Here is a 56,585-nt window from a genome sequence, read left to right on the forward strand (position 1 = left end):
TTCAAGGCTGCATACACCGACACCCCTTGGGCGACCGGCAGCAGCGCGGTCACATAGGTCATGCAGTCCGGGGCCGGGCGGATCCACACGGCGCGTTCGGTTTCGGCGCGGGCGGCCCGTTCGACCACCGCGTGCGGGTCGAGGCGATAGGCGATCGCTTTGGCATCGGCCTGGATGCGGGCATCCCCGCACCCGGCCAACCGGGCCTGGTCGGCGCACATCTCATCGTCGAGTTGGCGGCGATGCTGCACCGACAGGCACGCCGATTCCTTGACGATCAGGCTGGCCCGCCACTCCGAGAGCGCCCCGGCGGCCAGGGCGGCCAGGGTGTGGGGCATCTCGTGGACCAGGGCGCGGGCGAAGCCGAGGTGGCGCCCACCTTTGTTGGGTGAATCGCGGCGGGCCAGGGCGATCTGGGCGCCCACCCCGCGACCCCGTTTGGCCGCCGGGACCCCGCGGGCTTCTTCCTCGGCGCGGTGTATCGCGTCGAACTGGGCGGTCAGCCGGGCCTGCTCGGCGGCGTGCACCGATTTCAGGCGTTCCAGCTCCGCGATCCGGGCGATCCGGCCCTCCTGCGTCAACTCATCGAACATACTTTCGAAGCCTAGGGCAACGGGGTGACAAACTCCCGGACCGCAAGGCTGACTACGCTGCTCCCCATGCGAGTAGCAGTGTTGGGGGCCAAGGGCAAAGTCGGGGCGACCATGGTTGCGGCGGTGAAGGACGCCGAGGACCTCACCCTGTCGGCGGAGGTGGACGCCGGAGATTCACTGTCGGCCCTGACTGAGAGTGACACCGAGGTCGTCATCGATTTCACCCATCCCAGCGTCGTGATGGACAACCTGAAGTTCCTCATCGACAACGGTATTCACGCTGTGGTGGGCACCACCGGTTTCACCGATGAACGCCTCGACCAGGTGAGATCCTGGCTGGCCGCCAAGCCCGGGACCGCTGTGCTGATCGCGCCGAACTTCGCCATCGGAGCGGTGCTGTCGATGCACTTCGCGCAGCGGGCGGCACGGTTCTTCGAGTCCGTCGAGGTCATCGAGCTGCACCACCCCTACAAAGCCGACGCTCCCTCGGGCACCGCGGCGCGAACCGCCAAACTCATCGCCGAGGCCCGAAAAGACCTGCCTCCCAACCCCGATGCCACCAGCACAGGCCTGGAGGGCGCGCGGGGTGCTGACGTCGACGGCGTTCCGGTCCACTCGGTCCGGTTGGCCGGGCTCGTCGCGCACCAGGAAGTGCTGTTCGGTACTCAGGGTGAGACGCTCACCATCCGCCACGACAGCATCGACCGCACCTCATTCGTGCCCGGTGTGCTGCTGGCGGTCCGCAGCGTCGCGCAACGGCCCGGACTGACGGTGGGCATCGAACCGCTGATGGACCTGTAGACAGATGAAGGCGGTGCGCACGCAGATCCTGATCGGGTTCTTCTGCGTGGCCCTGATCCTGTACTTCGTGATGCTCGGGCGCATCGCGGTGGCGCTCATTGCCGACGGCCGTATCGCACCCGTGGGCCTGGGCATCGCCTTGCTGTTGCTGCCGGTGGTGGGGGCGTGGGCCATGGTCGCCACCGTGCGCGCCGGGTTCGCGCACCAGCGGCTGGCGCGGCAGGCCGCCGAGGCCGGAATGGATCTCGACGTCAGTGACCTGCCGCGCCGGGCATCCGGCCGTATCGAACGTGACGCCGCCGACGCGCTGTTCAACACGGTGCGCGCCGAACTCGACGCCGATCCGGACAATTGGGTGCGCTGGTACCGCGTGGCCCGGGCCTACGACTACGCCGGTGATCGCAGCCGCGCCCGCGAGGCCATGCGCACCGCGGTGGAGATGGAGAAAGAGCGGCGGTGAGCACCCTGTTGGTGGTGCACCACACCCCGTCGCCCGGAACGCGGGAACTTCTGGAAGCGGTGCTGCGGGGAGCCCGTGACCCCGAGATCTCCGGTGTGGATGTCGAGGTGCGGCCGGCGCTGGCGGCCACGGTGCCGGACGCGCTGAACGCCGACGGCTTCCTGTTCGGTACCACTGCCAACTTCGGTTACATGTCGGGGGCGCTCAAGCACTTCTTCGACACGGTGTACTACCCGATCCTGGACCACGTGGCCGGACGGCCCTACGGTCTGTGGGTACACGGAAACAACGACACCGCCGGGGCCGTCGCCGCGGTCGAACGGCTGGCCGCCGGCCTGTCGCTCACCAAAGCGGCCGACGTCCTGGAAGTCACCGGTGCGGTGGACGCCGCCGTGCGCGAGAGTGCCTACGAGTTGGGCGGCACGCTCGCCGCGACGTTGATGAACTAGGGGGAACCATGCCCGGTATCGCTGAACTCGCCCTGGCCGGGGCGCCGATCGCCGGGGGTGCGCTGCTCGGTCTGGCGGCGGGAAACCTGCGGGCGCCCGACGTGCGCGCTGTGATCAAACAGGACATGGAACTCCTGGACCAGATTCCGCCCGAGCAGGTGGAACGTCGCGCCGAACTGCAGCGGGTGATCAACCTGCGCATCGATGACCTGATCGCCGCGGTCGACAAGAACCGTGAGATCCGGCAACTGGCGACGTCCTACCAGGGCAACTGGCGCGACATCGTGGTGTTCATCTGCACGGTGCTCTTCGCCATCATCTGGTGGAACGTCAGCCACAGCCGGTCGAACTGGTTGCCGACGTTCGTGGTGATGATCGTGGTGTCGTTGATCGCCGGCGTCTACGCCGCCCGTGGCATCCTGAGAGCCCTGGCCACATTCATGCAGTCGCGGCGGCGCGGCGAGAAGGCGCAGTGAGCCGGCTTCAGTAGTGGTAGGTGTCCGACGGAGCGGGCGCGTGCACACCCTCGTCGTCGAAGTCGTCGCCGGCATCTGATTCCTCGATACCGTACGCCCTGGCCAGATCCAGGATCTTGTTCGCCCTCGCGATACGCGGTAGGTCTGAGCCGTTGCGGATCTCGCCGCCGTCGCGTTCGAACTCGACGAAAAACTCTTTCGCCCAACTGATCTCGTCCTTCGACGGTGACAATCCCTCGTTGACCGTGCCGCACTGGTCCGGTGTCAGACAGATCTTGCCGGTCATCCCGAATTCGGTCGACACGGCGGTGGCCTCGATGAGCTTCAACGCCCCGCTACCGATGGTGGGCCCGTCGATGGCGCTGGGCAGGTGGGCTGCCTTGGCCGCGATGGTGAAGCGTGAGCGGGCATAGGCCAGGGTGGCCGGGTTGTCGCCGAAGCCGGTGTCACGGCGGAAGTCGCCGATACCGAACGCCAGCCGGAATGTTCCTTTCGCGGACGCGATCTCGGTGATGCGCTCGAGGCCGCGAGCGGTCTCGACCAAAGCCACGATCGGCACACCGGGCAGCCGCTTTGCGGTCTCGGTCACGTGGTCCACCGATTCGACCATCGCCAGCATCACCCCGCCGAGGGACGTCCCGGCCAGTGTGTCCAGGTCGTCCGCCCACCACGGAGTACCGAAACCGTTGATGCGCACCCAGTCACTGTTGCCCTCCGCCAGCCAGCGGGTGACGTTGTCGCGGGCGGCCACCTTGTCTTTGGGGGCAACGGCATCCTCGATGTCGAGGACGACGATGTCGGCCCGCGAGCGGGCAGCGGCGGCGAACCGTTCGTACTGGGCGCCGTTGACCAGAAGCCAGCTCCGGGCCAGTACCGGGTCTATCCGCGAGCCGGCGGGGTGGTTGTCGGAGAGGGGTTCGTGGTCCACCTGGTCATACACGGGCCCTATGGTCGCACGACGCTACTTCAGGGCCTGACCGAACACCTCGCGCATGGCATCCCAGTGCCGGGCCGCTGCCGCCTCGTCATAGGGGGCGTTGTCGGGCACCGCGAAACCATGTCCGGCGGGGTAGATCTCGACCGTGTGCTGCACCCCGGCGGCGGTCAGAGCCTTGTCCAGGGTCTCGGCGTCGGTTTTCGTGAACGACTGGTCGTTCTCGGCGCCGCCCACGTACACCCTGGCGCGGATCGCTTCGGCGCGAAGATGCGGGCTGTCCTCGGCGTCGGTGACCAACCCACCGCCGTGGAAGGACATCGCCGCGGCCACCCGCTCGGGCACCCGGCCGGCAACCACGATCGAGGTGCGCCCACCCATGCAGTAACCAGTGGTACCGAAGGTTTCGCCGCGCACGTCCTCACGCGCCGCCAGGTAGTCGAAGAATGTGCTGGCGTCGGTGGCCATCGCCTCCTGGGTGACCGAGCTGATCATCCCGAACAGCCGCTTGCGTTCCTCCTGGTCACCGAACACCGTCGCCATGTCGAACGGTTCCCACGTCCCGCTGCGGTAGTACACGTCGGGCACCAGGACGGCGTAGCCGTAGCCGGCCAGCTTGGTGGCCATCTCGTCGAATGTGGCGCGCACTCCGCCGGCGTCGGGGTACATGACCACCCCGGGCCAGGGACCGTTCCCGTCGGGGGTCGCGAAGGTGATCGGGCAGGTCCCGTCCGGAGTCGTGACGGTATCGGTGATCGTCGGCATGGTGTCCGTTCTACTCCAGCGTTCGGCACGTAAGCTGACGGCGTGCCGATCCCGACCCCGTACGAAGACCTGCTGCGTCTCGTGCTCGAGCAGGGCACCCCCAAGTCCGACCGCACCGGTACCGGAACACGCAGCCTGTTCGGGCATCAACTGCGGTACGACCTGTCCGCCGGCTTCCCGCTGATCACCACCAAGAAGGTGCACCTGAAGTCCATCGTCTACGAGTTGCTGTGGTTCCTGCGCGGGGACTCCAACGTGCGCTGGCTGCAGGAGCACGGGGTGACGATCTGGGACGAATGGGCCAGCGAGACAGGTGAACTCGGTCCGGTGTACGGGGTGCAGTGGCGCTCGTGGCCCACGCCGTCCGGTGAGCACATCGACCAGATCAGCGCTGCGCTGGACCTGCTGAAGACCGACCCGGATTCCCGCCGCAACATCGTTTCGGCCTGGAATGTCGGCGAGATCCCGCAGATGGCGTTGCCGCCCTGTCATGCCTTCTTCCAGTTCTACGTCGCCGACGGCGCGTTGTCCTGCCAGCTGTACCAGCGCAGCGCCGACCTGTTCCTGGGTGTCCCGTTCAACATCGCTTCCTACGCGCTGCTGACGCACATGATGGCGGCGCAGGCCGGGTTGGGCGTCGGCGAGTTCGTCTGGACCGGCGGCGACTGTCACATCTACGACAACCACGTCGACCAGGTGAACCTGCAGCTCGGTCGCGAGCCTCGGCCGTATCCCGAACTTGTTCTGGCACACCGTGATTCGATTTTCGACTACACCTACGAGGATATCGAGATCAAGAACTACGACCCCCATCCGGGCATCAAGGCGCCGGTGGCGGTGTGACACTCGGTCTGATCTGGGCGCAGCGCGTTGCCGGCGTCCAAGGCGGTGCAAAGTCGTGAGCGGCCTCAACCTGATCTGGGCGCAATCGTCGTCGGGCGTCATCGGCCGCGACAACGGCATACCCTGGCGGCTACCCGAGGACATGGCCCGCTTCAAGGAGCTCACCATGGGGCACACGGTCATCATGGGCCGGTTGACCTGGGAGTCCCTGCCCGCGAAGTTCCGCCCGCTGCCAGGCCGCAGAAATGTCGTAGTCACCCGGCAGTCTGACTACATGGCCGACGGTGCTGAAGTGGTCAGGTCCCTCGAGGACGCCCCGCTCGACGACGCCTGGGTGATCGGCGGCTCGCAGATCTACGGTTTGGCGCTGCCGCTTGCGACGCGCTGTGAGGTCACCGAGGTGGACATCGACCTGCGCAGGGAGGATGACGACGCTCTGGCGCCGGTTCTCGACGAGTCGTGGGTCGGTACCGAGGAGAACTGGAAGGACAGCTCGTCGGGGCTGCGCTACCGGTTCTACAGCTATCAACGGTCGTGAAGCTCACGGCCGCACAGGCGCGCCGGGTGGCCGTCAGCGCTCAGGGTTTCGCCGAGCCCGCGCCGCGCGGCGCGGTCACCCGCGCGCACCTGCGCAAGCTGATCTCTCGGATCCAGGTGCTGCAGCTGGACTCGGTGTCGGTGGCGGTGCGTGCCCATTATGCCCCGGTCTTCAGCCGGCTCGGGCCCTACGACCGCGATGTGCTGGACCGCGCTGCGTGGAGTCACAGCACCAGGGCGCCGCGCCTGCTGGTCGAGTACTGGGCGCATGAAGCCGCTTTGATGGCCGTCGACGACTGGCCGTTGTTGCGCTGGCGCATGCGCCAGTACCACCAGGGGCGGTGGGGCAAAGAGATCGTTGCGAAGAACCCGCAGCTCATCGACGACGTGATCGCGGCGGTCACCGAACTCGGGCCGTCGACGGCGGGCCAGATCGAAGCTCATCTGGAGTCGGAACCGCGGGGGCGTAAGGGTCCCTGGTGGGATCGCAGCGACACCAAATGGGTGGCTGAGGCCTTGTTCGCCTCCGGGGTGTTGACCACCGCCACCCGCGTCGGGTTCGCCCGGCACTACGACCTCAGTGAACGGGTGCTGCCACCGGAGGTGCTCGCCCGCGAGGTCGACGACGACGAGGCCGTCCGCGAGCTGGCTCTGCGAGCAGCGGGTGCGCTGGGGGTGGCCACCGAGGCCGATATCAGGGACTACTTCCGGTTGGCCGCAGGGCAGGTGAAACCTGCACTCGCGCAACTGGTTTCCGAAGGGCAAGTCGAACGTGTCGAGGTGGCCGGCTGGAGTGCGCCGGCCTATCTGGCGGCGGGGCAGACGGTGCCGCGGGCCGACCGCGGAACGGCGCTGCTGTGTCCCTTCGACCCGCTGATCTTCTTCCGGCCGCGGGTGGAGCGGCTGTGGAACTTTCACTACCGCATCGAGATCTACACCCCGGCGCCGAAACGGCAGTTCGGTTACTACGTGTGGCCGTTCCTGCTGGACGGCGAGTTGGTGGGTCGGGTCGATCTGAAAGCCGAGCGGGCACTCGATGCGCTCCACGTGGTGGGGGCGTTCACCGAGGACGGTCAGGATTCGGGTCGGGTGGCCGCCGCGCTGGCCAAGGAACTGACCACGATGGCGCAGTGGCTGGGCCTGGCCGAGGTGACCGTCGGCGACCGCGGCGACCTGGTGGGGGAGTTGCGGCGCGCCCTCAGGTGAAGCGCGATGTGCGGACCCTGAGGGTACCCACCCGGTAGCAGCGACCTCCGATGCGCGGGGTCGTGCCGTGCGGCCGGTGGGCGATGAGTAATGACGCTCTGCCACAGTGGATTTGGTGTCGGCGTGAGCTGGTAGGAACGCGACGACCCTGCTGTTCGCCGGGCGCCACGGCGTCGGCGACTCGCTTGACTCTCCCGTAGCGGGAGGCTGTGCCGTTTGTGTCTCGACACGCATGGACCTTGACAAACGACCTAATCCAACATGCAATATATTGCGTATTACAGCAGGCGTCAGGGCGGCGCCAGTGACCGTCCTCCTTCGGAAAGGCTTCAGAAGATGCTCAAGACTGTTCTGACGACGACGATCGTCGGGGTCGCGGTGGCGGCGCTCACGGCCGGCTGCGGGGCTGCCGAAGCCGAGCCGGCTGCGCCGACCGATCAGCCGACCGTCGTGCTGGTTCATGGTGCCTTTGCCGACTCTTCGAGCTGGAATCCGGTGATCAGCAAGCTCGAGGCCGCCGGCTATCCGGTAATTGCCGCGGCCAATCCGTTGCGCGGCTTGGCGGTTGATGCGGAGTACGTGCGCAGTGTGGTCCAGAGTGTCCCAGGTCCGGTGGTGTTGGCCGGACACTCCTACGGGGGGTCGGTGATGAGCCAGGCCGCCGACGGGTTGGCGAATGTGAAGGCGCTCGTCTACATCGCGAGTTTCATCCTCGAGGAGGGGGAGAGCACTGGGCAGGTGGCGGCGAAATTCCCCGGCGGTGAGCTGGGCCCAGCGCTGGATACGGTGCCGTTCCCAGGTCCAGGTGGTCAGGAGGGCAGTGACCTCTACATCAAGCAGGATGAGTTTCGCAGGGTGTTCGCCGCTGATGTCGCCGAAGACGTCACCGCGTTGATGGCAGCCACTCAGCGGCCCATTGCTGCTGCCGCACTGGAGGAGTCGGCAACCAAGGCGGCGTGGAAGTCCATACCGTCGTGGAACATGGTCACCACCGAGGACCTCGCCATTCCGGCAGAGTCCATGCGATTCATGGGTCAACGGGCGAATTCGCACACGGTGGAGATCAAGGCGTCGCACGCGGTGACCGTGTCTCAGCCCGATGCCGTCGCCGACCTGATCAACCAGGCCGCCGACTCGACTCGAAGCTGAACCACCGTCCGCCCACGGGGCGCTTCCGGCAGAAGGCAAACCCACAGACCGCAGACAAGTGAGGAACCCAGATGCAAGACACCACCGCCGGCCACTACGACTACGTCGTGATCGGCGCCGGATCGGCCGGTTGCGTGCTCGCCGCCCGGCTGTCCGAGGACCCGACGGTTCGGGTGCTGTTGCTCGAATCCGGTTCGGCCGACACACGACCCGAGATCGGAACCCCGCCGGCATGGCCGACGCTGTGGGGGACCACGGTTGACTACGCCTACAACACCGTCCCGCAGGCGGGCACCGACGGGCTTTCGCACAACTGGCCACGCGGCCACACGCTCGGCGGTAGTAGCAGCATCAACGCGATGGTGTTCTTGCGGGGGCATCCGAATGACTTCGATGCCTGGGCGAAGGCAGGTTGCACCGGCTGGGATTACGACTCCGTTCTGCCCTACTTCCGGCGAATCGAGACAGTCAGCGATCGAGATCCGCGTTACCGCGGCACGGAGGGGCCCATGGCCCCTGCGCCCGCCTCGGCCGAGAATGCCAACCCGCTTTCGCAGGTGTTCCTCGACGCAGCGGCCGCCGCGGGCTACCCGCTGACCGGCGATCTCAACGGCGCCTGTCCCGAGGGCGCGGGCTGGCATGACCTGTCGATCTCGCTGGGGGCCCGGCAGAGCACAGCCGCCGCTTATCTGGACCCGGTGAGCGACCTCAGACCCAACCTCACCATCTCCACCGACTCCCGGGCTCAACGACTGCGACTCGAGGGAAATCGGTGCGTCGGTGTCGACTTCCTGCAACGCGGCGAACTGGTCACCGCGCACGCAGACTCCGAGGTGGTACTCAGTGCGGGGGCGGTGGACTCACCCCGGTTACTGCTGCTGTCCGGGATCGGGCCGGCCGGCGAGCTCGAAACCGCCGGTGTCACCGTTGTGCACGACCTGCCTGGCGTGGGTCGAAACCTGCACGACCATCCGCTCTGCGGCGTCATCTACGAAGCTACCCAACCCATCCCCGCCGGCCGGACCAACCTCGCCGAGACGTCGATGCTCTGGCGCAGCCACGATTCGCTGGCGGGTCCGGACATGCAACTGATGTTCATTCACGTGCCGTTTCACCTGCCCCACCTGGAGGCGCCGGCCAACAGCTTCACGTTCGCGATAGCGACCGTGCCCGAGGCGCGCGGCTCGATCCGTCTCGCCGGCCCACAACCCGAGACTGCGCCCCTGATTGATCCGAACTACCTCGGCGTGGAGTCCGACGTACAGCGAATGCTGCACGGCCTCAACGTCGCCCGCGAGATCGCGGCCACCAAGCCCTTCGCGCCCTGGCGTGGTCGCGAGGTGCTCCCGGGACCGCACGTCATCGACGAGGCGGCGCTGCGTTCTTTCCTTGCACGCAGCACCGGCACGTATTACCACCCTGTCGGCAGTTGCGCGATGGGTACCGGGCCGGACGCGGTGGTCGACCCGGAGTTGCGTGTGCACGGCCTCGCCGGCCTGCGAGTGGCGGACGCGTCCATCATGCCCAGAATCGTCCCCGTCAACACCAACGCCGCCACAATCATGATCGGGGAGAAAGCCGCTGACCTGATTCGCAGAAGGACGATCTGAAAAGACCCGAAAACGCTTTTGACACAGCGCTATTCGTGGCGTCGGTCGCCCACGGGCGCTCTGATCACGACGGGACGGCGCGCTGCTTGCGGGAGCAGGCCACCCCGGATGTTCGTGTCATCGACCTTGGTTTCGAGCGCAGTCAACGGGGCGCAGTGCGAGCCGGCGCGGCGCCCGGGCTCGTCCCTCGCCCGCATCGGCGATCGACTCCCGTTAGGCTCACCGCGTGGCCGAGACCGCCCCGCTGCGCGTGCACCTGATCGCCAAGACCGAGTTCACCGCCCCACCCGGCGTGCCCTGGGACACCGACGCCGACGGCGGGCAGGCCCTGGTCGAATTCGCGGGTCGGGCGTGCTATCAGAGCTGGTCGAAACCGAACCCGAGAACCGCCACCAACGCGGGCTACCTGCAGCACATCATCGACGTCGGACATTTCTCCGTTCTCGAGCACGCCAGCGTGACGTTCTACATCACCGGCATCTCGCGCTCATGTACACATGAGCTGATCCGGCATCGCCACTTCTCGTTCTCCCAGCTCTCCCAGCGTTACGTCCCCGAGCACGACTCCCAGGTGGTGGTGCCGCCGGGAATCGAGAACGACCCCGAACTCGAGCAGCTGTTCACCGAAGCCGCCGACGCCAGTCGCAGGGCCTACACCGAGTTGCTGCGCCGCCTGGAGGACAAGCTGGCCGACGTGCCCAATGCCACGCTGCGCCGCAAACAGGCGCGTCAGGCCGCCCGCGCGGTGCTCCCGAACGGCACGGAGACCCGCATCGTCGTCACCGGTAACTTCCGCGCGTGGCGGCACTTCATCGCCATGCGGGCCAGCGAGCACGCCGACATCGAGATTCGCCGGCTGGCCATCGCCTGCCTGCGGCAGCTGGCCGGGACGGCCCCGTCGGTGTTCGCCGATTTCGAGATCACCACGCTGGCGGACGGCTCGGAGGTGGCGACCTCGCCGCTGGCCACCGAAGCGTAGGTCAGCACGCTGCGAACCGGCTTGCTGTGGCAGGTAACCTTAGGCCCGTGAGCACCAGCGGAATCGACGTCAGCGCACGTTTGGGCACCGTGCTGACTGCCATGGTGACGCCGTTGCGCCCGGACGGCTCCCTCGATCTGGTGACCGCCAAGAAGCTCGCGAACCACCTGGTCGACAGCGGCTGCGACGGCCTGGTCGTCTCCGGCACCACCGGTGAGAGCCCCACCACCACCGATGACGAGAAGCTCGCACTGCTGGGCGCTGTCCTGGAGGCAGTGGGTGACCGGGCACGTGTCATCGCCGGAACCGGTACCTACGACACCGCGCACAGCGTGCACAACTCCAAGGCCGCGGCCGCTGAGGGGGCGCACGGGCTTCTCGTGGTCACCCCGTACTACTCGCGACCACCCCAGTCGGGCCTGATCGCACACTTCAACACCGTCGCCGACGCCACCGACCTACCGGTGATCCTCTACGACATCCCGCCGCGGTCGTCGATCCCGATCGAGTGGAACACTCTGCGTGAACTGGCGTTCCACCCCAACATCGTCGCTGTCAAGGATGCCAAGGGGGACCTGCACGGCGGGGCGCTGACCATGGCCGAGACCGGCCTTGCCTACTACTCCGGCGACGACGCGCTGAATCTGCCGTGGCTGGCCATGGGGGCCACCGGCTTCATCAGCGTGTGGGGCCATCTGGCCGCGGGTGCGCTGCGCGACCTGCTCACCGCGTTCAATTCCGGTGATCTGTCCACCGCCCGCAAGATCGCGGTCACGCTGGCGCCGTTGAGCGCCGCGCAAAGCCGTCTCGGCGGTGTCACGCTGTCCAAGGCCGGGCTTCGTCTGCAGGGCATCGAGGTCGGTGATCCCCGGTTGCCGCAGATGCCTGCCACCGATGCTCAACTCGAAACACTCGCCGCCGACATGCGCGCGGCCGGTGTGTTGCGCTGACAAGAGGATGAACCAAACGTGAGCACCGACCTCGCTCCGCCCGGACCGCTCGCCCCCGGCGGACTGCGAGTCACAGCATTGGGCGGTATCGGCGAAATCGGCCGTAACATGACCGTTTTCGAGCATCTCGGTCGGCTCCTGGTCATCGACTGCGGGGTGTTGTTCCCCGGTCACGACGAGCCCGGCGTCGACCTGATCCTGCCGGATCTGCGGCACATCGAGGATCGGCTCGACGATATCGAGGCGCTGGTGTTGACCCATGCGCACGAGGATCACATCGGCGCCATTCCACATCTACTGAAACTACGTCCCGACATCCCCGTGGTCGGCTCCAAGTTCACCTTGGCGCTGGTGGCCGCCAAGTGCCGCGAGCACCGCATCAAACCGGTGTTCACCGAGGTGGCCGAAGGGCAGAGCAGCAATCACGGCGTGTTCTCGTGTGAATACTTCGCCGTCAACCACTCCATCCCGGACGCGCTGGCCATCGCGGTCTACGCCGGGGGCGCCACCGTCCTGCACACCGGTGACATCAAGCTCGACCAGTTACCGCTCGACGGCAGGCCCACCGATCTGCCGGGGATGTCGCGCCTCGGTGACTCCGGCGTGGACCTGTTCCTGTGCGACTCGACCAACGCCGAGATACCCGGCGTGGGCCCGTCGGAAAGCGAGATCGGTCCCAACCTGCACCGGTTGATCCGCTCTGCCGAGGGACGCGTCATCGTGGCCTGCTTCGCGTCGAATGTCGCTCGGGTACAACAGATCATCGACGCTGCGGTGGCGCTGGGCCGCAAGGTCTCCTTCGTGGGCCGCTCCATGGTGCGCAACATGGCCATCGCGAAAGAACTCGGTTTCCTCAACGTCGCCGACGACGACGTACTCGACATCGGTGCGGCGGAGATGATGCCTGTCGACCGGGTCGTGTTGATCACCACCGGTACTCAGGGCGAACCCATGGCGGCGCTGTCGCGGATGTCACGCGGCGAGCATCGCAGTATCACGCTCACCGACGGCGACCTGATCATCCTGTCGTCGTCGCAGATCCCGGGGAACGAAGAGGCGATCTTCGGGGTCATCGACGCGCTGGCCAAGCTGGGTGCGCGGGTGGTGACCAATCAGCAGGTGCGCATTCATGTGTCGGGACACGCTTACGCCGGAGAGCTGCTGTTCCTCTACAACGGGATCCGCCCGCGGAATGTGATGCCGGTGCACGGAACGTGGCGACACCTGCGGGCCAACGCCGCGCTGGCCGAGAAGACCGGGGTGCCCGCCGATTCGATCGTGCTGGCGGAAAACGGCGTCAGCGTCGACCTGGTGGGCGGCAAGGTCAGCATTGCCGGCGCCGTGCCGGTGGGCAAGATGTTCGTCGACGGCCTGATCATGGGTGACGTCGGTGACGCCACACTCGGCGAGCGCCTGGTGTTGTCATCAGGATTCATCGCGGTGACGGTGATCGTGCGGCGTGGCACCGGAAAGCTGGCCGGGCCGCCGCATCTGCACTCGCGCGGGTTCTCGGAGGACCCCAAGGCGTTGGAGCCTGCCGCGCGCAAGGTCACCACCGACCTGGAAAGCCTTGCGGAGCAAGGAGTCACCGATGTCACCCGCATCGCTCAGGCCGCGCGTCGTGCCGTGGGCAAGTGGGTGGGCGAGACGTATCGGCGTCAGCCGATGATCGTGCCGACCGTCATCGAGATCTGATCCCCGAACGGCGTCCCGTTCGCGGGGGACTGCCAGCGGCCGTCAGGGAATGGCTTCGAGTCGGTAACCCATGCCGCGTAGGGTGACGAACCGGGCTGCGCCCAGCTTACGGCGCAGGTAGCGGACGTAGACGTCGACGACGTTGGAACCGGGATCGTAGTCATAATCCCACACCTGGCTCAGCAGCTGTTCGCGGGAGAGCACCTGACCGGGATGGCGGAGAAACGTTTCAGCCAAGGCGAATTCGCGCGCCGACAGGTCCACGGTGCGGCCCGCCACCTGGGCGCGCCGGGTCCGCAGATCGAGAGCCAGGCCGCCGCAACTCAGCACCGTCAACTCCGGCGCGCGCTCTCCCGCCAGCCGCAGCCGCACTCGGGCCAACAACTCCTCGAACCGGAACGGCTTGGGCATGTAATCGTCCGCGCCGCCCTCCAACGCCGCCACGGTGTCCGAGACGCCGGTGCGCGCGGTCAGCATGATCACCGGAATGGGGCTGCCCTCCGAGCGCAGCTTCGCCAGCACGCCGAAACCGTCCAGACCGGGCAGCCCGATGTCGAGGACCAGGAGGTCGAAGTCTCCGGTGCGAGCGAACTCATACGCCGACGTTCCGTCGGCCACCGCGGTGACGGTGAACCCGTTGGCGGACAGGCCTTTCTGGATGAACGAGGCGATACGCGGCTCGTCTTCGGCGATCAGGACGGCCGCCACGGGCGCTCCATGAGTGGGATGGTCACGGTGAACGTGGCGCCCCGGCCGGGCATGCTGTCGAGCAGTACCTCGCCGCCGTGCGCCACGGCGATGGCCCGCACGATCGACAGACCGAGGCCGGCGCCGTCGGCGTGCCGGCGGCCTTGGCCGCCGCGGGCGAAGCGTTCGAAGATGCGGGCCCGATCCTCGGGGCTGACGCCGGGCCCGGAGTCCGACACCCACAGTCGTAGCCGATTGCCCGACGCCTGCGAGCCGACACCGATCCACCCGCCCGGCGCGGTGAACCGGCACGCATTGTCGGCCAGCGCCACCAGTGCCTGGGTGATGCGCTGAGGATCGAGGACGGCGGTGACCGCGGCGGTGGACTGCAGCTGGAAATCACGGTCACCCAGTCCGGAGAGTTTGACGAAGATGTCCTCGGTCAGCCCGGCGACGTCCACCGATTCGGGTTGCAGGAATGACGGCTGCGCCGACTGCGCCAACAGCAGCAGGTCGGACACCATCCGGTTCATCCGGGTCAGCTCGTCGTCCACCAGCGCCACCGTCGAGCGGACATCGGCAGGGTCTTCGGGATCGAGCACTTCCAGGTGACCTCGCACGATGGTGATCGGGGTGCGTAGTTCATGGCCGGCGTCATCGATGAACCGGCGTTGACCGGCAACCCCGGCCTCCACCCGGTCCAGCATCTGGTTCACCGTGTTGACCAGCGTGTTGAGTTCGTCGCGCTCGTCGCCGCCGCGGGTGGGGATGCGCAGGGACAGATCGGTGTCGGTGATGATCCGGGCGGTGTCGGCGACATCGCGTAGCGGCCGCAGAATGCGCCCCGCCAGAAGCCACGCTGCTCCGGCGGCGCCCAGTAGTGTCGCCGAGCCCACCAGCAGCATCAGCCGGGCCGCCGCATCGGCGTCGGCTCGCTCGGCGTCGCCCAGATAGGCGGCCACGATCACCCCGCGCGCCGGATCGCCGCCCAGTGTCACCGGTATCGCCAGGTAACGGACCTCGCCGACATCGGAATGCTCATAGCGTCCCTCTGTCGGCTCGGCGACGGAGGCCACCAGCTCGGCGAACGCGGCGTCGCGGGCCAGCACTTCGGGAGTGCCGGGTTCCTGCCTGCTCTGCGTCCGGATTCGCCGTCGACGTACCCGAGGAATTTCTCATTCGGCCGGGCGATGTTGTAGGCGATCGCCTCCTGGATCACCTCGTCGACGCCCGCAAACGGTTCTCCGGTGCGCGGATTGACCCCCGGGGCGGTCAGCTCGTTGAACTCCTGGACTTCCACGCGCAGCGCTTCATCCATCCGCGCGTTGGCCGCGGAGATCAGCAGCAGCCACGTCACCAGCGTCACCACTCCCAGCGCCGCGAACACCAGCAGCAGCACCCAGGCGATGATGCGGGTGCGAGCGGTCGACGGGAGGATGCGTCGCCACGCAGGCGCGATTCCGGTACTGCGAGGGCTCACTGACTTCCTTGCTGTGGCATGACTGAGGACCATCTTGCCGGGCGCCGGTGTCAGTCGTCGCCATCGTCATCTCCGTCGTCGTCATCCCCGTCATCGTCGTCGTCCCGCCCTCCGCCGTGGATCAGCGGCGGCGGGGGTTCTGGGACATCGCGCAGGTTGGCCTGGGTGCGCGGCGCATGCGGCACAGGAGTGGGAGGTGGTCCCGGCGGCGGTGTCGCCGCCGGGACCGGGGGAGACGATGCGGGTGCCTGGGGCTGCACGGGGGCGATCTTCGGTGCATTCACCTGGATCGGGTGCAGGGGCGCACTGTCGGCGCTGGGCAGCAGGCTCACCGCTACTGCGCCGACACCGGCGAACGCGATCAGCGAGACCAGGGCGATGACAGCGGCGCGCATGCCGACAAGTCAACGGGGCGGTGATGTCGCCTCCATGAATCGCAGATGAGAGAGCTCTCATCTCGGATGACCATGCACCCGGATGCGTCGACCGGACTTTTCACAGAGCCGGTGCGCCCTGACCGCGCTGATTGATGACAGCCAGGATCTCGGGACCGAATGTGGTTGCCGCCCAGCGTTGAATCGCCGTCAGCGCTTGTTCACGTACCCCGCGTCCACCGGCAGCGTCACCCCGGTGATGTAGCGGCCGGCGTCGGACACCAGGTAGAAGGCCGCGTTGGCGACGTCTTCGGGTTCCAGCGTCTGGACCGGCAGGGCGTTGCCCATATCGGGACCTTGTTGCGATTCCTGCGCCAGGCCCTCCAGCCAGCTGCGGGTGAAGTCATTGTCGATCATCGGGGTGTTCACCCCCGCCGGATGCACCGAGTTCACCCGGATACTGTGCGGCGCAAGCAGATTGGCATACACCCGCATCAGGCCCACGATGGCGTGTTTGGCCGCGGCGTAGCCCAGTGAGCCGGCCATCGGTGATGCCAGCCCCACCAGGCCTGCCACCGAACTGGTCAGCACGATCGATCCGCCCTTGCCGGCCTTGATCATCGGCTTCATCACCACGTCCACGGTGTAGTAGACGCCGGTGAGGTTGACGTCCAGGACGTCTTGCCACGCATCCTCGCCGGCCATCGGCGCGATACCCGCGTTGGCGATGACGATCCGCGGGGTGCCGAGTTCCTCGATGCCCTCCCAGAGGGCGGTTTTCAGGGCCGTCCGGTCGCGGACGTCGGCCGCACGCGCGACGATACGGGCGCCGGTGTCCTCGACGAGTTTGACCGTCGCGGCCAGGTCGTCCGGGGTGGCCATGGGGTAGGGCACCGACGCGATCTGATCGCACAGGTCCACCGCGATGATGTCGGCGCCTTCGGACGCCAACTTGACCGCATGCGCGCGGCCCTGCCCGCGCGCCGCGCCGGTGATGAAAGCGACTTGTCCGTCGAGGGCGCCCATGTCAGTGCCGCAGTGTGCCCTTGGCTGGATCACCGGCCGGGACCGCCGTCAGCATCTTGATATCCGGCGCACCGTCGAGGTGCGGCCCGATCTCACCGAACAGCCCGGTGACCGCAGGCGCGGTGCTGTGGGTCTTGAGCGCGTCGGCATCGGCCCACTGCTCGACGAACACGAACGAGTTCTCACCCTCGTGCAGTGCGTAGAGGTCGCAGCCGGGCTCCTGGTGTACCGCGGCGATCGCTCGCGTGGCCGCCTCGCGAACGGCGTCCACCGATTCGGGCTTGACATTGAACGTCGCGACGACGACTACCGGCATGGAGGCTCCTCGATGAGTCAAAATGAGATCGGACTCTGACCTTAGGCCGCCTACCGATACGCTCGGCAAGGTGATCCGGGTCACACTCAGTGTGACAGCAAGCCCGCGGCGAACCGCAGATCGGCGACGAGCGCGTCGAAGGCCTCGTCGCGACTGTCGACCGGCCCGCGCAGGATCGCCGAGGGGTGCACCGTCACCACCACCCGGGGCTCGGCGTTGATGTCGAGCTCCGGGAGTCGTAGTTCCTCGCCGCGGCGGGCGGTCAGACGAAAGTCGTTGCCGAACAGCGCCTTCGCGGCGGTGGCACCCATCAGCACCACGACGTCGGGCTGCACCGCGTCCAATTCGGCCAGCAGCCATGGACGGCACGACACCACCTCGGTGCGGCTCGGGGTCTGATGAATACGCCGTTTGCCCCGCTCGGTGAACTTGAAATGTTTCACCGCGTTGGTGACGTAGACCGGATCGCGGTCGATCCCGGCCGCTGCGAGTGCCTTGTCGAGCAGACGTCCCGCAGGGCCGACGAACGGCTTGTCCGCGCGGTCTTCCTGGTCGCCGGGCTGTTCGCCCACCAGCATCAGCTGCGCAGACCGCGTGCCGGCCCCGAACACCGTCTGCTCGGCGTTGCGGTACAGATCGCAGCCGTGGCAGTCGCGGGCTGCGGACGCCAGCGCATCGAGGTCCACCGTGTCGGGCACGTACTCGGCCGCTGAGGTCTTGAGCTTGGCCACGACAGGCGATTACCCGTCGTGCGCCGGCGCAACCGTCAGGAGCTGCTGTTCCCGGATGGCCTGTACCGACAGGGTGCGGTAGCCGCCGCGCTTTCCAGGAGGTTCACGGTTCGGGTGAGAGCACGGCCCCGGACGCCGAGCCTGTCGCGCAGCCGCGTGAGTCTGGTGGGGCTGTCCGGCCGCAAGATCGAGACGATGCGACGTACCAGGTCGTCGTCGAGGAGGGCGGTGCGAAGAGGGTTCCGAGCCCGAGGTGTGTGCGAGGGCGCTGAACCGGTCGTGTTTCGATGCGACGAGCGGAGATACCACCACCACGAGGCCGCGAGCTTCAGGCCGGAACCTGGTAACCCGCTGATTTCCCGGACCCGGTACTCATCACAGCGGCGTTGAGATCGTCGGCGAGCGTCACCGCTGCCCATTTCCCGGTCTGATTCGGTCCAATCATGTTGAGGCAGAGCTATATTCGGTTGAACCGACTCAGTGCGCGAGCCTGCGCCAAGCTGACCGGTGCCAGGTAGTCACCGAGCAGTTCACGTCGCCACCAGGCGCGCTCGCGGCGAAGCTCGGCGGCGGTGGTGAACCGGTACCGGTAGAGCCGGGCCCGGACATACGTGGGAGGTGTCTCCGGGAAAGGATTGTGGGCCAACAGTTTCACGATGGTGCGATCGCCGGTCAGCATGGCCAGGCAGAGCCTGCTGAGCCAGGGTTGGGCGTACGACGGTGAAAGGGCGGCGAACCACATGAGCCAGTCCAGCCGCAGGTGGTACGGACTGAACTGGCGGGGCAGTCGCCGCACATCACCCGGTTTGCCGCGGAACCCGTACTCCTGCCAGTGGGTGTGAGGGCCCAGATGCTCGTCGTCGGTGCCCTCCAGCACGATCTCCTCGCGGGTGCGGCTGATGGTGCCGAACGCGCCGTAGGCATTCACCAGGTGGAACGGGTCGAAGGTGCTGTTCATCCGTTGCCGCCGCGACACCAGATTGCGGGCCGGTTGCCAACTCAACACCAGGAGCACGGTTGCCACCGCGCACACCAGCGCGGTGAACCACACCGGCTGGTCGGCTGCGGTGGCCGGAGGTGCCAGCCCGCTGAGCCATGTCACCGTGCGGTTGTCGATCACACTGCAGGCCGCCACGATCGTCAGCCAGTTCAGCCACGAGAAATTGCCGGAGGCGACCAGCCACAGTTGGGTGATCACAATGATGCCCGCCGCGATACCCGCCACCGGCTGCGGTGCGAACAGTCCGAACGGGATGATCAGTTGCGCCACGTGATTGCCCGCGGTCTCCACGCGGTGCAGCGGCCCGGGGAGATGGTGGAAGAACCAGCTCAGGGGCCCCGGCATCGGTTGGGTTTCGTGGTGGTAGTACAGGCAGGTCAGATCGCGCCAGCATTTGTCGCCGCGCAGCTTGATCATTCCGGCGCCGAACTCGACGCGAAACACCAACCACCGCACCAGCAGCAGGATCAGCAGCGGCGGTGCGGTGTCGTCATTGCCGAGGAACGCGACGAGGAATCCCGTCTCCAGGAGCAACGACTCCCACCCGAACGAGTACCAGGTCTGCCCGACGTTGACGATCGACAAGTACAGGCCCCACAGTGTCAGCCACAACAGGACCGAGGCCCACAGCGGCACCAGGTCGGTCAGGCCCACCACCATCGCCGCGGCCAGGACCACGCCCGCCCAGCAGATGAGGGCGAAGAACCGGTCCGAGTAGTAGGCGTGGAAGATGCTCGGCCGGGCCCGGAACGAACTCCTGGCCAGGAACCGGGGGATCGGTAGCAGTCCGTGGGACCCCAGCAGGGCGCGGAATTGCAGTGCCGCGCAGAGAAACGCGACCACATAAATCGCCGCGACACCGCGCTGCAGGATCATCCGGCCCCAGGCGTACTCGGGAGCGAGCAGCCAATCCATGTCCCGGGCGTACCCCGCGGACAGTGCGGTAATCGGATCGTGACCTGTGTGGCGGATGGTGCAGATGGGGTTACTGCGACTAGGCTGACCTCTATGGCAAGTAAGACCGCCGCGCGTTCCGGGGCCAAAACCAGCAGGTCAAAGGCCACTTCCCGGTCGGCGCGCCCACCTGCTCCGCGCAAGAAGGCGCCCGCCCGCAAGAAGGCTGCAAAGGGTGGCGGTCACGGTGGCGTGGTGGGGGGCGCCGGCGTCGCCGTCGGGCGGGCCTCGCGCGCGGCGTGGCTGATGCTGGCAAAGGGGGCCGGCAGCACCGCCCGGTCGGTGGGCCGCGCCCACGACATCGAGCCCGGGCATCGACGTGACGGCATCGCGCTGGCTCTGCTCGGTGTCGCGGTGGTCATTGCCGCCAGTTCGTGGTTCGAGGCCGCGCGTCCGGTCGGAGCGTGGATCGACAGCGCTCTGCGGGTGCTCGTCGGCGGAGCGGTCGGAGTGCTTCCGGTGCTGATCGCCGTCATCGCCGTGACGCTGATGCGCACGGAACCGAATCCGGAGACCCGGCCGCGCCTGATTCTCGGCAGCCTGATGATCGGGCTGCCGGTCCTGGGCTTGTGGCACATGTGGTCGGGCGCGCCGAGCGCACCGACGGGACGTCAGGACGCCGCGGGGTTCATCGGATTCGCGATCGGCGGACCGCTGTCGGACGGCCTGACTGTCTGGATCGCCGCGCCCCTGCTGATCATGGGCGTGCTGTTCGGGCTGTTGTTGTTGACCGGCACCACCATTCGTGAGGTACCGGCAACGCTGCACGCGATGTTCAGCACGCGGTTCGAGCGGGGCGGTGATTATTACGAAGACGACGATGACGATTACGACGAGCGCGCCGATGATGCGGGCGCCCGGACGGAAGACTTCTCCGACGGCTACTACGACGACCCCGCCGCCTACGGTGCCGACGAGCCCGAGACGTGGCCAGGTGGGTCACCGATGGACAACTACCCGCTGGCCGAACCGGCCGACGAGGCGCCGACGGTACCGGAACCGATGCCGGCCAAGGCTTCTCGCAAGAAGCCCAAGGTCGCCGAACCGGCTCCGAAGCCCGTACCCAAACAAGAGACCCTGGCGCTGGACCGGGTGGTGGAGGGTCCCTACAACCTGCCGTCGCTGGACCTGCTGATCGCCGGTGATCCACCGAAGCTCCGCAGCGCCGCCAATGAGGTGATGGAAGACGCCATCACCTCGGTGCTGCAGCAGTTCAAGGTCGACGCCCGGGTCACCGGTTGCACGCGCGGGCCGACGGTCACCCGCTACGAGGTGGAACTGGGGCCCGGCGTCAAGGTCGAGAAGATCACCGCACTGCACCGCAACATCGCCTACGCCGTGGCCACCGAGAGCGTGCGCATGCTGGCGCCGATCCCGGGCAAGTCCGCCGTCGGTATCGAGGTGCCCAACACCGACCGCGAGATGGTCCGGCTCTCCGACGTTTTGACCGCGCCGTCGACGCGTCGCGACCATCACCCGTTGGTGATCGGCCTCGGCAAGGACATCGAGGGCGACTTCATCTCGGCGAACCTCGCGAAGATGCCGCACCTGCTGGTGGCCGGCTCCACCGGCTCCGGCAAGTCGAGCTTCGTGAACTCGATGCTGGTCTCGCTGCTCGCCCGCGCCACCCCGGAGGAGGTCAGGATGATCCTGATCGACCCCAAGATGGTGGAGCTCACGCCGTACGAAGGCATTCCACACCTGATCACGCCGATCATCACCGAACCCAAGAAGGCGGCCGCCGCGCTGTCCTGGCTGGTCGAGGAGATGGAGCAGCGCTACCAGGACATGCAGGCCTCGCGCGTGCGGCACATCGACGTGTTCAACGAGAAGGTGCGCTCCGGGGAGATCACCGCGCCCCTGGGCAGCCAGCGCGTCTACAAGCCGTATCCCTACATCCTGGCGATCGTCGACGAGCTCGCGGACCTGATGATGACCGCCCCGCGCGACGTCGAAGAGGCGATCGTCCGCATCACCCAGAAGGCCCGCGCCGCCGGTATCCACCTGGTGCTGGCCACGCAACGGCCCTCGGTGGACGTGGTGACCGGTCTGATCAAGACCAACGTGCCGTCCCGGCTGGCCTTCGCCACGTCGTCGCTGACCGACAGCCGCGTCATCCTGGATCAGCCCGGCGCCGAGAAGCTCATCGGTATGGGTGACGGACTGTTCCTGCCGATGGGCGCCAACAAGCCGATCCGTCTGCAGGGCGCGTTCATCTCCGACGAGGAGATCCACGCCGTGGTCACCGCCACCAAGGAGCAGGCCGAGCCGGAGTACACCGAGGGTGTCACCGCGGTCAAGGCCGGCGAGCGCAAGGACGTCGACCCCGATATCGGTGACGACATGGACGTGTTCCTGCAGGCCGTCGAACTGGTGGTGTCGTCGCAGTTCGGCTCGACGTCGATGCTGCAGCGCAAACTGCGGGTGGGCTTCGCCAAGGCAGGTCGCCTGATGGACCTGATGGAGACCCGCGGCATCGTCGGCCCGTCGGAAGGGTCCAAGGCGCGCGAGGTGCTGGTCAAACCCGATGAGCTGGCGGGCACGCTGGCACTGATCCGTGGTGGGGCCGATGCCAACGGGGCGGACGCGGACGCGGACGACTTCTAGAGGACGACTTCCAGACGACGCTAGAGGATGCGCAGCATGCGCGTGTTACCGAGGATGTTCGGCTTCACGTAGGACAGGTCGAGGAACTCGGCAACGCCGACGTCGTAGGAGCGGCACATCTCCTCGTACACCTCGGCGGTCACCGGCGTGCCCTCGATCTCGGTGAACCCGTGCCGGCCGAAGAACTCGGTCTCGAAGGTGAGCACGAACAGTCGCTGCAACTGCAGGTCGCGGGCGACGTCGAGTAGTTGCGTCACGATGCGGTGCCCGACGCCGTGGCCCTGCACCTTGGGGTGCACCGCCACCGTGCGCACTTCGCCGAGGTCGGACCACAACACGTGGAGCGCCCCGCAGCCGAGGACCTCACCCTCGCGGTCGGCCACCCAGAACTCCTGCACCGACTCGTACAGAGTGACCAGGCTTTTCTCCAACAGGATCTTGCCCGCATAGGTGTCGACGAGGTGTTTGATCGCCGGAACATCCGAGGTACGCGCCCGGCGCACGGTCAGCCCGCTCACGGATCGAGAGTATCGGCTGCGGGGGGTGGTCCCGCCACCCGATATTCTGTTCCAGTGTCGGGCCATCCTGAAACTCCTCCGGCGGTCCGTCGCGTCAGGGTTGCCAACATCGCCAATATCCTCACCGGTTTCCGGCTGGTACTGGTGCCGGTCTTCCTGTTGGTGCTTTTTGCCGGTGATGGCCACGAAACCGCTAGCAGGATAACGGCTTTCGCGATTTTCGTCGCTGCGGTGATCACCGATCACCTCGACGGCTACCTGGCCCGCCGTTATGACCTGATCACCGAATTCGGCAAGCTTGCCGACCCGATCGCCGACAAGATGCTGATCGGGGCCGCGTTGATCGGTCTGTCGATGCTGGGTGATCTGCCCTGGTGGTTGACGGCGGTCATCCTGTTCCGGGAGATCGGCGTCACGTTGTTACGACTGGCGGTCATCCGGCACGGCGTCATCCCCGCCAGCCGGGGCGGCAAACTCAAGACGTTGGTCCAAGCCACGGCGATCGGGTTGTTCATCCTGCCGCTGTCCGGCGCCTGGCATACCGGGGCGTGGGTGATCATGTGGTTGGCGCTCGCCCTGACGGTGCTGACCGGCATCGATTACGCACTGTCGGCGTTGCGGGGCGCGCGTGCACGATCCGCTGCTGCCTGACAGCCTCGGCGACCATGCCCGCCTGCTGGTCGCCGAGCTCACGGCCCGGGGTGAAACCGTCGCCACCACGGAGTCCCTGACCGCCGGGCTCCTGGCCGCGACTCTGGCCGGGGTGCCGGGCGCCAGCAGGGTGCTGCTCGGCGGATTGATCACCTACACCGAGGCCACCAAGATCGCGCTCGCGGGGGTCGCCCCGGAGATCCTGGCCGGCGTCGGACCGGTGGCCGCACCCACGGCGGAAGCGATGGCCGTCGGCGCGCGACAGCGGTGCGCCACCACCTGGGGAGTCGGGCTCACCGGGGTGGCCGGGCCGCAGGCACACGGCGGTCACGCAGTCGGGACGGTGTTCGTCGGGGTGGCCGGTCCCGCCGGCTGCGATGTCAGTGAGCTGCACCTTTCCGGTAACCGTTGGGACATCCGGCAGGAGTCGGTGCACCAGGCGGTCCTGACGCTGTTGGCCCGGCTCGACTGACTGTTGTCTCACAGTGGCGGATCGGATTGGCCGAGCGGGAACCATCTCCGTCGTGGATGACGTTCATCTTGGAGACAACCGCACACGAAACGTTAGGAGAGCGCGATGACGGCACTGCTGCGTGAGGTCGTTGGCGACGTGCTCCGTCGCGCCCGGACATCGCAGGGTCGGACCCTGCGCGAGGTCTCCGATGCCGCGATGGTGAGTCTCGGCTACCTCTCCGAGGTCGAGCGCGGCCGCAAAGAAGCGTCGTCGGAGCTGCTGAGCGCCATCTGCTCCGCCCTGGATGTCCCGCTGTCGCGGGTGCTGATCGACGCGGGCGAGCGGATGGCCCGCCACGAGGTCCTCAGCGAGCCGGTCGGGGCCACCAACATCGATGCCAGCACCAAGGTCGTGATCCCTCCTGTTGTCCAGGAACGCGCCACCATGGCAGTGGCCTGATCCGACATTTTGGCCCCGCACCCCGGCGCGGGGGTGTGGCTATCTGCGTCTAGCGGATAAATTGGGCGGTACGCACGTACTGCTCCGTTTGGCTATCTGGGCAGACATCAACTTCAACGGCGACGACGAAACGAAGGCGGAACGAACCCCATGGCAAATCCGTTCGTGAAGGCGTGGCGCTATCTGATGGCGCTGTTCAACTCCAAGATCGACGAGCACGCTGATCCCAAGGTGCAGATCCAGCAGGCCATCGAGGAAGCCCAGCGCACGCACCAGGCGCTCACCCAGCAGGCTGCTCAGGTGATCGGCAACCAGCGCCAGCTGGAGATGCGGCTGAACCGCCAGCTCGCCGATATCGAAAAGCTGCAGGCCAATGTGCGTCAGGCGCTCACGCTGGCCGACCAGGCCGTCGCCGCGGGCGATTCGGCCAAGGCCACCGAGTACACCAATGCCGCCGAGGCGTTCGCCGCCCAGCTGGTCACCGCGGAGCAGAGCGTCGAGGACCTCAAGGGCCTGCACGACCAGTCGCTGCAGGCGGCCGCCCAGGCCAAGAAGGCCGTCGAGCAGAACGCGATGATGTTGCAGACCAAGATCGCCGAACGCACCAAGCTGCTGTCTCAGCTCGAGCAGGCCAAGATGCAGGAGCAGGTCAGTGCGTCGCTGCGCTCCATGAGCGACCTGGCGGCCCCCGGGAACACCCCGAGCCTCGACGAGGTGCGCGACAAGATCGAGCGCCGCTATGCCAACGCCATGGGTGAGGCCGAACTCGCGCAGAACTCGGTACAGGGCCGCATGCTCGAGGTGCAGCAGGCCAGCGTGCAGATGGCCGGTCACTCGCGGCTGGAGCAGATCCGGGCCTCGATGCGCGGAGACGCGTTGACCTCGGGCCCCACCGCCACCCCGAACACTGCGCCGGCCACACCTGCGCAGACCACCCCCGAAAACCCGCTCGGCCAGTAGAGAGGCGTACCAGTGGCAGTCAAGCCGTTCTCCCGGCAGTGGGGTTCGATACTGCAGCGGGGGCTTGACTCTGCCAGTGAGGCAGCCGATGTGGTGGCGCACCGGCTCAGCCTCGCGGCGGATCCGCGGGCCCGGCAGCTTCGCAAGCGCAAATGGGCGCTGCGCCTGGGCGTCTTCTTCACCGTCTCGTCGGTGTTCTGGATTCTGGTCACCGCACTTCTGGCCGCGTGGAGTGTGCCGTTCTGGGCGCTGATTATCACCATCGTGATCGCGGGTGGAGCCGCTTTCCCGGCGACGTTGTTCCTGCTGCGGTATCGCTGGCTTCGCGCCACCCCGCTACCGGTGCAGCGACCCGCGAGCACCCGTCGGCTCCCTCCGCCGGGCTCGGCGGCCCGGCCGGCGATGTCCGCGCTGGGTGCCTCCGAGCGGGGGCTGATGTCACTGATCGGGGTGATCGAGCGCGGGCAACTGCTGCCGGCCGATGACATCCGGGAACTCACCGAGGCGGCCAATCAGACCACGGCCACCATGATGGCGACCGCCGATGAGGTGGTCTCCATGGAGCGCACCGTGCGGGCCACCCCGCACGCCCGCAACTATCTGGTGCCCACCATCAACGCCTTCACCGCGCAGCTCGGCCACGGCGTGCGCCAGTACAACGAGATGGTCACGGCCGCAGCGCAATTGGTGTCCGCGGCCAATGGGGGCTCCATGCCGGTGTCGGTGATGTCGCAGCAGCGCTACCGGGAGCAGCTCACCACTGCCACCGACCGGCTGCTCGGCTGGGCGCAGGCATTCGACGAGCTGGGCCGACTGAACCGGGCCCGCGGGGCCTGATCGCGCGCTTCGGCGCAGGTCAGAACTTCCGCTGCAGTGACGGCACCGCCACGCCGGCGACACCACGCACGATCGCCTTGGCGAAGTCGACGTTGTCGAAATAGTCCCGCCACAGCGTGATTCGGCCATCGTGCACCTCGAAGACGCCGCACACCCAGAAGATCAGCCGGACCGGCCCGAACGCCAGGACGTCGGTGCGCTCGTTGAGCACCGTGTTCCCGTCGGCGGCAGTGCGGTGGATCTTCACGTCGAAGCCCAGGCTCGGGCGTTGCATGCCCTTGAACAGCTTGATAGTCCGGCTGCGGCCCCGGATCGTCGGGAAGCCGACATTCTGGTACACCAGATCGTCGGCCAGGAGCGAGTCCGCGGTGTCGAGGTCCTTGTCCCGCAGTGCGGTAAGGAACTTCTCCACGGTGGCGATGTTCGAGGCGGCAGTTTCGGTGATCTGCTCAGTCATGCCGGTCAGCCTACGGATCAGCCGTGTGGCAGGGTAGGGCGATGCGTGTCGCGGTGGTCGCCGGCCCGGACCCCGGGCACGCGTTTCCCGCCATCGCCCTGTGCCTTCGTTTCGTAGCGGCCGGGCATGCACCGACGTTGTTCACCGGGGTCACCTGGTTGGACACGGCCCGTGGCGAAGGGTTCGAGGCCTGCGAACTGCTGGGGCTCGACCCGGATCCCGCCGATGACGATCTCGACGCCGGTGCGAAGATCCACCAACGCGCGGCGCGGATGGCCGTCCTCAATGCCGGGCAGCTACGCGATTTCGACCTGGTGGTCTCCGATGTCATCACCGCCTGCGGGGGCATGGCCGCCGAGCTGCTCGGACTCCCCTGGATCGAGCTCAACCCGCATCCGCTGTACCGGCCCTCGGTGGGGTTGCCGCCGATCGGCAGTGGGCTGGCGCCCGGAACGGGGCTGCGGGGCCGGGCCAGGGACACGCTGATGCGGGCACTGACCGCCAAATCGTGGAAACAGGGCTTGCGGCAGCGCGCGCAGGCCCGGGCCGGGATCGGGCTGCCCGCCGAGGATCCCGGGCCGCTGCGCCGGCTGATCGCCACTCTGCCTGCATTGGAAGTGCCCCGCCCGGATTGGCCGGAGGAGGCCGTGGTGGTGGGCCCGTTGCACTTCGAGCCGACCACCGAGCTGTTGGCGGTGCCGGAGGGCGGTGGACCGCTGGTGGTGGTGGCCCCGTCGACGGCGACCACGGGTACTCAGGGGCTGGCCGAACTGGCCATCGACGTCCTGGTGCCGGGTGAGGTGTTGCCGGACGGTGCGCGCGTGGCGGTGTCGCGGCTGGGTGGGACGGGTCTGGATCTGCCGCCGTGGGCGGTGGCGGGCCTGGGTCGACAGGACGAGCTGCTGGCCCGTGCCGATCTGATGATCTGCGGTGGCGGTCACGGTGCCGTGGCCAAGACGTTGCTGGCGGGAGTACCGATGGTGGTGGTGCCCGGCGGAGGCGATCAGTGGGAGATCGCCAATCGTGTTGTGCGACAAGGTAGTGGACGGCTGATCCGGCCTCTGACGAGGGAAGCGCTGGCCGCTGCGGTGCGCGACGTGATCACCTCGCCCCGGTACCGGGAGGCCGCGGCGGCGGCGGGGGCGACGTCCTGTGCGGTCGCCGATCCGGTACAGGTGTGCCAGGAAGCGGTTGGGTAAGTTGGTGGAGTGCGGCTGACCGAATTCCATGACCTGGTCGACGCGCAGTTCGGCTCCGTGCGCGGAGCCTCGCTGCTCGTCGACCATGTGCTGGCGGATGTCGGCGGTCGCACCGCCGCGCAGGCCATCGAGGACGGTGTCGAGCCCCGCGACGTGTGGCGCGCCCTGTGCGCCGATTTTGATGTGCCTCGCGACCAGTGGTGATGAATCTTCACGGCGTGTCCGCTTGAATCGAACACCTGTTCGTCTACTGTGGTGAGTGTTCGGCCGGAAGTTCTGTCGGAATTTTTGTCGGGATTTTTTGTCGGAGGGCACCTCTAGCCTACGAGCAACCGACCAACACCGGTCAGAGAACACGACTAGCGAAAGAGGCATCACCATGGCGCCACAGGCCCCGGACCGCGAGAAAGCCCTCGAGCTCGCACTCGCGCAGATTGAGAAGAGTCACGGCAAGGGCTCCGTGATGCGCCTCGGTGACGAGGTCCGTCAGCCCATTTCGGTGATCCCCACCGGATCCATCGCCCTCGACGTGGCGCTGGGTATCGGCGGGTTGCCCCGCGGCCGCATCATCGAGATCTACGGCCCGGAGTCCTCGGGTAAGACCACCGTGGCCCTGCACGCGGTGGCCAACGCCCAGGCTGCCGGCGGTATCGCCGCCTTCATCGACGCCGAGCACGCTCTCGATCCCGACTACGCCAAGAAGCTCGGCGTCGACACCGATTCGCTGCTGGTCAGCCAGCCCGACACCGGTGAGCAGGCCCTCGAGATCGCCGACATGCTGATCCGCTCCGGGGCGCTGGACATCCTGGTCATCGACTCGGTGGCCGCCCTGGTGCCGCGTGCAGAAATCGAAGGCGAGATGGGCGACAGCCACGTCGGTCTGCAGGCCCGCCTGATGAGCCAGGCGCTGCGCAAGATCACCGGTGCGCTCAACAACTCCGGCACCACGGCCATCTTCATCAACCAGCTGCGCGAGAAGATCGGCGTGATGTTCGGTTCCCCCGAGACCACCACCGGCGGTAAGGCATTGAAGTTCTACGCCTCGGTCCGTATGGACGTGCGGCGCATCGAGACCCTCAAGGACGGCACCGACGCGGTGGGCAACCGCACCCGCGTCAAGATCGTCAAGAACAAGGTGTCGCCGCCGTTCAAGCAGGCCGAGTTCGACATCCTGTACGGCAAGGGCATCTCTCGGGAAGGCTCGCTCATCGACATGGGTGTCGAGCACGGCTTCATCCGAAAGTCCGGTTCCTGGTTCACCTACGACGGTGAGCAGCTGGGGCAGGGCAAGGAGAACGCCCGCAACTTCCTGCTGCAGAACGCCGACACGGCCAACGAGATCGAGAAGAAGATCAAGGAAAAGCTCGGTATCGGCGCCGAGGTGACCGCTGATGACGTCCTGCCCGCCCCAGTCGACTTCTGACGAGCAGCAGTCCGACAAGCGCGAGGAGCAGGCGCGGTCACTGTGCCTGCGTCTGCTCACCGCGCGGGCGCGCACCCGGGCCGAGCTGGAAACCAAGCTCACCGAGCGGGGGTTTCCGGATGATGTCAGCGCCACGGTGCTCAACCGGCTCACCTCTGCGGGGCTGATCGACGACGCCGACTTCGCTGAACAGTACGTGCGGTCTCGTCGCGTGCATGCTGGAAAAGGTAAGCGCGCGTTGGCCACTGAGTTGCGGAAAAAAGGTGTCGAAGATGACATCATCTCCGCGGCGCTGGAGGACATCGATGCCGCCGCGGAGCGTCAACGTGCCGAAGAGCTGGTGCAGAGCCGGCTGCGTCGAGAGTCGCTGGCCGATGGTGACGACATGAAGGTGATGCGACGTCTGGTCGGGATGCTGGCCAGACGCGGCTACGGACAGAGCCTGGCGGTGGACGTGGTTCGCGTCGAACTGGATGCCGAGCGACAGCGGCGCCGGGTCTGACGGTGATCAGCTGTGGCTGACTCTGCGGACGTAGGTGTCCGCCGGAGTTGGCTGCACCGTCTCGGTGTGGGTCATCGACCGACGGGTGCAGGTGCGCGGCGCGGGTCCCGCAGCTGCAGACGTTCGCGAATGGTCGCGCCGGCGTAGGAGGAAGAAACGGCGCCTGCGGATTTCAGCAGCGGCATGACATCCCGGTTGAACTCGGCGATCCCGTCGGGGAGGACGGGGATGTGGATGTTGAACCCATCGACGGCGCCGTCGCCCCACCAGTCCAGGATCGTGTCGGCGACATCTCGCGGGGTGCCGATGGCCAGCCGGTGGCCACCCTCGACGCGGCGCACCAACTCGCGCGGCGTGATCGACTCGGCGGCGGTTAGTTCCGCATAGGAGCGTACAAAACCGACGGGCCGGAACTGGTCCTCGGCGTAGGCGAACAGCTGCGGATCCAGCGGTGCGTCCGGGTCGAGATCGGCGTCGATGTCGAAAAGGGCGGTGCGCTTGAGGAAGTCGGCGATCAGGCCTTCCTCGCCCGCGTGGCCGTGCAGTGCCTCGTGCTTGCGGTATGCCTCTTCGCGGGTGGCGCCGGTGATCACGGTGAGGCCGGGCATCAGCCGTATCTCATCGGGGTCGCGGCCATGGGCTGCAGCCCGTTCCTGCAACTGTGCGCGGTAGCCGAAGGCGGCCTGCTTGTGCAGCAGCGATGCGTAGACGATGTCGGCGTGCTTGGCCGCCAGATCCACGCCGGCCTGTGATGCCCCGGCCTGCGCGATCACCGGATGGCCCTGCGGTCCGATCGGGACGTTCAACGGTCCTGCCACATCGAAGAATTCGCCGTGATGGTCGATGCGGCGGGCGGTCGTCTCATCCCAGACGGTGTCGGCGGGTGCATCGCCGTGCGGGGTGTCCCAACTGAGCCAGAGCTTCTTGACGACCTCGAGGAACTCATCGGCCCGGCGGTACCGGTCGGCCCGCGGCGGCAACGGCGCGGCGCTGAAGTTGGCGGCGATATCGGGATTGAAGCTCGACACCACATTCCAGATCACCCGCCCGCCGGAGATGTGGTCCAGCGTCGCCAGGCGGCGGGCAAGGTTGTACGGCGAGTTGTACGACGACGAGGCGGTGAGGAAGAACCCGATATCGGGCACCGACGCCGCGATCGCGGTGAACAGCACCGTGGGGTCGAAGCTGTGCAACGGTCGGGAGGAGTTGTCGCGTTGCAGCGCAGGGTGATCGGACAGGAACACGATGTCGAAGCCGCCGTCGTGAGCCAGCTGCGCCGACCGCAGGTAATGGTTCCAGTCGCTGAAGCGGCCCCACTCGGTACCCGGCCAAGCCCACGAGCGACCCGCCGAGCCGGTGCTGTTGACGGCGACGCTGAGAAACAGTCTGCGTTGGTCTGCTGGGATGCTCATGCTGTTGTCCTGCCCCGTCGTGTCAGGCCGCGCCCGCGCCCGCGTCGGCGGCGGCGCCGGTCTGCGGGTACGGCAGTGCGAACCGGTCCCGGATGGTCGTCTCGCCGTACTCCCGGGGGTAGGCACCGGCGGCCTGCAGGATGGGCACCACTTGGTCGACGAAACGCTGCAGGTCGTCGTGGAGCAGCGGTACGTGCACGTTGAAACCCGCGACAGCTCCGGAACTCCACCAGTCGAGGATGTCGTCGGCCACCTGCTGCGGGGTGCCGATCAACAATCGATGCCCACCCGCGGGGCCGGTGCGCCGGACGATCTGTCGCGCGGACAGGCCCTCGGCGGCAACAAGATCGGCCAGCGCCTGGGTGAATCCGATGGGGCGGGGCTGATCATCACGCGGAGTGAACCAGTCCGGATCCAGTGGCCGGTCGGGGTCCAGACGGGTGGGAAACGCGGGTTTGTTGGCGTGGTGGCGTTTGATGAACTCGGCGATCAGGGCGTCTTCGCCGGCGGCGCCGTTGAGGGCCTCGTGCCGCCGCAGCGCCTCGTCGGCGGTGTCGCCCAGCACCACACCCAATCCGGGAAACAGCCGGATGCTGCCCGCCGGCCGACCGTGCGCCACGGCCCGCTCGTCCAGTTTGGCCCCGTAGTCGAAGGCCTCCTGTTTGGTCAGCAGGGCGGCGTAGACGATCTCGGCGTGCTTGCCGGCGAAGTCGATGCCCGCCGCCGACCCGCCGGCCTGGGCGATCACCGGGTGACCTTGCGGCCCGATCGGCACGTTCAACGGCCCTGCAACATCGAAGAACTCGCCGTGATGGTCGACTTTGCGCGCGGTGGTCTCATCCCACAGCGGACCCTGCGGAACGTCGCCGCTGGGGGCGTCCCAGCTGAGCCAGAGTTTCTTGACCACCTGGACGAATTCGTCGGCGCGGCGGTAGCGGTCTTCGCGGTTCGGCAGCGGCGCCGCGCCGAAATTGGCGGCGATGTCGGGATTGAAGTTGGCCACGGCGTTCCAGATGACGCGGCCACCGGAGATGTGGTCCAGTGACGCGAGGCGACGGGCCAGGTTGTACGGCGAGTTATATGTCGACGACGCGGTGAGGACGAAGCCGATATCAGGGACTGCGCCGGCGATGGCCGCGAACAGCACCGTGGGATCGAAGACGTGGGTGGGGGCCCGCGATGAATCCCGAGACAGCGCCGGATGATCGGAGACGAACACCGCGTCGAGCACACCTCGGCGGGCGATCTCGGCTGACCGTTGATAAAAACCGAAGTCGGCGAACCGATTCCACGTGGTTCCGGGCCAGCGCCAGGACAGGGCGGCTGATCCGGTGCCGTGGATCGCAACGCCGAGATTCAGGCGACGGGTGCTCATGCGATGCCCGCCAGCCGGCGCCGCAGCCCGCGCCCCGGAATCGCGTCGAGCAGGGCCTGGGTGTACGGGTCAGACGGAGCGGCGAAGATCTGCGCGGTGGGCCCGGTCTCCACCACACGCCCGCGACGCATCACGGCGACGTCATCGGAGATCGAACGCACCAGGTCCAGGTCGTGGGAGATGAACAGATAGGTCAGGTCGAGATCGCGCTGTACCTCGTCGAGGAGATCGAGGATTCGCCCCTGGGTCACCACGTCGAGCGCTGAGAGTGCCTCGTCGAGTACCACGATGGGTGAGCGGGGTGCCAGGGCGCGCGCGATTGCCACCCGTTGCTGCTGGCCGCCGGACAACTCCCGCGGCTTGCGGTCGGCGAAGCCGCTCGACAGCCCCACCTGGTCGAGCAACTCCGCAACCCGCGCCCGGCGGGCGGTACGGTCACCCAGCCGGAACGCACGCAGCGGCTCCTCGATGATCTGCTCTACGGTCAGCCGCGGATCCAGCGCGACCTGTGGATTCTGTTGCACGAACTGGATTTCCCGCCACACCTCGCGGCGGGCGCGGCCGCGCAGCGCGGTGACGTCGCGGCCACCGATACGCACCTGCCCGGAGTCCGCGCGGGCGAGCCCGAGGATCAGGCGCGCGGTGGTGGACTTGCCCGAGCCGGATTCCCCGACCAGAGCGAAGGTGCTATTGGGGGAGACGCGCACGCTCACCTGGTCCACGGCGCGGAAGCTGCCGGTGGGACCGTGGGTGAAGGTCTTGGTCAACCCGGTGACCTCGATGGCCGGCGGGGTCTCGGCGGCGGCGGGCGATCCGGCGCGGGCGGGGCGGTCACCGAGACCGAAGGCACTGGTGATGAGTTCGCGGGTGTAGTCGTGCCGGGGTTGGAACACCAGCTCGTTCACCGGGCCGCTGTCGAGTACCTCGCCGTTGCGCATCACGAGGGCCCGGGTGGCGTGGTCGGCGGCGACGGCCAGATTGTGCGTCACGAACAGCACCGCCACCCCGGTCTGGCCGGTCAGCCGGTCGAACACCTCGAGCACCTGCTTCTGCACGGTGACATCGAGCGCCGAGGTGGGTTCGTCGGCGATCAGGAGTGTGGGGTGCAGCCCGAACGCCATCGCGATGAGCACCCGCTGCTTCATACCGCCGGACAGTTCATGCGGGTACTGCCGCAGTCGTTGCTCGGGATGGTCGATGCCGACCAGGGTCAGCAGCTCGACCGCCCGTGCGCGCAGCTCGGTGCGCGACGACTTCTTGCCGCCGGGATGCAACCGGAACACCTCGGTGATCTGCCGGCCGATCGGCTGCACCGGGTCCAACGACGTCGCCGGGTCTTGCGGCACCAGGGCCACCACCTTGCCCCGCAACTTCACCAGCTCCCGCTCCCGCAACCCGGTTATGTCGCGGCCGGCGACGCGGATCGCCCCCTGTTCGACACGTGCGCTGTCTGGCAGCAGGCCGATCGCGGCCTTGCTCAATGTGGACTTCCCCGAACCGGATTCGCCGATGACGGCCACCACCTCGCCGGCCCGGATGGTCAGGTTCGCCTCGCGCACCGCCGGCTGGGAGCTGCCACGGTAGGAGATGGTGAGGTCGGTGATCTCGAGCACCGGGGTGTCGTCATGATCGGTTGATCCGGTGGTGTGGCCCGCGGGCAGAGTGGTGGTCATCATCAGTTCCTTGCTCAGATCCGGAAGTGTCGCTGGAGCAGCCGTCCGGCACGGGAAACGGCGAGTACGGCGATCAGGACGACGATGCCGGGCAGGGTTGTCAGCCACCACGCGTTGGCCAGGTAGTCCCGGCCCTCCGACAGCAGCGTGCCCCATTCGGGAGTGGGTGGCGGCGCACCGTAGCCGAGGAAACCGAGCCCGGCGATGGTGAGGATGGTGGAGCCGAGCTCGGTGGGAATCAGTGCGACGATGGGACCTGCCGAGTTCGGCAGGACGTGGCGGAAGAGCACTGCCGCGGGGCGGGCACCCGAGATACGAGCGGCGTCAACGTATTCCAGTTGCACCACCCGCAGCGCCTCGCCGCGCGCCACCCGGGCGAACGGCGCGATGGCGGCGATGCCGACGCCGATCGCCACGTGGGTGGTTCCCGGCCCGAAGGCGGCGACCACACACAGCGCCAGCAGGAAGGGCGGCAGAGCAAGCAGCACGTCGATCACCCGCATCAGCGCCGCGTCCACGGCACCACGCAGCACCCCGGCGACGACGCCGAGAAGGGTCCCGACCACCAGCCCGATGGAGGTGCCGATGACGGCGCCGTACACCGTGTTACGGGTGCCGTGCACCACGCGGGTGTAGGTGTCGCGGCCCGCCCGGTCCGTGCCGAACCAATGCTCGGGGCCCGGCGGCAGGAATTTCAGCGCGCCGTCGCCGACCAGGGGGTCGTAGTGGGTGAACCAGCCGGGAACAACAGTCCACAGAGCGACGACCACGAGTACCGCGATGGCGGCACCGGTGGCGAAACTGCTGGGCGTCAGCCTGTTTCGGAATCGACTCTCGGGCAGCGGCGCAGCGGGGGCGGGACGCAACAGTTCCTGGTCAACGGTCATCTCAGCCTCGCGCCCCGCCCGCGGTCAGCAGAATACGACGGTCGAGTGCGGGATACAGCAGGTCGATCACCAGGTTCACCACCACATACACCGCGGCGATGATCAGGATGAAGCCCTGGACCAGTGACACATCCTGCTGGGAGACGGCCGTCTCGAGCACCCGGCCGATCCCGGCGCGGGCGAACACCGTTTCGGTGACCACGGTGCCGCCCACCAGGGTGCCCAGCACCGTGCCGGCCACCGTCAGTCCAGGACCGGACGCGTTGCGCACCACATGGCGCCAGAAGACCCAGTGCTTGCCCGCTCCCTTGGCCCGCACCACATCGATGAAGTCGCTGTCGAGGACGGTGTCGACACTCTTGAGCAACACCTGGGCGATCGACGCCGACAGGGGGAGACCCAGCACCAGCGACGGCACCAGGATGGACACGAACGTGCCGTCGGGAAAAGCGGAGATCCAGCCCAGTTGGAACGACAACAGGTTGAGCAACACGATCCCGACCCAGAACACCGGGGCCGCGGCGAACAGCGGCGGGAGCGCGATCACCGCTGCCCGCAGCCACCGCAGGTTCGTCAGCGAGGCCGTCGCGACGATGGCGCCGGCGATCAGCAGTGCCACCACGAATGCGGTACCCGCCAGCCGTAGGGTCGGCAGGGCGGCGTCGCCGATGGCGTGGGTGACGGTCTGGCCGGTACTCATCGAATACCCGAGCGCGCCACGGAGGACGTGGCTCAGCTCGATGAAGTAACGCTGCACCACACCGTGGTCGTAGCCGTAGTACAGCTTCATCTGCTCGACGGTCTGTGGGTCGATGACGCCGGTGTCGTCGGTGGCGAACATATCGATGGGATTCGACGGCAGCAGTGTGATCGCCACGAACGTCAACGTGTAGGCCAGCCACAACACCACCACCGCCTGCACCAAACGCCCTGCGATGTAACGGGCCAGTTGCGCGGAGCCGCGCCGCGCCGGCCGGGTGGAAACCTCGCGGGTGCGATCCAGAGTGGCCTGGACCTCCTGTACGGCGGTCACCCTCGTTTCCAGGCGTTGTAGAAGTCCGGATACGTCTGGGTCTGGAATGTCACGTGCACGTCGGGTGAGGCGCCGAAGGTCTGCGCCTCCTCGAAGTAGGCGATCACGTAGGAACCCTTGATCAGCGCCTTCTGCTGTTCGGCCTGAACGGCTTTGAACTCGGCGTCGTCCTTGGCCTCCAGCTCCCTGGTGTACAGCGCGGCCAGTTCGGGCGGCGAGCCCAGCAGGGCGGTGTTGCCCTCGCCGCCGAAAGATTGCCCGAGCGAGATGATCGAGGTGCGGCTCACCACGATGGGCACCGTGACGTCGGTGTTCGCCGAGGCGGCGAACGACGGGTCGTTGCGCACGTCGAGCACCACTCCGAGTTCCTGGCGCCACTGCTGCGCGATGTACTCCCAGGCCGGTCCCAGTGCGACCTGCTGAGCGCTCTGCGGGACGGTCAGGCGTAACTGCGTGCCATCCTTGGCCCGGATGCCGTCCTGGCCCTGCCGCCAGCCCGCCTGCTCCAGCAGATCCCGTGACTTGCCGGGGTTGTAGGCGAATTCAGGAGCCAGATCGATGACATTGGCGTTGTTGACGTTGAGAATCGACACCGGCGGGGGATAGCTCGGGCTCAAGGCATCGCGGGTGAGGCCGTCGCGGTCGATACCGAGCACCAACGCCTGCCGCACCAGCGGGTCTCGGGTGAATTCGTTGTCCACACGAAGCCCCGCGTAGTTCGAGGTGCCCAGTGGAGGCCGGTACAGCAGCAACTGGTATCCGGCGGCTTGGATGGCGGCTTCATCCGAGGGCTGGATGCCACGGGCCACATCCACCTGATTCGACGTCAGGGCCCCGGTGCGTAACCCGCTCTCCGGCAGCACCTTCCATACGATCTCATCGAGGTAGGCCTCACCCTGGTTGGGAGAACCGGCGGGTGCCCACTGGTATCCGGCCCGCCGGGCCAGCACCGCGGATTGGTTGGGTACCTGGGACTTGAACACGAATGGACCGGCACCCACGTGGTTTTCGGGGCGGCCCGCCTCCTCGAACTCCAGCCCGATGGTCTTGGCGCCCAGGATGGGGGAGTTCAGCCGGGTGGTGTCGATCAGGAACTGCTGGTTCGGTTTCGACAGCACCACCGTCACGGTGTCGCCGTCGACCTCCACATGGTCAAATCCGCGGGAGACCTGAGCGTGTTTCGGGACGCGCAGTCTCTCGTTGCCGCGGCCGTAGAGCTCGTAGTTCTGGGCCACGATCTCCGGGGTCAGCTGGGTGCCGTCGCTGAACGTGATGCCCTTGCGGATGGTGAAGCTGAACCGGGTGTTCTCGTCGTTCTTGGTCCACGACTGCGCGACCCAGGGCTGGAGCTGCCTCTTGTACGGGTCGAAGTACAGCAGGAAGACGTTGGTGTGGAAGGTCAGGTTGCCCGCGCTGTAGGTGCTCAGCTTCTGCGCCTGCCAACTGGACACCGCCTCGGTATCGGAGAACGTCAGCGTCCCGCCGCGCACCGGGTCCCCCGTGGGTCCGCTCGGGCCGGCCCCGGGCTGCGCCGGCCCGTTGGACGCGCCCCCGCAGGCAGCGAGCACGCCGGAGCCGAGTACCGCCGCGCTCAAGCCGAGAAAGCCGCGACGGCCGAGGTGATAGGTCATCGGAGTCAGGTCCTCATCTCTTCCGTGGCTTCGGGCGCGCGAAAGGGGTTGTCGTGGAAATCCGTGGTCAGGGCCGGCGGGCACAACAACATGGGCATGTCACAAGTGGTGAGTCTGGCCGCGGTTGCCGAAACCAGCAATGAACTCGCGCTACGCGAACCGTTGACCGCAACTTAAGAGTCGGCAAGGTTTAAGGTCTGCTGAATGATTCTGGTAGTTGCGCGGTCTTGTTGGAGACAGCCGTTTTTCGCACCCTGACCGAGTGACTTCACCCAGGCAGCGAAAACAACCGAGGCAGCTCAAATTCGCCGCCCACGCACTCGGGCTGGCCCCGAACTTCTCGTCGCACACCGATCCGGTGCGGCGTAGATACGATGTCGACGGACTCGTCGCCGCGGTGAAGCTGCTGGAGGACGCCAAATTCGACGCGGTGTTCGAGGCCGACGCGGTGTTGTTCGACATCGACGACACCGACTCGGTGTACACCAACCTGCACGCCGACGCGACGGCCGTCATTGCCGCGCTCGCCGCCGTGACCACGCGGATCGGTCTGGTGTCCACGGCCACCACCACGTTCAACCAGCCCTATCAGTTGGCGCGGCAGTTGCAGACCCTGGACCAGCTCACCGGCGGGCGGGTCGGCTGGAACGCGGTCACTTCGTTCGGCGGGGAACGGCAGTTCGGCCTCGACGAACTTCCCGACCAGGACACCCGGTACCGTCGGGCCGGCGAATTCGTCGACATCGTGCAGGCGCTGTGGCGTGGGTGGGCACCGGACGCGGTGACCGTCGATGCTTCCGGCGCACCACGGATCGACGGCGCCAAGGTGGGCCGGGTCGCCTACCGCGGTCAATTCCTCAGCGTCGACGGCGCTTTGGGAGTCCCGCGGTCACCGCAAGGCTGGCCGGTGCAGTTCCAAGCCGGCGCCTCGGAGGTGGGTCTGCAGTTCGCGGCCCGCTACGCCGAGGCCATCTTCGCCGCGTCTCCGGATGTCGAGCACGCACGAAGCTTCAACACCCGCCTTCGCCGGGCCGTGGCGCTGGCCCGTGGCGCGGATGCCGCGAAACCACTGGTACTGGCGGGAGCCTTCCTGATCGTGGCCGCCACCGAGGTAGAGGCCAAGGAACGTGAACAGGCCATCATCGACACACTGGATCTCGACGCCGGGCGGCGAAGTCTTGCGCTGGCATTCGGGGCCGTCGTCGCGCGGGAGCGGGACTCCGGCACGGGAATCGACCTCACCGACCTCGACCTCGACGAGCCCGTACCCGCCGAACGCATTGCGGCGCTGCCTGATACCGAGACGCTGACCCGGCGGCGCAGCCGTTCGGCGCTGTACCGCGACCTGGCGCTCAACGGCCTCACCCTGAGGCAGCTGATCGTCGAACATCTACAAGGTCATGCCCATTTCCGGTTCTGCGGCAGCTACGACCAGGTGGCCGACGAGTTTCAGCGCTGGTTCGACCAGGGCGCGGCAGACGGTTTCGTGCTGCGCTTCACCGAAGGGGCCGACGGGGTGCACAATTTCGTCGAGCACGTGGTACCGCGCCTGCACGACCGTGATCTGTTCCGTCGCGACTACGACGGTGCCACGTTACGTGAGCACCTCGGACTGCCCATTCCCCTCTGAACCCAAGGAGCCTCCCGCATGTCCGATCAAGCGCTGGTGCTGAATTCGGTGATCCGGCCCATCGGGTTCACCCAGGGCGGCTGGCGCCACCCTGATGCCACCCCCGAGCGCGCGCTCGATCTGAGTTACTACCAGGAGTACGCGCAGATCTCCGAGCGTGGCCTGTTCGACGGGTTGTTCGTGGCCAACACCCCTGCCGCCCGCAGCAACGACTGGACGACGTTGTTCTCGCCGCTCGAGCCGGTTGCCCTGTTGACGGCGCTGGTGCCGACGACGGCGCACATCGCCTTGATTCCCACGCTGTCGTCGACCTTCAACCACCCCTACAACGTCGCGCGTCAGATCGCCACACTCGATCATCTCAGCGGTGGACGCGCCGGAGTCAATCTCGTCACATCCGGATCTCCGGACGCTGCAAGGAATTTCGGCTTCGACGAGCTGCCGGCGCACCACGAGAGATACGAGCGGGCACACGAGTTCCTCGAGGTGCTCTACCAGCTGTGGGCCAGCTGGGACGCCGACGCCCTGATCGTCGACAAGAGCGCCGGGGTACAGTCCAAGCCCGGCAGCGTCCGGCCGATCGCACACCGCGGCAAGCACTTCGCCGTACACGGGGCTCTGGACGTTCCGCGCTCACCGCAGCACCGCCCGCTGGTGTTCCAGTCCGGATCCTCGGCGCCCGGCCGGGCATTGGCAGCGGCCTACGCCGACGCGGTGTACACCGCACAGCGGACCATCGCAGAATCCAGGGCGTTCCGGGAGGAACTGCACCGCGCTCAACAGCGACTGGGCCGCAGCGGCCCTGCGGTGAAGGTACTGCCCGGGTTGATCCCCATCGTGGCCAGTACCGACGCCGAGGCCCATGCGCTGCACGAAGAGATCAGTGCCCTCAATCCACCGGAGCGCTCCGTCGGCATCCTGGAGGAACGCCTGGAAGTCGACCTCACCGGGACCGGTCTCGACGAACCGTTCCCCGTGCACCGGCTGCCGCCGGTGGACAGCCTGGCCGGTGAGCGCAGCTTCCACGAGATCGTGCGCAGCCACGCCGACGCCGGCGCCACCCTGCGCGACATCCTGCGTCTCACCGACTCCGGCAACGGACACCTGCGTTTCGTCGGTTCGGCCGAACACGTCGCCGACCAGATCGAGCAGTGGTTCACCGAGGGCGCAGTGGACGGTTTCAACATCAACCCCGCCATCACGCCTGGGGGTCTCACCGATTTCGTCGACCAGGTGGTGCCCTTGCTGCAGGGTAAAGGCATCTACAAGCGTGAGTACACCGGTCAGGGTGCACGGGCGGCATTCTCCTGAACACTTAAGCCAGCGTTGGGCTTTCCCGTAGCGCAACCCGATTGTTCCGAGATGGCCTGCTGTCGAAGACTCGGTGCATGACCACAGTCGCCACCGCGAGCATCAGCGCCGACCAACTTCATGAATTGGTGGGCTCCGGTTCCGAGTACGCCCTCATCGACGTGCGGGAGGCCGGGGTGACGGCGGCACGGGGCTCGATCCTGTTGGCCGTGTCCATTCCGCTCAGTGTCCTGGAACTGCGGGTGCGCTCCCGCGTCCCGCGAACGTCCACCCCGGTGATCGTGTACGACGGTGGCGACGACGGGCTCGTCGAGCGCGCAGCTGCCCGGTTGGCCGAGCTCGGCTACACCGACGTCCGCGTCCTGGAGGGGGGATTGCGGGCCTGGGCCGACGCGGGACACAAAGTGCACTCCGGTGGCGACCACGTGATCGGCCAGGCGTTCGGGGAGTGGATCGAACACGTCTACGACACACCGCACATCAGTGTCCCCGAGTTCCGGGAGCGCGTCGCGGCGGGCGAGGACATCGTCCTTCTCGACAGCCGCCCACTGGGCGAGTTCGAGAATCACAGCCTGCCCGGCGGCACCTCGATCCCCGGTGCGGAGCTGGTCTACCGGGCCGCTGAGGTGGTGACCTCACCCGAGACCCTGGTGGTGGTCAACTGCGCCGGCCGTACCCGCAGCATCCTGGGCGCCCAGGTACTGATCAACGGTGGCCTGCCCAACCCGGTGGTGTCCCTGGAAGGCGGCACCCAGTCCTGGGTGCTCGAAGGACACGAACTGGTGCACGGCACCTCGGTGGCGGCGCCGTTGCCCACCGGAGCCGCACTGGAGCAGGCCAAGGCGGCCGCCGCACGATTCGCCGAGCGCTTCGACATCACCCGCATCGACACCGCCACCCTGGACCGCTTCCGCGCCGAGGCGGACACCCGCTCGTTGTACGTGCTCGATGTGCGGACGCCCGAGGAGTATGAGCAAGGGCACCTGGCCGATGCCAGCTCGGCGCCCAGCTGGGATGTGGCGCCGTGGACGTTCCGGCATGTCGGCACGCACAACGCCCGGATCGTGCTGGTCGACAACGACACCGTGCGGGCCACCGTCGCCGCGTCGTGGATCGCCCAGATCGGCTGGGGCGAGGTGTTCGTCGTCGAGGACGCCCTCATCGGTCAGGAGCTGGTGACCGGTCCGACCGTCAGCGCCGTGGAGGCACCCACCGAAGGAGTCCACCTCGTCACCGTCGAAACCCTGCGCGGCGCACCACAAACGGTGGTTGTCGACCTCGCTCCGAGTCCTTCCTACCGCGCCGGCCACATTCCCGGTGCGCACTTCGCCATCCGGTCACGACTGGCCGAGTCCTCGTCTGCCATACCGGGCGCCGGCCCGATCACCCTGACCTCGGAAGACTCGGTGCTGGCCACATTCGCCGCCACCGAACTCGCCGAGGTGACCGACCGGCCGGTCCAGGTGCTCGACGGCGGCACAGCCGCATGGCAGGCCGCGGGACTGCCGGTGGAAACCGGAACCGAGAGCTGGCTGCACGAACCCGAGGACGTGGTGCCATCCGGTTGGCGGGAAACCGATCCGGAGCGGCGCAAAGCGGGTTTCCGGCGCTACCTGTCGTGGGAACTGGGCCTGGTGGCCGAACTCGAACAGGACGACACCGTCCCGTTCAAGACCTACACATGACCAGCGTCGCGTTCGACGTTCCCAGCGTCACCGGGGAACTCGAGGATCTCAGCCCACGGGGGACCCGCAGCGCCTGGCACGACGCGTGGCGGCTGTGGCGCGGTAGGTCGCTGCGGGTGCTGGTTCCCGTTGCGCTGCTGGCGATCTGGCAGCTGTCGTCGACGGTGGGGTGGACCTCGGAGTACACCCTGCCGCCGCCCAGTGCGATCCTGGCCGCTTATACCGAGCTGTGGTCCAACGGCGATCTGCAGGCCGCGCTACCGGTGTCATTGCAGCGGGCGGGAATCGGGCTGTTCTTCGGCGTGACCATCGGTCTGGTGCTGGGCCTGTTCGCCGGCCTGTGGAAGATCGGCGAAGAGGTCTTCGATGCTCCGCTGCAGATGTTGCGGACCATTCCGTTCATCGCCGTGGTGCCCTTGTTCATCACCTGGTTCGGCATCGGTGAGCAACCCAAGATCATCCTGATCGCCGCGGCCACCGTCTTCCCGGTTTACCTGAACACCTACCACGGTGTCCGTGGTGTCGACAAGAAGTTGATCGAAGCCGGGCAGATCTTCGGACTCAACGGCTGGCGGCTGGCCGCCCAGGTGATCCTGCCGACCGCACTTCCGGCTGCGCTCACCGGCATTCGGTATGCCTCGGGTGTCGCCCTGCTCGCGCTCGTGCTCGCCGAGCAGATCAACGCCAGGGAGGGGATCGGCTACCTGCTGAACAACGCCAATCAGAACCAGCGCCCCGACATCGTCATCGCGGGCATCCTGGTGTACGCGCTGCTGGGCATCGTGGTCGACATCGTGATGCGACTCATCGAACATCTGGCTCTGCCCTGGAGGCCCCGTGTCACCATCGGATAGGGACACCGTGGCGGTGCAGGCTGAAGCGGTGCGCCGTGTGTTCGGTCACCGCGCAGTCCTCGACGGCGTGGACCTGACCCTGGCCAAGGGTGAGTTCGTCGCGCTTCTGGGGCCCTCGGGCACCGGTAAGACGACGCTGCTGCGCATCCTGGCCGGCCTCGACACCGCAGACGGCGGCCAGATCAAGGTGCCACGGGCGCGCTCGGTGGTGTTCCAGGAACCACGACTGGTGCCGGCACACCGAGTGTGGCGCAACGTGATTCTGGGTTGGCGGCGCGCCCGACGGCACCGCGACCGGGCCATCGAGGCACTCACCGAGGTCGGACTCGGCGACCACGGCGATGCGTGGCCGGTCACGCTCTCCGGCGGGGAAGCCCAGCGGGTGGCCCTGGCCCGCGCGCTGGTCACCGAACCCGGACTGCTGCTGCTCGACGAGCCGTTCGCGGCACTCGACGCGCTGACCCGCATCAAGATGCAGGAACTGGTGGGTGAATTGGTCCGCCGCCACCGCCCTGCCGTGCTGCTGGTCACCCACGACGTCGACGAAGCCATCCTGCTGGCCGACCGGATCCTGGTGCTTTCAGGCGGATCCATCGACGTGGATATCCGCGTCGACATCGACAAACCTCGACTGCGCGTCGACGCGCGATTCCTCGAACTGCGTGCGCTGCTGCTGGCCAAGCTCGGCGTACAGCACGACCACCAAGGAGAGCAGCTCAGTGTCTGATCGTCGTGGGAAAACCCGTTGGCCTGCGGTGCTGCTGGCGCTCGTGCTGACCGTCAGCGCCTGCGGTGGCGAGCAGCGGGCCGACTCCGCCGCAGGAGACGGTGCCGGGACCCGGCTGGTGTGGGGCACCCAGACCGCCGATGTCCCGGAATTACTGGAAGCCTCAGGACTTTTCGAGGATCTGCCCTACGAACTCGACATCCCCGTGATCAACGGTCCCGCCCAGCAACTTCAGGCGCTGTACTCCAAGCGGATCGACGTGGGCCTTGCCGGAGCCTCCACCGCGGCCGTCGAACTTGCCAACGCGCCACAGGACTGGAACCAGACCGGCGCCCCGGGCATACAGGCCATCGCGGTCACCAACTATCCCGAGTCGGAGTACCCGAACCCGTCGCTGTTCGTCCGCACCGACCGCGGAATCGACAGCATCGAGGATCTGCGCGGCAAGTCGGTGGCCTACAACTTCGGCGGCAACATCTACGCGGCCTATGTGGTCGCGCTCTACCAGGCCGGGCTGACCCCGGAGGACATCAAACCGGCGGAGTTCGTCGACAATCCGGCTGCCGCGTCGGCGTTCGTCTCCGGTGAGGTGGATGCGGTGATCGCCACCTTCGAAGGAGTCAAACCACTACTCGACAACGGACAGGCCAAGTACCTGCCCGGTGCTCCGCCCCTGCACACCATCGCCGGTGGCGGCAGCTCGATCACACGCCCGGATGTGCTGGCCGACCCGGCCAAACTCGAAGCGCTGCAGGACTTCTACGCCAGACTGCACACTTTCTACACCGAGTGGTACCCGAACAACGAAGAAGCCGTGACCGATGTGTTCAAACGGGTGCTCAACCAGTCACCCGAGCGGGCGAAGGTCAAGTTCGAGGCCGCCAAGCTCACGCGGTTCTTCGCGCTGTCCGATCCGCAACTGCTGGCCAATCAGCAGTTGGTGGTGACGCAGGCGGTCAAAACCGGCGGCGCCAAGAACGACCGCAAGATCGACATCGCCTACAACCCGATCCTGGATCCGATCACGGTGCCGCAGGGCTGACCCACATCAGGCCAGCGCCGAGAGGGCTTTCTGCGCGTCGTACCCGGGGAACTCGTGGAGCCGGCCGTCGCGCAGGCGGTTCACCCAGGCGGGGTCGGCGAGCAGGGCGCGCCCGATCGCCACGATGTCGAACTCGGCCGCGTCGAACTGCTCGACCAGACGATCGACGGCGGCGGGACGGATGACTTCACCCGGTGTCTCGCTGCGGAACTGGGTCTCCAGCCCCACGGAGCCCACCGCGATCACGGGCAGGCCGGTGAGTTTCCTGGTCCAGCCGGCCAAGCTCAGATCGGCATCGTGGTCGGGGAATGCCGGGACGTAGTGTCTGCGGGTGGAGGGGTGGAAGACGTCGACTCCGGCCTGCGCCAGGGGTGTGAGCAGATCCTTCAACTGTGTCGGGTCGCCGGCGATCGTGGCCGCGTAGTCGGTGCCCTTCCACTGTGAGAACCGGAATATCACCGGGTAGTCGGGCCCCACGGCTGCGCGCACCGCAGCCACCACCTCGGCGGGGAAACGGGTCCGCGCCGACAACGACCCGCCATAACCGTCGGTGCGCAGGTTGGTCCGTTCCCAGAGGAATTCGTCCAACAGGTAGCCGTGAGCACCGTGGAGTTCGACGGCGTCGAATCCGGCATCGCGTGCGGTGACCGCGGCCTCGGCGAATTGTTGAGCGACGGCGGCGAGTTCGGCGCTGGACAACGCGCGCCCCTTGGCCTGGCCGAGGCCGTCGACACCGGAAGGACTGACCGGCGCCACACCGTCGGCGTCATCGCGCTGGGCGCCTTGATGCCACAATTGGGCGGCGATGGTGCCGCCCTCGCTGTGCACCGCGCCGGTGACGCGAGACCAGCCGGCGAGTGCCTCGCCGCCGGCGATCGTGGGGATCGAGGCGGGATAACCGGCCGCGGGATCGGGCAGCCGCACCCCTTCGGTGATGATCAGTCCGACGCCGCCGGCTGCTCGTCTGCGGTAGTACTCGGCGACATCGGGACCGGGAACACCACCGGGGGAGGCCTGGCGCGTCATCGGCGCCATCGCGAAGCGGTTGGGAATGGTCAGCGAGCCGACGGTCAGGGACTGGAACAGGTCATCGAGTGCCACGAGTCAGTACAACACAACGGGGTCGGCGATCAATTCCTGATCAGAAGAAGCCCTGATTCGGCAGCGGTGTGCCGTTGAGGGCGTGACGGCCGACGGCCACCGCCTTCAATGTCTTCGGGTTGTGCGCCGCGATCGAGCGGATGTTGCGCCAGTGCCGATCGAGATGCTTGCTGCGGTGCACCAGTGACCCGCCGCCGACATCGAACAATTCGGAGGCCGCGCGGTTGGCGATCTCGTCGATCACGACCTTGGCCTGAGCGTTGTACAACGAGGCGCGCAGTGACAGTTCGGGTTCGGCGGCCGTGCCATGGGCGGCGTACGCCTCCTGCAGTGCCGCTCCGGCGTTGAGCACCATGGACTCGGCCGCAAACGCCTGGCTGTGCAACAGACCGACACTGTAGGCGACGATCGGGTCCTCGGCCGGACTGTCGGCGACAGCGTGGTAGAAGGCCCGGGACTTGGCGTGCACCTGCTCGACGGCATCGCCGGCGACTCGGCGCAGAATGCCCGCGATCATCGCGCTCAGCTGGATGTGGAAGAACGTGGACCGGTACGGCAGCTCGTCGCGGGGCAGCCTTCCGCGGGCGTAGTAATCGCCCGGCTCGATGGCGACATCATCGAAGGTCACTGTGCCGCTTCCGGTGAAGCGCTGCCCGAAACCATCCCAGTCGTTGGTGCGCAGCACACCGGCACGATCGGCCGGAATGATCACCTCGACCCGCTCACCGGCTTCGGAGGCAGACACGTCGGTGGCGCCGACGATCAGCCAGTCCATGTACAGGCTGCCGGTGGTGTAATGCTTGGTGCCGTTGAGCCGCAGGCCCTGCGGTGTCGCACGGATGGTGGTTTGGTACGCGGCGTCGGTCGCACCGGCCTTGGCGGACAGCTCTGTGGACGCCGACCCGATCAGATCACCCTGCGCGACGCGCTCGAGCCACTGCGCGTGTTCGGGGCGAGTGCTGCGCAAGAGGTTCTCCACCACGCCGAAATGGCTCCGCACGATATGCGCGACGTTGGAGTCCGCGGCGCTGAGATCGATGAAGACTCTGAATGTCTCGACCAGGGACGCACCACCACCGCCCTGGGCCACCGGCAGTCGCAGCGCACCCAGCCGGGCCCGCTTGACCGCCTCGATCGCCTCGTACGGTAATTCGTCACGATCGTCGCGCCCGATGGCGCCCTCGCCGATGTGGTCTATCAGCTCGCGCAACGCCGGGGAGTCGACGGTGACGGCGGTGCCTGCTTCGGCAAGTTCTGTCATCCGCCCAGTTTCGGCGGACGCCTCCGAGTGATCAACCAAGATCCGCTTCACGAAATCGGTAGCCGCTTCTCGTTCATTCCGGATGCTCGCGGACCGACGATGGTGGGGTGGTTCAGCGGCGACTTCACCTCAACGTCAACGGCAACGGATTGGCGAAGCCGCCCAACAGCTGGCGGCGGAGCGATCCGCCGACGTGGTTCCTCGATTTCACCGCCTGGGAGAAGCTGGGGCAGATAGCCGAGCGGGGCCTGCTCGACGCGGTGTTCCTGGCCGACCACCTGGGCGCCACCGATTTCAGCAAGCCGTGGCATGCGTTCGAACCGTTCATGTTGCAGACCGCGGTCGCCCGGGCCACCACCCACATCGGCCTGGTGGCGACCCTGTCTGCGACGTTCTATCACCCGTGGGACGTTGCCCGTCGCGCGATCACGCTCGACATCGCCTCCGGTGGCCGGGCCGCGGTCAACATCGTGACCTCGGGGGAGGACTCCGCCGCCGCCTTGTACGGGCGAAAGCCCTTGCCGGACCGAGACTTCAGGTACGCCCGTGCCGAGGAAGTGCTGATCGCCGTCAAACAGCTGTGGGACTCCTGGGACCCGGAGGCGTTCGTCGCTGACCCCGCTTCCGGTGAGCTGGCCGATGAAGCCCTGATCACCACGGTGGATTTCGACGGCGCGCACGTCGGCTTGCAGGCGAAGTTCCAGTTCCCGCGCTCGGTGCAGGGCCGGCCGGTGATCGTCCAGGCGGGTGCGTCTCCCTCGGGCATCGAGCTCGCCGCCCGGCACGCCGACGCGGTGTTCTGCGCCGCCAACACCGTTGCGACGGCCCAGGCGTTCTACACCAACCTCAAGGCGCGCGCCGCCGCGCACGGCCGCAATCCGGACGAGCTGTTGGTGCTGCCCGGCCTGAACATCACCCTCGGCGGCACCGAGGCCGAAGCCAGGGCACGTCGTGCCGACGTGGTGGGGCCCACGGTCGCCGATGACACCGCGGTGGCCTCGTTGGCCACCCACCTCGGCGCCCCGGCTGAACTGCTGGACCTCGACAAGACGCTGCCGTGGGACTTCTTCGATTCGCCGCAGTGGCGACCGCGCAGCGTCGGCAGTGCGAATTCGGTCCTGGCGGTGGCCCGCCGTGACGGCTTGACCGTGCGGCAGATTCTCGAGCGCCGCGCGGATGCGCAGAACGCGATGGTGGGCACCCCCGACCAGGTCGCCGACGAGATCGAACGCTGGTTCACCGAACGAGCGGCCGACGGCTTCAACGTCAACTTCGACATCTTCCCGTCCGGCCTCGAGCAGATTGCCGATCACCTGGTCCCGGAGTTGCAGCGCCGGGGGATATTTCGCACCGAGTACGAATCCACCACGCTGCGAGGTCATTACGGCCTGCCCGCGGTGGTGCCCGACAGCAGTCGCGCCGTGGTGACGGCCTGATCAGGAGATGCCAGTGACAACCCGACAGCTGCACCTCAACGTCAACGCCAACGCACTGGGACGTGCGCCCGGCGGCTGGCGCCTGCGGGAGGATCCGCTCGGCTTCCTCGATATCGAGGAATGGGAGAACCTCGGCAGGACGGCCGAACGGGGTCTGCTCGACGCGGTGTTCCTCGCCGAGACCTACGGTTTCGGACAGCAGGACTTCACCAAGCCGTGGAACGCCCTCGATCCGTTCATCGTGCTGACCGCCATCGCCCGCGCAACCGCGAACGTCGGCCTGGTGGCGACCGTGTCCTCGACGTACCGCCATCCGTATCACATCGCCCGCCTGGCTTCGTCGCTGGACCTGATCTCCGGTGGTCGGGCGGCTGTCAATGTCGTCACCACGCAGTCCACCCGGGCCGGAGCCCAGTTCGGCCGGGACGCGCACCCGGACCGGGACGTCCGTTATGGGGTTGCCGACGAAGCGATCTCGGTGATCAAGGCTCTGTGGCAGTCGTGGGATCCCGATGCGCTGGTGGGAGACAAGGACTCAGGTGAGCTGACCGACCTGGCGCGGGTGCGTGAGGTGGACTACGCGGGTGAACACCTGCGGATCAACACCTGGTACCAGGTGCCGCGCTCACCTCAGGGCCATCCCGTGGTGCTGCAGGCCGGTGCCTCCGCTCAGGGCATCGATCTGGCGGCCAAACACGCGGATGCGGTGTTCTGCGCCGAACACAGCCTGGCCCAGGGCAAGGAGTTCGCTCGCACGGTGAAGTCCAGAGCCCGCGACGTCTACGGCCGCGACCCCGGCGAGATCCTGATCCTTCCGGGGTTGTGGCCTGTCCTCGGCAGCACCGAGGCCGAGGCGCGCGAGCGTCGCGACCTGTTGGCCGGCCTGAACACCGGGCACGTCGATGCGCTGGCTTCGCTGGCCCATCAGCTCGGTCTGCCGCTGGACAGCCTGGAGTTGGACAAACAACCGCCGTGGGAATTGATCAACGCACCGGACTGGCGGCCCACCAGCTACGGTTTCGCCAACTCCGTGCTGCACACCGCCCGTACCGAGAACCTGACCGTGCGGGATCTGGTAGACCGGCACATCGCCGGCGGCGGGCACCGCATGGTGGTGGGCACACCCGAACAGGTCGCCGACGAGATGGAGGCATTCTTCACCGAGGGCGCTGCGGACGGTTTCAACTTGAACCATGATTTCTACCCCGACGGTCTGGACCTGATCGTCGATCACCTGGTCCCGGAATTACAGCGCCGCGGCATCTTCCGTAAGGAGTACGAATCGGGCACGCTGCGAGGACATCTGGGGCTGCCGTTACCGTTCGACCGCGCGACCGTTTGACCGGCCGCGGCTCACCTGAAGGAGAACACCATGACGCGCCGTATCACCGGTACGGAACTGCTGGGGAAGCTGGCGGGCGACGGGCCGGTGGCGATCCTGGACCTGCGCACACCCACCGACCGGGCGGCCGGGCACATCGCCATCAGTGCCGGGATCTCGTTGCATGAGTTGGAGCAGCGCATCGCCGATCTGGTGCCCTTCGCGGCGACGCCCATCGTGTTGGCGGGTGCGCCCGCCGTCGATGAGCACGGCGCGGTACTGCTGGAACGTATCGGCTACAGCGATGTTTCGGTCCTCGACGATGGGATCGACGGCTGGCGTGCCGCCGGTGGCCGCACGTACACCGGCACCAACGTCCGCAGCAAGACCCTCGGTGAGTGGATCGAGCACACCTATCAGACTCCGACGGTCGAAAGTGCCACTCTCGCGGGGTGGCTGGCTGCCGGCGACGACGTGGTGATCCTCGACAGCCGCACGCCGGCCGAGTACGTCCACCACCACATTCCGGGAGGTCTCAACACCGGCGGCGGTGCGGAGGTCACCTACCGGGCTCTGGAGGCCGTCACCGACCCGGCCACCAAAGTGGTGGTCAACTGCCAGGGCCGGACCCGGGGCATCGTGGGCGCGCAGTCGCTGATCAACACCGGGATTCCGAACCCGGTGTTCTCCCTGCACAACGGAACACCCGCGTGGGAATGGGCGGGCCAGCCGGTCGAGTTCGGCGCCGGAGTCGCACTCGCCGCACCCACAGAGGTGGATCCCCAGCTGCGGCGCTGGGCGAGCCAGACACTGGATGCCGCGGGCGCCACTGTGATCAACCGGGAGCAGGCGCAGGCCTATCTGGACCTCGACAGCAGCACCTATCTGCTCGACGTCCGGTCACGCGCCGAGTATGCGGACGGACACCATGGCGCAGCTGTGTCGGCGCCCGGGGGGCAGTTGGTGCAGGCCACCGACGATTTCATCGCGGTGCGGCGCAGCCGGGTGATCCTGGTGGACACGGGGGATTTCGTGCGCACGGCCAATACTGTTCAGTGGCTACGGTTTCTGCACGACGGGCCGATCTCGGTGCTGCCCTTCGACGCCGCCACCGACCTGGTGCGCCGGCATCAGGTTCGCCTCCCGGTCGACGCGAGTCGCAACATCACCTGGGAGCAGGTGCTGCAGTGGCGCCAGGACGGGTCGGTGCAAGTGGTCGACGTTCGTGCGTCGAGCCGCTACGCCGCCGGTCATGTGGCCGGATCCGTCCATGCGCGGCGTGAACATCTCGGCGGGCTGGTGGCTCGCCATGGCCGGGTGGTGCTGATCGGCGACAATGACTTCGCCGCCGAGCATCTGGCCGATGATCACGACGGCGTGTGGGTTGTCGACGGTGGAATCGATTCTGTGAGTGAGGGTCTGGTGACCGCCGATGCGGATTATGCCGGGCCGGTCGTGGACCATACCGGCGCACCGGAGTTCGGTCCCGAGCGTGATGCCTGGTACACCGCCTACTTCGAGTGGGAGCTGTCGTTGCTCGGCGAATCGAAGGGCGACCCGTTCTTCGACTTCGACGCGCGCTGACCTGCGGGCAGCCTCGTGCCGGCCGCTGACGTGTGTTGCCGGCGGCCGGCTTTGAGCTCACCCTCGGGTTAGGGATCGTCGGGGGCGAGGATCCGGTCGGGGTGGTGATACACGTTCACGCGGGACTGTCCGCAGTCCAGTTCCGGGGGCGGAATCCATTCGGTGACGCCGTCCTCAGGTCGGTTGCGGGTGGTCCAACCGGTGGTTTCGACCATCCGGTTATCCGGCCCGCAGGCCAGGGTGAGATCTTCGATATTGGTTTCGCCGCCGTCTTTCCAATCGCGGTTGGCGTGATGGACCTGGCAGCGGTACCCGCTGGCGGTGCATCCGGGCATGGTGCAACCACCGTGTTGGGCCAGCAGCATGATCCGCTGTCCGCGGGAGGCGGTCCGGCGGGCCCGACCCAGGTGCAACGGCACCCCTTTGCCGTCAAACAGTGCCAGGTAGTGGTAGGCGTGGGAGGCCAGCCGGATGACCTCGGGCATCGGGATCAGCGTGCCGTCGGCGGTCAGGCCGTGCCCGACGCCTTTTTCCAGGTCGGTCAGAGTCGCTTTGACGATGATGGTGACGGGCAGGCCGTTGTGGTGGCCGAGGTCACCGGAGGACAGCAGCGCCCGGCCCATCGCCAGCAGCGCATCGTGATTGCGTTGCCCTTGGGTGCGGGCATCGGTGCGAGCTTTTTCGGCGTCGGGCTCGCCGTCGACCTGCGGGGTTTCGTCGGCGGGGTTGCACATGCCTGGGGCCGCCAGTTTGGCGTGCGCGGCGTGCAGGGTGGCCGCGCATTCCGGGGTGAGCCTCCCGTGCACCGGAACGTTGCCGTCGGCGTCCTGCTTGCCGATGGTGAAATACCGGCCGGCCTGGCGGTCGACATCGCTGTACTCGCCGTCCTGATTCAACAGGTACTTCAGCCGGTCGGCGACTTCGGTGAAGCCGTCGACATCCAGGGTCGAGGCGTGGCGGGCCAGGTCAACTTCGGCGGCCTCACGGGCCGAGAAATCCACCGATGCCGGGAGTTTCTTGAAGAACGCCTTGACCTTCGCCACATGCTCCGGACCGATCAGGCCGTGGGCCTGGGCGGCGGCGATGTTCGGCAACGCCGGCTCCAACGGTTCGCCGGTCAGTGCGGTGCGCGGGCCCAGCAGGGTGGCGGTGTTGAGGCGTCGGGCGGCTTCGCTGTCACTGATCCGCAGCCGGGCCGCCAGGACCTTTTTGAAGCTGGTGGAGCCCAACTGTTTCGGCGTGCTTTCAACGGTTAGGCGTTGGTACACCTTGTGATCCAGGGTGGGCTGCATCCAGGTGACGGTTTCGCGGCGCTGCTGCAGCTCCAATAATTCCAGCGGGGTGAACGCGTCGATCGACAACGAGTTCATCTGCGCGGTCAAGACCTCGATCTGCGCCTGGGCAGCCAGCATCGCCTCCTTGTCGGCGACCGCTGAAGAACCCATACCCCGAAGCTAGACCCAGCCTCTGACAAGAACGCCCCGTTTGTGACTGCTGATACTCAAGTGGCACAGGGGGTTTGATGCCGCAACGGTACGCTAGCGGGTCGGCTGATTCTCCGGCGACGCCGCGGCGATGACGTCGTCCAAGACGGCCCGCGAAGTGGTCAGGGCCTGTATCTGCGCATCGAGGCGGTGGCGCTCCTTGACCAGTGCCTCGACGAGCAGCGGTGTCGACGATTCCGCGGGGCCACCGTCGGCATCACGCATACACGGCAGCAGTTCGGCGATGGTGCGACTGTTCAGGCCGGCCGCGAACAGTTCCTGGATGTGCACCACCCGGTCGACGGCGAATTCGGGATACTCACGCTGCCCACGGGGAGTGCGGGTGGGAATCAGCAGGCCCCGTTCCTCGTAGTAGCGCAGCGACCGTTCGCTGACGCCGGTCCGCGCGGACAGCTCACCGATTCGCATACTCACCGTTATACCGCGGCTTGACCCTCACACCGATGTGAGGTCTTACGGTTCGCAGCATGACTTCAGAGACGTTGCCACCCTTCACCTACAGCCCCATTGTCGACCGGGCGCCGCTGCAGTGGCCGCATGATGCGGCCGTCGCTGTCTACGTGGGGCTCAACGTGGAGCATTTTGTGGCGGATCTGCCGTCTACCAGCATCTGGCCGGGCACCGCGGACTTGCGGCCCGACCCGTTGAACCACGGCTGGCGCGACTACGGCGCCCGAGTTGGCATCTGGCGCACCATCGGCGCGCTCGATGAGTTCGGACTGCGCGCCAGCACCCTGCTCAATTCCGATGTGGTGACGGCCTATCCGCAGATCCTGGAGGCGGGTCTGCAACGCGACTGGGCGTGGCTGGCGCATGGGCAGACCAACTCGCGGCTGCACACCGGTCACCGGGTGGACGACGAACGCCGCATCCTCTCGGAGATCGCCGAGACCATCACCTCGGCGACGGGACGTCGCCCGCTGGGCTGGATGGGGCCGGGGCTGACCGAAACGCACCACACGCCACGGCTGTTGGCCGAGTTGGGGTTTCAGTACTTGCTCGACTGGACCAACGACGACCAGCCCTACCGCTTGACCGTTCCGGGCATGCTCAGCGTGCCGTACTCCGTGGAGCTCAACGACCTGCTGCTGTTCGGAAAGGGATTGACTGGGCCGGATTTCGTCCAGATGGTCAAGGATCAGTACCAGCAACTGCGGGCCGAGGGTGGCCGGGTGCTGGCGCTGGCCCTGCATCCCTTCGTCATCGGACAACCATTCCGGCACCGATATCTCGTCGAGGCGCTCGGCTACCTGGCCGCACAACCGGACGCATGGCTGACCACCAGCGACGACATCGCCGCGCACTACGCGGCCACCGTCAGGGTTTGAGCCGGTTCCCGGTGCGGAACTTGTGGGCCAGGAAGCCACCGATGACGGCGGCGGCGCCGACGACCACCAGCAGGGCGAGCGAGGCCGAGATGTCCGCTTCGCCCACCATGCCATGGCGCAGTGCCTGCACCGCGTAGAAGACCGGATTGACGTAACTCAGCGACCGCCATGCCGGTGCCAGATCGTGCACGGAGTAGAACACCCCGCCCAGGAAACACAGGGGTTGCACGATCAGCACCTGGATGGCGGCCACGTGCTCCTGGGTCTGGTTGTACATCGCCGCGACCATCCCGGCCTGCGCCGACAGCAGCAGGACCGCGGCACCCGCGACGATCAGATACCCCGGGCGGGCGATGTGGGAGCCGGTCAACGGCATGGCGATGGCCAGGATCGCCGCCGAGATCAGGACACCGCGCACAATCGAGCCGAGCACCAACGCGAGGTTGATCTCCCACCACCGCAGGGGACTCGCGAGCACAGCGTTGATGAAGCGGTCCTTGCGCGCCTCGAACAGTGACGCGGAGCCCTGGATGTAACCCGCGGTGACCACCGCCAGCACCACCAGGCCGGGCAGGATGAACTGGCTGTAGGGGATGCCGCGGACCGCGTCGATGCGGCTGCCCAGCGCCAGCCCGAAGACGAAGACGAACAGCAGTGCGGCCAGCACCTGACCGGCGACTGTGTAATACCAGACTTTCATGTAGCGGACGATCTCGCGCTGCAGCAGCCACGTGAAGGCGGGTCGCTGGGCTCGGTACGGCCGGTCATAGGGGGTCAAAGGCGCAGTGCGAAGCCAGTTCTCGGTCACCACGTCACCTCCGCAGGTGGGCTGGCCATCGCCCGGGTGTACACCTCGGTGAGGTCGGCGGCGCCGAACGCCGCACGCAGTGCCGCGGCGCTGTCGCGCGAGATCACCTGACCCGCGCGGATTAACGCGATCTCGTCGCACAACGCTTCGGCCTCTTCCAGATAGTGGGTGGTGAGCAGGATGGTGTGGCCACCGCGGTGCAGGTCGCGCATGTAACCCCACAGATCGGCCCGCAGTTCCACATCGACTCCCGCGGTGGGCTCGTCGAGAATCAACAGCCGCGGGCGATTGATCAACGCGCGGGCCACCAGGAGCCGCCGTTGCATGCCGCCGGAGAGCTGGTTGGGCCGTTGCCGCGCTTTGTCGGCCAGACCGAGCAGTTCCAGCAGTTCGTCTGCGCGCCTGCGGGCTTCGCGGCGACCGAGGCCGTGGTAGCCGGCGTGATAGATCAGCACCTCCACGTTGGTGAGGAACCGGTCGAGGTTGACCTCCTGCTCGGCCAGGCCCACCAGCGAGCGTGCGGTGCGGGAATCATGCGGGTGCCCGAACACCCGGATCTCGCCGGCCGTGGGACGCAACAGGTTGCACGTCGCCGAGATTAGGGTGGACTTGCCGGCGCCATTGGGGCCGAGCAGCCCGAAGAACGCGCCATCAGGGATGTCGAGATCCAAGCCGTGGAGCGCGGTGAAACCTGACGGGTACGTTTTGCGCAGGCCGCGGACGGTCAGCGCGCTCGGTGCCGATGGCACAGCGAAACCACCTCCAATTCATCCCGGGTGACGGTACCGGCTACCGGCACGCTGATTGTTAAGCGGGCACAACCGATTCCCGTAGCGCGACCCGGTTGTTCGGCCGACACCCGCGGGCCAGAATCGCCGGAACACTTCTTCGATCGAGGA

The 56,585-nt window shown here is 67.2% G+C and carries 57 protein-coding genes (1 of these 57 running past the window's edge); 32 read left to right on the forward strand and 25 right to left on the reverse strand.

Annotated features, from left to right (window positions below):
- A protein-coding gene (locus AC3A6P_RS15025; RefSeq protein WP_487692420.1) for an HNH endonuclease crosses the window boundary here: on the reverse strand, positions 1–593 show its 5' end (the start). Its footprint begins 670 nt before the window's first position; the window shows 593 of its 1,263 coding nt (coding positions 1–593); the start codon lies at positions 591–593; its stop codon lies beyond the left edge, outside the window.
- 66 nt (positions 594–659) lie between these two features.
- Between AC3A6P_RS15025 and dapB the strand changes: the two genes are divergently transcribed.
- Genes dapB through AC3A6P_RS15045 form a run of 4 tightly spaced genes read left to right on the forward strand, consistent with a single transcriptional unit; the run spans position 660 to position 2,779 of the window.
- Positions 660–1,394 carry a 4-hydroxy-tetrahydrodipicolinate reductase gene (gene dapB / locus AC3A6P_RS15030; protein WP_487692421.1) on the forward strand — a complete coding sequence of 245 codons (735 nt, stop codon included), beginning with the start codon at positions 660–662 and terminating at the stop codon, positions 1,392–1,394.
- A 4-nt stretch (positions 1,395–1,398) separates the two neighbouring features.
- Entirely contained in the window at positions 1,399–1,854 is a 456-nt protein-coding gene (locus AC3A6P_RS15035; RefSeq protein ID WP_487692422.1) for a hypothetical protein, read from the forward strand.
- Positions 1,851–2,303, forward strand: a complete 453-nt coding sequence (locus AC3A6P_RS15040; RefSeq protein ID WP_487692423.1) for a flavodoxin family protein — start codon at positions 1,851–1,853, stop codon at positions 2,301–2,303. The genes AC3A6P_RS15035 and AC3A6P_RS15040 overlap by 4 nt, the downstream gene beginning before the upstream one ends.
- 8 nt (positions 2,304–2,311) lie before the next feature.
- Positions 2,312–2,779, forward strand: coding sequence for a hypothetical protein (locus AC3A6P_RS15045; protein ID WP_487692424.1), 468 nt, complete (start codon positions 2,312–2,314; stop codon positions 2,777–2,779).
- A gap of 7 nt (positions 2,780–2,786) precedes the next feature.
- On the opposite strand, the gene AC3A6P_RS15050 is transcribed toward AC3A6P_RS15045, so the two are convergent.
- A complete protein-coding gene (locus tag AC3A6P_RS15050; protein WP_487692425.1) occupies positions 2,787–3,719 on the reverse strand; it encodes an HpcH/HpaI aldolase/citrate lyase family protein in 933 nt (310 codons plus the stop codon).
- 21 nt (positions 3,720–3,740) lie between these two features.
- The gene (locus AC3A6P_RS15055; RefSeq protein ID WP_487692426.1) at positions 3,741–4,478 is read right to left on the reverse strand and encodes a dienelactone hydrolase family protein; all 738 of its coding nucleotides are present in this window, start codon (positions 4,476–4,478) and stop codon (positions 3,741–3,743) included.
- A gap of 42 nt (positions 4,479–4,520) precedes the next feature.
- On the opposite strand from AC3A6P_RS15055, the gene AC3A6P_RS15060 reads away from it, so the two are divergent.
- The 8 genes from AC3A6P_RS15060 to AC3A6P_RS15095 all read left to right on the forward strand — a co-directional run bounded on the left by AC3A6P_RS15060 (position 4,521) and on the right by AC3A6P_RS15095 (position 13,447).
- Entirely contained in the window at positions 4,521–5,321 is an 801-nt protein-coding gene (locus tag AC3A6P_RS15060; RefSeq protein ID WP_487692427.1) for a thymidylate synthase, read from the forward strand.
- Positions 5,322–5,376: 55 nt separating this feature from the next.
- A complete protein-coding gene (locus AC3A6P_RS15065) occupies positions 5,377–5,859 on the forward strand; it encodes a dihydrofolate reductase (RefSeq protein ID WP_487692428.1) in 483 nt (160 codons plus the stop codon).
- Positions 5,856–7,064 carry a winged helix-turn-helix domain-containing protein gene (locus tag AC3A6P_RS15070; RefSeq protein ID WP_487692429.1) on the forward strand — a complete coding sequence of 403 codons (1,209 nt, stop codon included), beginning with the start codon at positions 5,856–5,858 and terminating at the stop codon, positions 7,062–7,064. The genes AC3A6P_RS15065 and AC3A6P_RS15070 overlap by 4 nt, the downstream gene beginning before the upstream one ends.
- A 336-nt stretch (positions 7,065–7,400) precedes the next feature.
- The gene (locus AC3A6P_RS15075; RefSeq protein ID WP_487692430.1) at positions 7,401–8,213 is read left to right on the forward strand and encodes an alpha/beta fold hydrolase; all 813 of its coding nucleotides are present in this window, start codon (positions 7,401–7,403) and stop codon (positions 8,211–8,213) included.
- 71 nt (positions 8,214–8,284) lie between these two features.
- Positions 8,285–9,823 carry a GMC family oxidoreductase gene (locus AC3A6P_RS15080; RefSeq protein ID WP_487692431.1) on the forward strand — a complete coding sequence of 513 codons (1,539 nt, stop codon included), beginning with the start codon at positions 8,285–8,287 and terminating at the stop codon, positions 9,821–9,823.
- 226 nt (positions 9,824–10,049) lie between these two features.
- Positions 10,050–10,802, forward strand: a complete 753-nt coding sequence (thyX, locus tag AC3A6P_RS15085) for an FAD-dependent thymidylate synthase (RefSeq protein ID WP_487692432.1) — start codon at positions 10,050–10,052, stop codon at positions 10,800–10,802.
- 47 nt (positions 10,803–10,849) lie between these two features.
- On the forward strand, positions 10,850–11,752 hold the full coding sequence (gene dapA, locus AC3A6P_RS15090) for a 4-hydroxy-tetrahydrodipicolinate synthase (RefSeq protein ID WP_487692433.1): 903 nt from the start codon (positions 10,850–10,852) through the stop codon (positions 11,750–11,752).
- A gap of 18 nt (positions 11,753–11,770) precedes the next feature.
- Positions 11,771–13,447: a ribonuclease J gene (locus AC3A6P_RS15095; RefSeq protein ID WP_487692434.1), complete on the forward strand. Its 1,677-nt coding sequence runs from the start codon at positions 11,771–11,773 to the stop codon at positions 13,445–13,447.
- Positions 13,448–13,489: 42 nt separating this feature from the next.
- Here AC3A6P_RS15095 and AC3A6P_RS15100 read toward each other — a convergent pair whose 3' ends face one another.
- The 8 genes from AC3A6P_RS15100 to AC3A6P_RS15135 form a co-directional block, all read right to left on the reverse strand.
- Positions 13,490–14,155, reverse strand: coding sequence for a response regulator transcription factor (locus tag AC3A6P_RS15100; protein WP_487692435.1), 666 nt, complete (start codon positions 14,153–14,155; stop codon positions 13,490–13,492).
- Positions 14,140–15,243, reverse strand: a complete 1,104-nt coding sequence (locus tag AC3A6P_RS15105; protein ID WP_487692436.1) for a sensor histidine kinase — start codon at positions 15,241–15,243, stop codon at positions 14,140–14,142. Before AC3A6P_RS15105 ends, AC3A6P_RS15100 begins: the two co-directional genes overlap by 16 nt.
- Positions 15,129–15,614: a hypothetical protein gene (locus AC3A6P_RS15110; RefSeq protein ID WP_487692437.1), complete on the reverse strand. Its 486-nt coding sequence runs from the start codon at positions 15,612–15,614 to the stop codon at positions 15,129–15,131. Before AC3A6P_RS15110 ends, AC3A6P_RS15105 begins: the two co-directional genes overlap by 115 nt.
- 50 nt (positions 15,615–15,664) lie before the next feature.
- Positions 15,665–16,009 (reverse strand): hypothetical protein, encoded by a 345-nt coding sequence (locus tag AC3A6P_RS15115; RefSeq protein WP_487692438.1) that lies wholly within the window; start codon positions 16,007–16,009, stop codon positions 15,665–15,667.
- 189 nt (positions 16,010–16,198) lie between these two features.
- Positions 16,199–17,014, reverse strand: coding sequence for a mycofactocin-coupled SDR family oxidoreductase (locus AC3A6P_RS15120; RefSeq protein WP_487692439.1), 816 nt, complete (start codon positions 17,012–17,014; stop codon positions 16,199–16,201).
- Between the two features lies 1 nt (position 17,015).
- Positions 17,016–17,330: a putative quinol monooxygenase gene (locus AC3A6P_RS15125; RefSeq protein WP_487692440.1), complete on the reverse strand. Its 315-nt coding sequence runs from the start codon at positions 17,328–17,330 to the stop codon at positions 17,016–17,018.
- Positions 17,331–17,416: 86 nt separating this feature from the next.
- Positions 17,417–18,061: a UdgX family uracil-DNA binding protein gene (locus AC3A6P_RS15130; protein ID WP_487692441.1), complete on the reverse strand. Its 645-nt coding sequence runs from the start codon at positions 18,059–18,061 to the stop codon at positions 17,417–17,419.
- A gap of 457 nt (positions 18,062–18,518) precedes the next feature.
- Positions 18,519–19,976: a lipase maturation factor family protein gene (locus tag AC3A6P_RS15135; protein WP_487692442.1), complete on the reverse strand. Its 1,458-nt coding sequence runs from the start codon at positions 19,974–19,976 to the stop codon at positions 18,519–18,521.
- A gap of 93 nt (positions 19,977–20,069) precedes the next feature.
- Between AC3A6P_RS15135 and AC3A6P_RS15140 the strand changes: the two genes are divergently transcribed.
- Entirely contained in the window at positions 20,070–22,622 is a 2,553-nt protein-coding gene (locus AC3A6P_RS15140; protein ID WP_487692443.1) for an FtsK/SpoIIIE family DNA translocase, read from the forward strand.
- A 20-nt stretch (positions 22,623–22,642) separates the two neighbouring features.
- On the opposite strand, the gene AC3A6P_RS15145 is transcribed toward AC3A6P_RS15140, so the two are convergent.
- On the reverse strand, positions 22,643–23,206 hold the full coding sequence (locus AC3A6P_RS15145; RefSeq protein ID WP_487692444.1) for an amino-acid N-acetyltransferase: 564 nt from the start codon (positions 23,204–23,206) through the stop codon (positions 22,643–22,645).
- Here AC3A6P_RS15145 and pgsA point away from each other — a divergent pair.
- The 5 genes from pgsA (at position 23,195) to pspM (ending at position 26,501) form a co-directional block, all read left to right on the forward strand.
- Entirely contained in the window at positions 23,195–23,791 is a 597-nt protein-coding gene (gene pgsA / locus AC3A6P_RS15150) for a CDP-diacylglycerol--glycerol-3-phosphate 3-phosphatidyltransferase (RefSeq protein WP_487692445.1), read from the forward strand. The two genes, AC3A6P_RS15145 and pgsA, sit on opposite strands and share 12 nt — an antisense overlap.
- Positions 23,769–24,263: a CinA family protein gene (locus tag AC3A6P_RS15155; protein ID WP_487692446.1), complete on the forward strand. Its 495-nt coding sequence runs from the start codon at positions 23,769–23,771 to the stop codon at positions 24,261–24,263. The genes pgsA and AC3A6P_RS15155 overlap by 23 nt, the downstream gene beginning before the upstream one ends.
- A 105-nt stretch (positions 24,264–24,368) precedes the next feature.
- On the forward strand, positions 24,369–24,704 hold the full coding sequence (gene clgR, locus AC3A6P_RS15160; protein WP_487692447.1) for a transcriptional regulator ClgR: 336 nt from the start codon (positions 24,369–24,371) through the stop codon (positions 24,702–24,704).
- Positions 24,705–24,854: 150 nt separating this feature from the next.
- Positions 24,855–25,664, forward strand: coding sequence for a phage shock protein PspA (gene pspA / locus AC3A6P_RS15165; protein WP_487692448.1), 810 nt, complete (start codon positions 24,855–24,857; stop codon positions 25,662–25,664).
- Between the two features lie 12 nt (positions 25,665–25,676).
- Entirely contained in the window at positions 25,677–26,501 is an 825-nt protein-coding gene (gene pspM / locus AC3A6P_RS15170) for a phage shock envelope stress response protein PspM (RefSeq protein WP_487692449.1), read from the forward strand.
- Positions 26,502–26,520: 19 nt separating this feature from the next.
- Here the strand turns inward: pspM and AC3A6P_RS15175 are convergent, their stop codons facing one another.
- Positions 26,521–26,958 carry a limonene-1,2-epoxide hydrolase family protein gene (locus tag AC3A6P_RS15175; protein WP_487692450.1) on the reverse strand — a complete coding sequence of 146 codons (438 nt, stop codon included), beginning with the start codon at positions 26,956–26,958 and terminating at the stop codon, positions 26,521–26,523.
- A 41-nt stretch (positions 26,959–26,999) separates the two neighbouring features.
- Here AC3A6P_RS15175 and AC3A6P_RS15180 point away from each other — a divergent pair, with 41 nt between their 5' ends.
- The 4 genes from AC3A6P_RS15180 (at position 27,000) to recX (ending at position 30,082) form a co-directional block, all read left to right on the forward strand.
- Positions 27,000–28,157, forward strand: a complete 1,158-nt coding sequence (locus AC3A6P_RS15180) for a glycosyltransferase (RefSeq protein ID WP_487692451.1) — start codon at positions 27,000–27,002, stop codon at positions 28,155–28,157.
- 9 nt (positions 28,158–28,166) lie between these two features.
- On the forward strand, positions 28,167–28,361 hold the full coding sequence (locus AC3A6P_RS15185) for a DUF3046 domain-containing protein (RefSeq protein ID WP_487692452.1): 195 nt from the start codon (positions 28,167–28,169) through the stop codon (positions 28,359–28,361).
- 175 nt (positions 28,362–28,536) lie between these two features.
- Positions 28,537–29,580 carry a recombinase RecA gene (gene recA, locus AC3A6P_RS15190; RefSeq protein WP_487692453.1) on the forward strand — a complete coding sequence of 348 codons (1,044 nt, stop codon included), beginning with the start codon at positions 28,537–28,539 and terminating at the stop codon, positions 29,578–29,580.
- Entirely contained in the window at positions 29,549–30,082 is a 534-nt protein-coding gene (recX, locus tag AC3A6P_RS15195; protein ID WP_487692454.1) for a recombination regulator RecX, read from the forward strand. Before recA ends, recX begins: the two co-directional genes overlap by 32 nt.
- Positions 30,083–30,153: 71 nt before the next feature.
- On the opposite strand, the gene AC3A6P_RS15200 is transcribed toward recX, so the two are convergent.
- The 6 genes from AC3A6P_RS15200 to AC3A6P_RS15225 are packed head-to-tail and all read right to left on the reverse strand — an operon-like array spanning position 30,154 to position 38,093.
- Positions 30,154–31,494, reverse strand: coding sequence for an NtaA/DmoA family FMN-dependent monooxygenase (locus tag AC3A6P_RS15200; RefSeq protein WP_487692455.1), 1,341 nt, complete (start codon positions 31,492–31,494; stop codon positions 30,154–30,156).
- Between the two features lie 22 nt (positions 31,495–31,516).
- Entirely contained in the window at positions 31,517–32,869 is a 1,353-nt protein-coding gene (locus AC3A6P_RS15205) for an NtaA/DmoA family FMN-dependent monooxygenase (RefSeq protein WP_487692456.1), read from the reverse strand.
- Entirely contained in the window at positions 32,866–34,545 is a 1,680-nt protein-coding gene (gene nikE, locus AC3A6P_RS15210; RefSeq protein WP_487692457.1) for a nickel ABC transporter ATP-binding protein NikE, read from the reverse strand. The genes AC3A6P_RS15205 and nikE overlap by 4 nt, the downstream gene beginning before the upstream one ends.
- An 11-nt stretch (positions 34,546–34,556) precedes the next feature.
- Positions 34,557–35,429, reverse strand: coding sequence for an ABC transporter permease (locus AC3A6P_RS15215; protein ID WP_487692458.1), 873 nt, complete (start codon positions 35,427–35,429; stop codon positions 34,557–34,559).
- A gap of 1 nt (position 35,430) precedes the next feature.
- On the reverse strand, positions 35,431–36,462 hold the full coding sequence (locus AC3A6P_RS15220; protein ID WP_487692459.1) for an ABC transporter permease: 1,032 nt from the start codon (positions 36,460–36,462) through the stop codon (positions 35,431–35,433).
- Positions 36,459–38,093: an ABC transporter substrate-binding protein gene (locus AC3A6P_RS15225; RefSeq protein WP_487692460.1), complete on the reverse strand. Its 1,635-nt coding sequence runs from the start codon at positions 38,091–38,093 to the stop codon at positions 36,459–36,461. Before AC3A6P_RS15225 ends, AC3A6P_RS15220 begins: the two co-directional genes overlap by 4 nt.
- A 262-nt stretch (positions 38,094–38,355) precedes the next feature.
- Between AC3A6P_RS15225 and AC3A6P_RS15230 the strand changes: the two genes are divergently transcribed.
- The 6 genes from AC3A6P_RS15230 (at position 38,356) to AC3A6P_RS15255 (ending at position 45,342) form a co-directional block, all read left to right on the forward strand.
- Positions 38,356–39,723, forward strand: coding sequence for an NtaA/DmoA family FMN-dependent monooxygenase (locus tag AC3A6P_RS15230; RefSeq protein ID WP_487692461.1), 1,368 nt, complete (start codon positions 38,356–38,358; stop codon positions 39,721–39,723).
- 18 nt (positions 39,724–39,741) lie between these two features.
- Complete coding sequence (locus AC3A6P_RS15235) at positions 39,742–41,034, forward strand: NtaA/DmoA family FMN-dependent monooxygenase (protein WP_487692462.1); 1,293 nt, start codon at positions 39,742–39,744, stop codon at positions 41,032–41,034.
- Between the two features lie 77 nt (positions 41,035–41,111).
- Positions 41,112–42,719: a rhodanese-like domain-containing protein gene (locus tag AC3A6P_RS15240; protein ID WP_487692463.1), complete on the forward strand. Its 1,608-nt coding sequence runs from the start codon at positions 41,112–41,114 to the stop codon at positions 42,717–42,719.
- Positions 42,716–43,573: an ABC transporter permease gene (locus AC3A6P_RS15245; RefSeq protein ID WP_487692464.1), complete on the forward strand. Its 858-nt coding sequence runs from the start codon at positions 42,716–42,718 to the stop codon at positions 43,571–43,573. The genes AC3A6P_RS15240 and AC3A6P_RS15245 overlap by 4 nt, the downstream gene beginning before the upstream one ends.
- A complete protein-coding gene (locus tag AC3A6P_RS15250) occupies positions 43,557–44,300 on the forward strand; it encodes an ABC transporter ATP-binding protein (RefSeq protein ID WP_487692465.1) in 744 nt (247 codons plus the stop codon). Before AC3A6P_RS15245 ends, AC3A6P_RS15250 begins: the two co-directional genes overlap by 17 nt.
- Positions 44,293–45,342, forward strand: a complete 1,050-nt coding sequence (locus tag AC3A6P_RS15255) for an ABC transporter substrate-binding protein (RefSeq protein ID WP_487692466.1) — start codon at positions 44,293–44,295, stop codon at positions 45,340–45,342. Before AC3A6P_RS15250 ends, AC3A6P_RS15255 begins: the two co-directional genes overlap by 8 nt.
- Positions 45,343–45,348: 6 nt before the next feature.
- Here the strand turns inward: AC3A6P_RS15255 and AC3A6P_RS15260 are convergent, their stop codons facing one another.
- Both AC3A6P_RS15260 and AC3A6P_RS15265 read right to left on the reverse strand, forming a co-directional pair.
- On the reverse strand, positions 45,349–46,443 hold the full coding sequence (locus AC3A6P_RS15260) for an NADH:flavin oxidoreductase (protein ID WP_487692467.1): 1,095 nt from the start codon (positions 46,441–46,443) through the stop codon (positions 45,349–45,351).
- A 40-nt stretch (positions 46,444–46,483) separates the two neighbouring features.
- Positions 46,484–47,704, reverse strand: coding sequence for an acyl-CoA dehydrogenase family protein (locus AC3A6P_RS15265; protein ID WP_487692468.1), 1,221 nt, complete (start codon positions 47,702–47,704; stop codon positions 46,484–46,486).
- 107 nt (positions 47,705–47,811) lie between these two features.
- Between AC3A6P_RS15265 and AC3A6P_RS15270 the strand changes: the two genes are divergently transcribed.
- Genes AC3A6P_RS15270 through AC3A6P_RS15280 form a run of 3 tightly spaced genes read left to right on the forward strand, consistent with a single transcriptional unit; the run spans position 47,812 to position 52,045 of the window.
- The gene (locus AC3A6P_RS15270; protein ID WP_487692469.1) at positions 47,812–49,140 is read left to right on the forward strand and encodes an NtaA/DmoA family FMN-dependent monooxygenase; all 1,329 of its coding nucleotides are present in this window, start codon (positions 47,812–47,814) and stop codon (positions 49,138–49,140) included.
- 13 nt (positions 49,141–49,153) lie between these two features.
- Complete coding sequence (locus AC3A6P_RS15275; RefSeq protein WP_487692470.1) at positions 49,154–50,482, forward strand: NtaA/DmoA family FMN-dependent monooxygenase; 1,329 nt, start codon at positions 49,154–49,156, stop codon at positions 50,480–50,482.
- A gap of 30 nt (positions 50,483–50,512) precedes the next feature.
- Positions 50,513–52,045 (forward strand): rhodanese-like domain-containing protein, encoded by a 1,533-nt coding sequence (locus tag AC3A6P_RS15280; protein WP_487692471.1) that lies wholly within the window; start codon positions 50,513–50,515, stop codon positions 52,043–52,045.
- A 68-nt stretch (positions 52,046–52,113) separates the two neighbouring features.
- Here the strand turns inward: AC3A6P_RS15280 and AC3A6P_RS15285 are convergent, their stop codons facing one another.
- Positions 52,114–53,490, reverse strand: a complete 1,377-nt coding sequence (locus AC3A6P_RS15285) for an HNH endonuclease signature motif containing protein (protein ID WP_487692472.1) — start codon at positions 53,488–53,490, stop codon at positions 52,114–52,116.
- A gap of 93 nt (positions 53,491–53,583) precedes the next feature.
- Positions 53,584–53,958 carry a MerR family transcriptional regulator gene (locus AC3A6P_RS15290; RefSeq protein ID WP_487692731.1) on the reverse strand — a complete coding sequence of 125 codons (375 nt, stop codon included), beginning with the start codon at positions 53,956–53,958 and terminating at the stop codon, positions 53,584–53,586.
- Between the two features lie 59 nt (positions 53,959–54,017).
- Here AC3A6P_RS15290 and AC3A6P_RS15295 point away from each other — a divergent pair, with 59 nt between their 5' ends.
- Positions 54,018–54,878, forward strand: a complete 861-nt coding sequence (locus AC3A6P_RS15295) for a polysaccharide deacetylase family protein (RefSeq protein ID WP_487692473.1) — start codon at positions 54,018–54,020, stop codon at positions 54,876–54,878.
- Here the strand turns inward: AC3A6P_RS15295 and AC3A6P_RS15300 are convergent.
- Both AC3A6P_RS15300 and AC3A6P_RS15305 read right to left on the reverse strand, forming a co-directional pair.
- The gene (locus tag AC3A6P_RS15300) at positions 54,868–55,686 is read right to left on the reverse strand and encodes an ABC transporter permease (RefSeq protein ID WP_487692474.1); all 819 of its coding nucleotides are present in this window, start codon (positions 55,684–55,686) and stop codon (positions 54,868–54,870) included. The genes AC3A6P_RS15295 and AC3A6P_RS15300 overlap by 11 nt on opposite strands.
- Entirely contained in the window at positions 55,683–56,435 is a 753-nt protein-coding gene (locus AC3A6P_RS15305) for an ABC transporter ATP-binding protein (protein ID WP_487692475.1), read from the reverse strand. The genes AC3A6P_RS15300 and AC3A6P_RS15305 overlap by 4 nt, the downstream gene beginning before the upstream one ends.
- Positions 56,436–56,585: the final 150 nt, after the last annotated feature.

The sequence above is a fragment of the Mycobacterium sp. Soil_C_30 genome (assembly GCF_057656995.1).

What these genes read in the sequence shown, in the direction of transcription:
- AC3A6P_RS15145 (WP_487692444.1), bottom strand. Translation starts at nt 23,206, where the DNA reads ATGGCCCGACACTGGAACAGAATATCGGGTGGCGGGACCACCCCCCGC.
- AC3A6P_RS15120 (WP_487692439.1), bottom strand. Translation starts at nt 17,014, where the DNA reads ATGGGCGCCCTCGACGGACAAGTCGCTTTCATCACCGGCGCGGCGCGC.
- AC3A6P_RS15245 (WP_487692464.1), top strand. Translation starts at nt 42,716, where the DNA reads ATGACCAGCGTCGCGTTCGACGTTCCCAGCGTCACCGGGGAACTCGAG.
- AC3A6P_RS15175 (WP_487692450.1), bottom strand. Translation starts at nt 26,958, where the DNA reads ATGACTGAGCAGATCACCGAAACTGCCGCCTCGAACATCGCCACCGTG.
- AC3A6P_RS15055 (WP_487692426.1), bottom strand. Translation starts at nt 4,478, where the DNA reads ATGCCGACGATCACCGATACCGTCACGACTCCGGACGGGACCTGCCCG.
- AC3A6P_RS15225 (WP_487692460.1), bottom strand. Translation starts at nt 38,093, where the DNA reads ATGACCTATCACCTCGGCCGTCGCGGCTTTCTCGGCTTGAGCGCGGCG.
- recX (WP_487692454.1), top strand. Translation starts at nt 29,549, where the DNA reads ATGACGTCCTGCCCGCCCCAGTCGACTTCTGACGAGCAGCAGTCCGAC.
- AC3A6P_RS15180 (WP_487692451.1), top strand. Translation starts at nt 27,000, where the DNA reads ATGCGTGTCGCGGTGGTCGCCGGCCCGGACCCCGGGCACGCGTTTCCC.
- AC3A6P_RS15235 (WP_487692462.1), top strand. Translation starts at nt 39,742, where the DNA reads ATGTCCGATCAAGCGCTGGTGCTGAATTCGGTGATCCGGCCCATCGGG.
- AC3A6P_RS15045 (WP_487692424.1), top strand. Translation starts at nt 2,312, where the DNA reads ATGCCCGGTATCGCTGAACTCGCCCTGGCCGGGGCGCCGATCGCCGGG.
- AC3A6P_RS15140 (WP_487692443.1), top strand. Translation starts at nt 20,070, where the DNA reads ATGGCAAGTAAGACCGCCGCGCGTTCCGGGGCCAAAACCAGCAGGTCA.
- AC3A6P_RS15035 (WP_487692422.1), top strand. Translation starts at nt 1,399, where the DNA reads ATGAAGGCGGTGCGCACGCAGATCCTGATCGGGTTCTTCTGCGTGGCC.
- AC3A6P_RS15200 (WP_487692455.1), bottom strand. Translation starts at nt 31,494, where the DNA reads ATGAGCATCCCAGCAGACCAACGCAGACTGTTTCTCAGCGTCGCCGTC.
- AC3A6P_RS15075 (WP_487692430.1), top strand. Translation starts at nt 7,401, where the DNA reads ATGCTCAAGACTGTTCTGACGACGACGATCGTCGGGGTCGCGGTGGCG.
- AC3A6P_RS15115 (WP_487692438.1), bottom strand. Translation starts at nt 16,009, where the DNA reads ATGCGCGCCGCTGTCATCGCCCTGGTCTCGCTGATCGCGTTCGCCGGT.
- recA (WP_487692453.1), top strand. Translation starts at nt 28,537, where the DNA reads ATGGCGCCACAGGCCCCGGACCGCGAGAAAGCCCTCGAGCTCGCACTC.
- AC3A6P_RS15215 (WP_487692458.1), bottom strand. Translation starts at nt 35,429, where the DNA reads ATGACCGTTGACCAGGAACTGTTGCGTCCCGCCCCCGCTGCGCCGCTG.
- AC3A6P_RS15285 (WP_487692472.1), bottom strand. Translation starts at nt 53,490, where the DNA reads ATGGGTTCTTCAGCGGTCGCCGACAAGGAGGCGATGCTGGCTGCCCAG.
- AC3A6P_RS15240 (WP_487692463.1), top strand. Translation starts at nt 41,112, where the DNA reads ATGACCACAGTCGCCACCGCGAGCATCAGCGCCGACCAACTTCATGAA.
- AC3A6P_RS15135 (WP_487692442.1), bottom strand. Translation starts at nt 19,976, where the DNA reads ATGGATTGGCTGCTCGCTCCCGAGTACGCCTGGGGCCGGATGATCCTG.
- clgR (WP_487692447.1), top strand. Translation starts at nt 24,369, where the DNA reads ATGACGGCACTGCTGCGTGAGGTCGTTGGCGACGTGCTCCGTCGCGCC.
- AC3A6P_RS15265 (WP_487692468.1), bottom strand. Translation starts at nt 47,704, where the DNA reads ATGACAGAACTTGCCGAAGCAGGCACCGCCGTCACCGTCGACTCCCCG.
- AC3A6P_RS15125 (WP_487692440.1), bottom strand. Translation starts at nt 17,330, where the DNA reads ATGCCGGTAGTCGTCGTCGCGACGTTCAATGTCAAGCCCGAATCGGTG.
- AC3A6P_RS15205 (WP_487692456.1), bottom strand. Translation starts at nt 32,869, where the DNA reads ATGAGCACCCGTCGCCTGAATCTCGGCGTTGCGATCCACGGCACCGGA.
- nikE (WP_487692457.1), bottom strand. Translation starts at nt 34,545, where the DNA reads ATGATGACCACCACTCTGCCCGCGGGCCACACCACCGGATCAACCGAT.
- AC3A6P_RS15290 (WP_487692731.1), bottom strand. Translation starts at nt 53,958, where the DNA reads ATGCGAATCGGTGAGCTGTCCGCGCGGACCGGCGTCAGCGAACGGTCG.
- dapB (WP_487692421.1), top strand. Translation starts at nt 660, where the DNA reads ATGCGAGTAGCAGTGTTGGGGGCCAAGGGCAAAGTCGGGGCGACCATG.
- pspA (WP_487692448.1), top strand. Translation starts at nt 24,855, where the DNA reads ATGGCAAATCCGTTCGTGAAGGCGTGGCGCTATCTGATGGCGCTGTTC.
- AC3A6P_RS15295 (WP_487692473.1), top strand. Translation starts at nt 54,018, where the DNA reads ATGACTTCAGAGACGTTGCCACCCTTCACCTACAGCCCCATTGTCGAC.
- AC3A6P_RS15280 (WP_487692471.1), top strand. Translation starts at nt 50,513, where the DNA reads ATGACGCGCCGTATCACCGGTACGGAACTGCTGGGGAAGCTGGCGGGC.
- AC3A6P_RS15080 (WP_487692431.1), top strand. Translation starts at nt 8,285, where the DNA reads ATGCAAGACACCACCGCCGGCCACTACGACTACGTCGTGATCGGCGCC.